Below are 55,900 nucleotides of genomic sequence, written 5' to 3'. Positions count from 1 at the left end.
GAAACCGCGGAGGCCGAAAAGAGGGGAGGAGGCTCTTGTCGATCCTCTAATCGATTGGAGACACATTGGCAAAAGACATTTTAGTAAAACTGCTGCTGAGCCAGTATAAATCGAGAGGTGCGATTTCGCCTTTTTCAAGGCTTGGAGCTCTCGCGAAAACGCATGCCTCATTTGCAATCATATCCGTGGTGGAAATTTAGACAAACGCCTATTTCATGCTCATCCAAACGAGGAGAGAGCAAATGAACATTCGTCAGAAATTCCAGCAGTATGTATCCCGTCGCCGTGCAGTTCGTGAACTCGGTGCAATGGACGACCATCTTCTTGCCGACATCGGCGTTTCGCGTTCGCAGATTCAGAGCGCCGTATTCGGTCGATAAGTGCTTATGGAGCGTCTTTCGAAGGATCGCCCCGCAAGTACAATTGAAATAAAGTGACAAAGCGTCGGTCTCCAGTCCCGGCGCTTTTGCTTTTTCTGCCTTGCCATAGAGTATTTTAGCAATTTCTTTTGTGATCAGCGCATTCCAGCTGGCAATTCTATTCCTCCGATTCTTTAAAAATTCGAGCTTGCAGACGGGTGATATAACTGTCGCATGGCTGTTGTTTTGCCGTGGGATCCACTCTCTTTTCGCCGGTTTTTTCGAAATCCAATCGCATTTGGGACATTTCTGATCCCGTTTTGAGACAACTTTGAATTGTTTCTTGCATGGTCTCTCATATACTCAATCTCGCGGGGGCTGATGATGAAGAGCATTTCAAGGTTGAGATGTTCAGGCTTTGAGTGCTTCTTCATCGTCGCTCTCTTTTCAGAGCAATGACTATTCAAACGATTGTTACAGCGGCTTGGCCGTAATATTGTGTGAAAACATCTATACTGAGACTGGCATCCTTGCGCATCGGGCGATCAGATTGCTAACTGATCGCCCGATGACATAAAAGCTCACAAGGCGATGGGGCTCGCAAGATGATGGACCTCCTATGGCGCGGTATCCTGATTGGGATCGGCGCAACAGTGGTGATGGATATTTGGGCAATCGTACTGGCAGCTATGCCGGGACAGGCTGCTCCAAACTGGGGGCGGGTTGGTCGCTGGTTTTGGCACCTTCGCAAAGGCCAGATATTCCATGACGATATAGGCCAGGCTGCGCCCTACAAGCACGAGGTCGCGCTTGGCTGGATCGGCCATTATGGTGTCGGCATTCTCTATGGCGTGATTTTCGCTTTCTATGGCGGGGCGGCGTGGTTCGAGGACCCTGTCTTTCTGCCCGTCTGGATCTTCGGCATATTAACGGTCGCTGCCGGTTGGTTTCTGCTGCAGCCGGGGCTGGGAATCGGCTGGGCGGCATCCCGTTTGCCGAATGCGCGTCATGTCCGTATTATGAACCTCGTCGCGCATACATTTTTTGCGCTTGGCATGTATGCGACCGCGCTTTTGCTGAAAAGCGCTTTCTAATCAGCATGTTGAAGATCGCATTCGTCGCCAAGACGGGTGCTTTTTTTTGAAGCACTTTCAAATATTTCCCCGCAAATGGGGAACTGGTGTTCGGGGACAAGTCAGTCCACACTTCATCAAGTCAATAAATAGGCATTCTCAAGGCAGAATTGTGTGCAGATCGTGTAGAGAACTGTGCATTGCCTGCAATGAGGTGTATGGGGAACCAGTCCGTCCGTGCAAAATGCGGCGGCGTCTAACATTTTGGCAATCCCAAAGGGTTGCTCCATTCTGCATTCCGTGGCGGCGCAGCAAATCTGTCCGTGGCGGAATTGGCGTGGGCACCCAAGAAATGGGCCTACTTGCCTCGGAGGAACGATGCTCGAAAAGCTGTTCAAATTACGGGAACATGGCACCAACGCGCGGACGGAAATCATCGCCGGCGTAACGACCTTCCTGACCATGTCCTACATCATCTTCGTCAACCCGGATATCCTGTCCACCACGGGCATGGATAAGAGCGCGGTGTTCGTGGCGACCTGTCTTGCGGCAGCGCTCGGCTCGATCATCATGGCTCTCGTTGCCAACTGGCCGATCGGCATGGCGCCCGGCATGGGCCTCAACGCGTTCTTCGCGTTCACGGTCGTTGGAGCCATGGGCTTCAGCTGGCAGCAGGCGCTTGGTGCGGTTTTCATTTCCGGCATCATCTTCCTCCTTCTGACAGTAACGGGTATCCGCCGCTGGCTGGTTGAAGGCATCCCGCATTCGCTGCGCAGCGCCATCGCCGCCGGTATCGGCATGTTCCTGGCGTTGATCGGCCTCAAAACCGCAGGCGTCGTGGTTGGCAATGAAGCAACGCTCGTCGGACTCGGCGATCTGACCAAAGCTGGCACCCTGCTCGCTATTGCCGGTTTCTTCATCATCGCGGTTCTGGATGCGCTCAAGGTTCGTGGTTCGATCCTGATCGGCATTCTGGTGATTACGATTGCATCGATTGCGCTCGGCATCAGCCAGTTCAATGGCGTGTTCTCTGCACCGCCAAGCCTTGCGCCGACCTTCCTGCAGCTTGATGTCATGGGCGCGCTCCACACCGGCATTCTGCACGTGATCCTCGTCTTTGTTCTGGTCGAAGTTTTCGACGCCACGGGCACGCTGATCGGCGTTGCCAAGCGTGGCGGCCTGATCGAACCGGGCAAGCCGAACCGTCTCGGCCGCGCACTTTTTGCCGATAGCACGGCCATTCTCGGCGGCTCGCTGCTCGGTACCTCGTCCACGACGGCTTATGTCGAAAGCGCCTCCGGCGTGCAGGCAGGCGGTCGCACCGGTCTCACGGCGCTCGTCGTGGCGCTGCTGTTTCTTGCAGCGCTGTTCATTTCGCCGCTCGCCGGTTCGGTGCCTGCTTATGCAACCGCACCCGCGCTGATCTATGTGGCTTGCCTCATGATGCGCGAACTGACCGAGATTGAATGGAGCGACATTACGGAAGCAACGCCTGCCGCGTTGACGGCTCTGGCCATTCCGCTCACCTATTCGATCGCCAACGGTCTTGCCTTTGGCTTCATCAGCTATGTCGTGCTCAAGGCCTTCACAGGCAAGGCACGTGAGGTTCACCTCGCAACCTGGCTGGTGGCGGCACTGTTCGTGATCCGCTTCGCGTTCTTCGCAGAATAGTCTTGCAGCGCTGGGCGTCCGCGCCCGGCGCACTTCCTGACCAGAGATGAGGAGAGAGCCTTTGCAGTCGAACGATTTGAAGCTTCTGGAACGACTGATTGAAGTTCTCGAGAATGATATCATCCCGCTGACGGAAAAAGGCGTTGCCGCTGGCAACAAGATTTTCGGTGCAGCCCTGCTGCAAAAGTCCGATCTTTCGCTCGTTTTGGCAGAAACCAACAACGAGACGGAAAACCCGCTTTGGCATGGTGAAGTGCACACGCTGAAGCGCTTTTATGAAATGCCGGAAAAGGGCAGGCCGAACACCAAGGATATGGTGTTCTTTTCCACCCATGAGCCATGCTCAATGTGCCTTTCGGCCATCACCTGGAGCGGCTTCGACAATTTCTATTATCTGTTCAGCCATGAAGATTCGCGCGATGCGTTTTCAATTCCGCACGATCTGAAAATTCTCAAAGAAGTTTTCACGCTGGAACCGGGCGGCTATAATCGTGACAATGCCTTCTGGCATAGCCATTCCCTGCCGAAGCTCGTTGCAAGTTTGCCGGAGCCGGATCGTTCGCGGCTAGAAAAGCGTCTTGATGCCATTCGCGCGAAATATGATGCGATGTCCGGCGCTTATCAGGCCCACAAGGATGGTAACGCAATCCCGCTGAACTAAAAACTTTAGCGCGCGAAGGCCGATTATTTTTTACCGAAGCTTGACAGGCCGACGGGTTACGCCGCACATCGCTCGTGTTGCGTGATCCGGTTTTGTTTCAGCGAAGACTTTTTGACTTCGCATGCCGGTGCCAGCGTGTCGGCGAGCCTGTGAGGATATTGATGCTGCGTATGATTGTTATGGGCGTTTCGGGTTCCGGAAAGTCCACTGTCGGTGAGAAGATCGCTGCCGAATTGCAGCTGCCCTTTCTGGAAGGGGATTCCCTCCACCCCAAGGCCAATGTCGATAAAATGTCGGCGGGCATTCCGCTTCAGGATGAAGACCGCTGGCCGTGGCTGGACAAGATCGGCGAACAGCTTGCCGCTGCAAATGATGGCATCGTCGTTTCCTGTTCCGCTTTGAAAAAGACCTATCGCGACCGCTTACGCGCTGCTGCCGGTGCACCGGTTCTGATTATCTTCCTCGATGGAACATTCGAAGTTCTCCACGAGCATATGGGACACCGCACTGGCCATTTCATGCCGGTCGCCATGCTCGAAAGCCAGATCGCGACGTTGGAAAACCCGGTGGGCGAGCCGCTTGTTTTCCGGGCAGACGTTGCCGACCCGGTGGGGAAAATCGTGGCGGAGAGCCTTGCCTGGGTTCGCGCGCAGAAGCTCTGAGCGGTCCTATTTCAGCGGCCAGAAGAACATCAATGTCGGCACGGTTACGATCGCGATGATGATGGAAAGCGGCAGCCCAAGGCGGGAATAATCACTGAATTTGTAACCGCCCGGTCCCATGACCAGCGTGTTGCATTGATGGCCGATGGGCGTGAGGAAATCGCATCCCGCGCCGATCGCCACCGCCATCAGGAAAGCTTCAGGCCTGAAGCCAAGACCAGCGGCAAAGCTGGTTGCAATGGGTGCCATGACCAGAACCGTGGCGGCATTGTTGAGAAACGGCGTCACCATCATTGCGGCGACCAAGATCAGCGCCAGTGCACCGGCGGGTGGCAGCTGATGACCAATGGTGGCGAGGGATTCGGCGATCAGATCAGTGCCGCCTGTGGTCCTGAGTGCGTCCGATACGGGTATGAGCGCCGCGAGCATCACCAGAATAGGTCCGTCGATCTCGTCATAAACTTCGTTGAGCGGGATCACCTTAAAAAGCAGCATCGCAACCGCAGCTGCGAAAAACGCAATGGCAACCGGTACGATGCTGAAAGCGGTCGCGCCAATGGCGACAATCAGAATTGCCAGTGGTATCAGGCTCTTGCGGACATTTCCAAGCATCAGCTTGCGCCGCGCCAGAGGCAAAAGCTCGAATTCCGGCAGGAAGGTCGAAAGACTGGCCTGTCTGCCTTGCAGCACCAGCACGTCACCAAAGCGCAGGCGCACTTCGCTCAATCGTTCCGTGATGCGCTCGCCGGGACGACTGACGGCGAGGAGATTGACGTCATAGCGCGCATAAAGCTCGAGCCGTTGCGCCGAAAGATCGACAAGATGGGAATTCTTGCCGATGACGGCTTCAACCACCTCAATGTCGGTCGAGCCGCTCGTGTCTTTCGGGTCGCGATTTTCGGACAGGGTCAGCTTTCCGGCGCTGACAACCGTATCGAGCGCTTTCGGATCGCCTTCCAGCATGACGATATCGTCTTCGGCAAGGACTGTGTCGGGCAGGGGCGTGATGCGCCCTTCCTTGCGGATGATGGCTGTGACCATCGCCTCACCTTCGGCGGGACGGATCAGTTCGGATATCTGCTTGCCTACCAGTGGCGAGGATTTTGAAACACGGGCTTCGGAAGCGTAGTTCTTGATCTTGATCGCTTCGTTGAGCGAAACGTTCTCGCGGGTGCGCTGCGGCACCAGCCAGTAAAAGCACACGAGATAGACGAGGCCGACAGCGGCAAGCACAGCGCCGACCGGCGTGAAATCGAACATGGTGAAAGGCTCGCCGACCATTTCGCCGCGAATACGCGAAACGACGATATTGGGCGAGGTGCCAACTTGCGTCATCAGCCCGCCGAGCAGCGCGCCGAAGGCCATCGGCATCAGGAATGTCGAGGGCGAGACATTGGAGCGGCGGGCAAACTGAAAGGCGACAGGGATCATGATCGCCAGCGCGCCGACATTCTTCACGAAGGCGGAAAGAACCGTCACGATGGCGACCAGCACGGCCAGCTGCAATCGAACGCTGTTCATTTCGGGCAGGAACCGCTGAACGGCAAGCTGCATCAGGCCAGAGCGTGCGACGCCCGCGCTAACCACCAGCGCACTGCCGACAATGATGACGATATCGTCGCTAAACCCACTGAACGCCTGGTCATAGGGGACGACACCGACCGCGATGGCAAGCAGAAGCGCGCAAAGCGCCACGATGTCGTATCGAAACTTGCCCCAGATAAAAGCCCCCATCATGAGTACGATCACAGCGAAGGACAGTATCTGTTGATGAGTCATTCAGTACGCATTCCCAGAAATGAGAAAATTATTCCCTTTCTGTGTAACGCATAAAATTTCAAACGGAAATTGATTATTCAAGGTGATGTAAACATTGCGCATATAAGAAAAGGCGGCGTCTTGCGCTCTGGTTGCAGAGCGCAAGACTGTTTCAATCAGTCGCCGATACGGCGGCCATTCGCATCAAAAAGATGCACGTTCTGCGCTGAAGCGCCGACCTTCACGACTTCATCGATTGCATGGCCCGAGCGTCCGGCCACGCGGAAGACCAGCGGCTTGCCATCGGAAAGCGAGCCATGGATGAAGCTTTCCGCGCCAACCAGTTCAATAGCGTCAATGCGCACATCGGCGTTGAAGCCATCTGCCGGCGGTTCTCCGGCTTCGATGATTCGAATATCTTCCGGGCGCACGCCGAGCGTGAAACTGCCTGACGGGATAGTGATGGCACTGCCCGGCTGCCACAGCGTGCTTGCGCCGCCTTCCATTAGGTTCATCGACGGGGAACCAATGAAGGTTGCCACAAAGGTCGAAGCAGGCTTTTCGTAAAGCTCGATGGGCGTGCCGACCTGCTCGATATTCCCGGCATTGAGCACGACGAGGCGGTCAGCCATGGTCATGGCTTCCATCTGGTCGTGGGTCACATAAACACTGGTGGTGCCGAGCGAACGTTGCAGGCGCTTGATCTCGACGCGCATCTGAACGCGCAGTTTAGCATCGAGGTTGGAAAGCGGCTCGTCGAACAGGAATGCCGCCGGTTCGCGCACGATGGCGCGGCCCATGGCAACGCGCTGGCGCTGGCCGCCCGAAAGCTGGCGCGGCTTGCGGTCAAGAAACTGCTCGATCTCCAGCGCCTTGGCGGCCTTAGCGATCCGGCGTTCGATCTCGTCTTTCGGCGTTTTGCGGTTTCTAAGGCCATAAGCGAGGTTATCGCGCACCGACATATGCGGATAAAGCGCATAGTTCTGGAACACCATGGCGATGTCGCGTTCGGCTGGCTCGACATCGTTGACCACACGGTCGCCAATGGCAATCGTGCCGCCAGTGATGCCTTCAAGCCCTGCGATCATGCGCAATAATGTGGACTTGCCGCAGCCTGATGGGCCGACGAGAACGACGAATTCGCCATCCTGAATATCCAGTGAAACGCCTTTGATGACTTCAATGCCGGCACCATAGCTCTTGCGGACATTATCAAGAACGATTTTGCTCATTATTTTTCCGTTTCCACGAGACCTTTGACGAACCAGCGCTGCATCAGCACGACAACGAGGATCGGCGGGATGATGGCCAGAATTGCCGTTACCATGACATAGTTCCATGGGGTGGATGCGTCGGCCCAATCGACCATGCGGCGCAGGCCGATGATGATCGTGTTCATTTTCGCATCATTGGTAACGAGCAGGGGCCACAGATACTGGGTCCATCCGTAAATGAAGAGAATGACGAAAAGCGCTGCGATATTCGTCTTCGACAGCGGCAGGAGAATGTCGCGCATGAAGCGGAACGGTCCTGCATTGTCGATGCGCGCGGCTTCGACCAGTTCTCCCGGAATGGTCAGGAAGAACTGCCGGAACAGGAAGGTCGCCGTCGCCGATGCCATCAGGGGCAGTGTAAGCCCTGCATAGGTATCGATCAGGCCAAGATCGACGATGACCTTGTAGGTGGGCAGGATGCGCACTTCGACCGGCAGCATCAGCGTCACAAAAATCATCCAGAAAAAGAACATGCGCAGCGGAAAGCGGAAGAAGACAATCGCAAAGGCCGACATGAACGAGATGATGATCTTGCCGATGGCAATCGCCATCGCCACGACGAACGAGTTCCACAAGAGCCGTTCAAGGCTGACACCGACAACGCGCTCCACGCCGCCGAATATGGCTTCGTTATAGTTCTCGATGAGATTATCGCCGGGCAGGAGCGAGATAGGCGGGCGGATGATTTCCGACGAGCTCATCGTCGAGGCGATGAAGGTGTAATAAATCGGAAAGGCGACGATGATGATCCCGATGATCAGGATCAGGTGGCCGATCAGATTGGAGATTGGGCGTTTTTCGATCATGGCCGCCTCGCTCACGAATAATGCACGCGCTTCTCAACGAAGCGGAACTGGAAGGCAGTCAGGGCGATGACGATGGCCATCAGGATGACCGATTGGGCCGACGACGAGCCGAGGTTCAGATTGACGAAGCCATCATTGTAAACCTTGTAGACTAGCGTTTCCGTGGCCTTGGCAGGACCGCCGCCGGTGACGGCATGGATGATGCCGAATGTATCGAAGAAGGCATAGGTCGTGTTGACTACCAGCAGGAAGAACGAAGTCGGTGCCAGCAGTGGAAACACGATGGTCCAGAAGCGCCGCGCGCCGCGCGCGCCATCGATTGCCGCTGCTTCGATTAAGGACTTAGGAATTGCCTGCAAGCCTGCAACAAAGAACAGGAAATTGTAGGAAATCTGTTTCCACGCCGCCGCGAAAACAACGAGGCCCATAGCCTGATTGCCATCCAGAAGCGGGTCCCATGCGATGCCGTTGCGGCGCAGTATATAGGCGAGTGTACCCATCGCCGGGTTGAACATGAACAGCCACAGCATGCCAGCGACCGCAGGTGCCACGGCATAGGGCCAGATCAGCAATGTGCGATAAAAGGTCTTGCCGCGTATGACGCGGTCGGCTGCGGTCGCCAGCAACAAGGCTGCGCCCATGGCCACAAAAGCCGTCAGGACGTTGAAGACAATCGTGACCCTGAAGGAATGCAGATAGTTCGGGTCCGAGAGAACCGCGCTGAAATTTGCCAGCCCTACGAAGGTGGATTTCAGGCCGAACGCGTCTTCACGCATGAAGGACTGATAAATGGCCTGACTGGCGGGCCAGAAGAAGAACACCAGCGTCAGCGCGATTTGCGGCGCCAGCAGGAAATAGGGCAAGATCTTATTGGGGAATGTGACTTTCTGCACGGCGATTTCCTTGCAGGAAACAAAGCCGCCCACTCGATTAAGAGCAGGCGGCATTGCTTGATTTAAAACTTATTGTGCGGCTGCGATCGCATCGTTTCCACGCTTGACAGCGTTTTCTAGCGCGGTCTTCGCGTCCTGCTTGCCGCCGAGCATGGCTTCGAACTCTTCGTTCAGGATATCGCGCACCTGCGGCAGATTGACGAGGCGCACGCCCTTGGAGTTCTCGGTCGGGGCCTTGCCCATCATCTGCAGGATCGGCGTTTCGCGCCCCGGATTCTTTTCATAGAAATCCGACTTCTTGGTTTCTTCGTAAGCCGCCAGCGTCACCGGCAGATAGCCGGACTTCTCGTGCAGCTTGACCTGAATCTTGGTCTGCGACAGGAAGTTGAAGAACTGCGCAATGCCCTTGTACTGGTCGTCGCTGAGGCCAGCGAAAACCCAGAGAGCCGCACCGCCGGGAATGGTGTTCTGAGGCCCATGACCTTCATAATAGGGCAGCTGGCCGATACCGTAATTGGTGCCGGATTTGACCACATCGCCGAGACCACCGGACGATTCCGTCAGCATGGCGCATTCGCCCGAGGTGAAGAGCTGCTTTGCTTCCGAGGTGCGACCGCCATAGCGGAAAGTGCCATCCTTGGCGAGATCGGCAATCGACTGGAAATGCTGGATGTAAAGCGGGGAATTGATTTCCAGCTTCACATCGGTGCCGCCGAGGCCGTTTTCGTTGGTGCCATAGGGCACGTTGTTCCAGGCTGCGAAGTTTTCGGTCTGGATCCAGGTCAGCCAGGTCGAGGTGAAACCGCAAGCCGCAGCGCCGCTCGTCTTGATCTTTTTGGCGGCTTCAAACACTTCCGGCCAGGTCTTTGGCGGGTTGTTCTCATCCAGACCAGCCTTCTTGAAGGCATCCTTGTTGTAATAGAGGATTGGCGACGAGGAATTATACGGGAAGGACAGCATGGTGCCGTCCGGCTTGGAGTAATAAGCGACGATACCCGGCAGATATTGCGACTTGTCGAACTTGAAGCCGCCCTTTTCCAGCACTTCCGCTGCCGGAACCACGGCACCCTCTGCACCCATCATCACGCCACTGCCAGCGTCGAAGACCTGAAGAATTGCCGGCGGCTGCTTGGAACGGAACGCGGCAATGCCAGCGTTCAACGTTTCCGGATAGCTGCCTTTATAGACCGGAACAACCTTGTAATCGCTCTGGCTTTCGTTGAACTCCTTGGTGAGTTCGTTGATCATTTCGTTGTTGGCGCCGGTCATGCCGTGCCACCAGGACAACTCGGTCTGGGCAAATGCCTGCGAACCGATGCAAAGAGCAAGCGCGCCTGTAAGCGCAGAGGTCGAGATCAGACGGGTAAGCATGTTTCCTCCTCGGAGTTGAGGTTGCGTGAATATCAGGAACAGCGAAGCCTGCTCGCGATAACTCCGGAACCTGCATTATCGTTATTACGCTTATATGAATGCAATTTTTAGGGAAGGATCAACCTTCGATTTCACCTATGTCAGAGTAAACCCGAAAATAGTAGCTATCGAAAAGAAAAAAATCGAAAGCCCCGCGAAAAATTGTGAGTGGCTGTGGATTAACTGCGGAGGTTTTATGACGTTACAGGAGACGGGTGTTGCTGTCTTGAGCAAAAAATATAGGAGGCCCGGAATGCCTCCTCGATACTTTGTCTGGATTCGCAGAATTGTTTCGGTCTTATTGGCCCCAGCTGCGCTCCAGCACGTCAATCCAGTTTCCATGGGCCAGTTTGACGAGGGATGCATCGTCATAACCATGTGCCCGGAAGGTTTGGATCACACGCTGAAGGTCGGCGACGCTATGCAGGCTGTTCGAGATCGTCGTGCCGTCGAAGTCCGAACCAAGCGCGATGTGATCGATGCCGATGCGGTTGACGATATAGTCGGCATGGCGCACCAGCTCGTTCAGATCGGTATTCGGGTCGCGTTTGCCATCTTCGCGCAGAAAGCCGACGCCGAAATTCAGGCCGACAAGACCACCGGTATCGCGAATGGCGTCAAGCTGCCGGTCGGTGAGATTGCGGCTTTGCTGGCAAAGCGCATGGGCATTGGAGTGCGACGCAACCAGCGGTGCATCGGATAGAGCGGCAATATCCCAGAAGCCTTTTTCATTCATATGGGAAAGATCGACCATGACCTTCAGTTCATTGCAGGCGCGGATCAGCGCCTTGCCGTGATCGGTCAGGCCCGCCCCGATATCGGGCGATGATGGAAAACGGAAGGGAATGCCATGGGCAAAAATATTGGGGCGGCTCCAGACAGGGCCGAGCGTTCGGAGGCCGGCTGCGTGCAGCACATAAAGCGCATCGAGGCTTTCATCGAAAGCTTCCACCCCTTCAATGTGAAAAACGGAAGCAAAGATGCCCTTGGCAAAAGCGTCGCGAATGTCCGCAGCCGTCCGGCAGATGCGGACCTGCCCTTCCGACTTGCGTTCGATGTTCTGCAGAATGGACGCCATGCCCAGCGTCGCCTTCATGGCATCGGGCTGGCTTGGCGTTGGCAGATTGCCGTCGGCGTCAAGCTCACGGGCAGGAGACGGAACATAGACCGCGCATAGTCCACCGCCGAGGCCCCCCTTGCGGGCGCGGGGCAGGTCGATATGCCCGACATCTTCGCCTTCCAGGAAGCGCTTTTCAGGCGTAGGCTTGTTGGAAGACCACAGGCGCAGCAGAACATCATTGTGCCCATCGAATACCGGAATCAATTGTTCTGTCGCCATGTTGGGAGTTTTCCTTCACGCTGATCATTCAGTTCAATGGCGTAGTGGACCCGCTGAGGGCAAATTGCAAACGAGTTTTCTGCGCCATGTGTCTCACACCGTACAGTGAGGCGGTCTTGCGTGGACAAGAGAATCCCATTTATCTGCGGTCGGCTACGATCCCATGCTATGGTGCTGCGATGTTTCTTGAGACAGTGAACATTCGGCATCCGGGATTGTGGAACAGCTCGGCGGCGGGGGAATTGCGCATGCAGGGAGCGTTGAAATGCAAGAGCTGTCTGACGGAGATTTTATGCCAATGCATGCGGACTGGAACGCTGCCTCACAGGCTGCGAAGGTCTATTCGAGAAGCTGGGCGAAGGATGAGCCCGGCGGTGTGATTATCGGTTTTGATCTGGACGGGGTCAAATTCGCTTATGCGGGCGGGCTGGAAAGCCTCGCAACGGGGGTTCCCTTTACGGCCAATACGGTCGTGCGCTACGCGTCCATCACCAAGCATTTGTTCTGCGCCATGGTTCTGAGCCATAGCGATGTCATAAGCCTCGATGATCGTCTCGGTGACCATCTGCCGGAACTGCAAAGCCCGCTGGCGGATGTGAGCGTGGGCCGTGCGCTGGATATGACCGGCGGCCTGCCTGATACGCGCGAATGCCTGACACTGCTTGGTCTTTCCGTCTACACGCAGACTGAAGCAAACCAGCTTCTGGATTTTATAGCATCGCTGACGCGGCTCAATTTTGAAGCAGGCAGCGAAATTTCCTATTCCAATACCGGCTATCGGCTGGTGGAAGCCGCGCTGGAACGCAAAGGCTTAAGCTTTCGCGATTTCATAAAGGCCAAAGTTGCGGCACCGCTTGGCCTTTCAATTGATGCGCCCGATCTGTGGAACGATCCGATCAAGGGATTGGCGCCGGGTTACTTTCAGGCGGGCGACAAGTGGCAATTGAGCGCTGCTGGCTTGCATCTTTCCGCTTCGGGTTGTCTGGTCGGCAGCGGCATGGCCTTGACGATCTGGGCGCAAGCGCTTCTGGAAGGCGAGGGTGCTTACAGGGGATTGCTCGCAAAACTCTCTGCGGAACGCACCCTGTCGAACGGACGTCCGACCGGCTATGGTCTGGGCCTGCGCTGGAACGGCGTGGACGGACGGGCATTTGTCGGCCATGGCGGTTCGCATCCCGGTTACAAGAGCTATTTTCTGCTCGATCCGCTTGCGAAAAGCGGCATGGTTGTTGTGTCCAACCGGGAAGACGCCGACACTTATAGGATCGCGCGCGATTGTATGGCCGCCCTCTATAGTTTGCAGCTGCCCGATACCGATTGCACGATCCCGGACGGATTGTACGTTGCCGAAACCGGGTCGCTATGGCTGGAAATGCGCAATGGCGTCGCCAATTGCCTTGATGCCCAAGAAACGCTCTACAGCGTTGGTGATGGCTGGTTCTCGTCCCTTTCTGCGTCGTCGCCGGTCAAGCTGCGCTGGACGGGTGACGTGCTGGAAGGTGAAATCGGCTATGCCCCGTGTCGCCTGAATCCGGCATCGGTGTCGCCTGCCGGAAGAGAACTGGATGGCCACTGGCAGGCATCGGCTTATGGCGCCAGTTTCGATATCAGGGACGGGCATGTCATTTGGGGAATCGGTCCCACACGCCGCGCCATACCGCTGGAAGACATGGGCAATGGACGGGCGCTCTTCACGCTGCAAGACGGCCCGTGGACGCGGCGCGTCTGTCTGCACCAGCTCGACGGTAATCGTCTCGAACTGGTTTTGAGCCGCAGCCGCATCATGGAATATCGCCGCTGACAACGCGGTATTGTTATCGACGGCGCGGCGGAAGGGCGACCTTACCGCCGCGTCTTGCATTATGATAACCTCTTTCGAATTGATTCAGTTGTGAATGGAGTAAGCGATGCTGGAACGGATGATCGATCAAGGCGTGGGCCGCGAGCCTGCCGATATCGTGCTGAAGGGTGGCCGCTTCTTCGATCTTGTCACCGGCGAGCTGGTGGAAAGCGATATTGCAATCTGCGGGGATCGCATTGTCGGCACGTTCGGGACCTATTCCGGCAAGCAGGAAATCGACATTTCGGGGCGCATCGTCGTGCCGGGCTTTATCGATACGCATCTGCACATCGAATCCTCGCACATCACGCCGCATGAATTCGATCGCTGCGTACTGCCGCAAGGCGTGACGACGGTGATCTGCGATCCGCATGAAATCGCCAATGTTCTGGGCGCGGAGGGCATTAAGTTCTTCCTCGACAGCGCGCTGGAAACCGTGATGGATATCCGCGTTCAGCTGTCAAGCTGCGTGCCTGCCACCCATATGGAAACGGCGGGTGCGGAACTGCTGATCGGCGATCTTCTGCCCTTCGCGGATCATCCAAAGGTGATCGGTCTGGCCGAGTTCATGAATTTTCCGGGTGTTCTGGCCAAAGACCCCGAATGCATGGCCAAACTCAACGCATTTCAGGGGCGACACATCGACGGTCATGCACCACTGCTGCGCGGCAAGGACCTGAACGGCTACATTTCCGTCGGCATTCGTACCGAACATGAGGCGACAAGTGCCGAAGAAGCGCTGGAGAAGATGCGCAAGGGCATGCATGTTCTGGTCCGCGAAGGTTCGGTTTCCAAGGACCTCAAGGCGCTGATGCCGATCATCACCGAGCGCCACGCGCAGTTTCTGGCGCTTTGCACCGACGACCGCAATCCGCTCGATATCGCTGATCAGGGCCATCTCGATTATCTGATCCGCACCGCTATTGCGGGCGGCGTGTCGCCTTTGGCCATCTATCGTGCGGCCAGTGTTTCGGCGGCCCGTGCATTTGGCCTGTTTGACCGGGGGCTGGTAGCGCCGGGGCAGCGCGCCGATCTCGTGATCGTGGACAGTCTGGAAGGTTGTCATGCCGCGATCGTCCTCTCGGCAGGACGTGTGGTTTCGGAAGAGCTTTTTGCCCAGCGCAAGACAATCGCCGAAGTGGGGCGCAACAGCGTGAAGGCGCAGCGTGTCAGTGCTGCCAATTTCCGTTCGCATTCCAACAGCGGCAAGACGCGCGCCATTGGCATCATTCCCGGCAAGATCATCACCGAAAGCCTCGAATTCGAGCTGAAAGTCGGATCGAAGGGTGTTGAACCCGATCTCGAACAGGATGTTGTGAAAATCGCGGTGGTTGAGCGCCACGGCAAGAATGGCAATATCGCCACCGGTTTTGTGCATGGTTTCGGGTTGAAAGCGGGAGCCATTGCTTCAACTGTCAGCCATGACAGCCACAATATTTGTGCCGTCGGCACATCGGACGAGGATATTGCGGTCGCCGCCAACCGGCTTGGCGAGATCGAAGGCGGTTTCGTGGTGGTTCGCGATGGCAAGGTGCTGGCCGAACTACCTTTGCCCATCGCCGGACTGATGAGCGACCAGCCTTATGAGGTGGTGCGGGAGGAATTGCGCAAGCTGCGCCATGCTGCCGAAGAACTGGGCTCGGTTCTGGAAGAACCATTCCTGCAACTGGCCTTTGTCGCACTGCCGGTTATCCCACATCTGAAAATCACGGATCGCGGTCTGGTGGACGTGGACAAGTTCGAATTTGTCGGCAACTGAGCGCTAGCTCAGTTTGCTGGCAGCGCTGAATCTGTTCGAAAGGAAACCCACAAAAGCAAAAATCCCGGACGAAGCCGGGATTTTGATCGTTGCCTTGCTGGAAACTGGAGCGGGCGAAGGGATTCGAACCCTCGACCCCAACCTTGGCAAGGTTGTGCTCTACCCCTGAGCTACACCCGCTCGCGCCAGTTTCGACCTGAAAACGTTTCCGAAGGAAGTCGTTTCCATCAGGCAGGCGCTATATGGACTAAGGCATTTCGGAATGCAACAGGGAAATTACAATAAAATGTCGTTTTCCGGAGATTGTCCAAAGTTCGGTTCGGGTGGTTACAGCCGTGCATGCCATGGTCTATAAACCTGAACGGAACAATTTGAATATTGAATGGAAATGGGTGGAATCATGGCTTTGTCGCCGAAGGAGCTTCTCGACTATCTGCAAAATCTCGGTATCGAGGTGACGACCGTGGAACACCCGCCTTTGTTCACGGTTGCGGATTCTCAAGGCTTGCGTGGCGAAATTCCCGGCGGACACACCAAAAACCTGTTCCTGAAGGACAAGAAGGACAATTTCTTTCTCGTGACCGTGGAGGAAGATGCCGTGGTCGATCTGAAGTCGATCCATCAGGTGATCGGTGCGGCAAGCCGCGTTTCGTTTGGCAAACCGGAAAAGCTGCTGGAATATCTGGGTGTCATTCCGGGATCGGTGACAGTGTTCGGCGCGATCAACGACCGCGACCACAATGTTCAGGTCGTCATCGATGCGGATCTGATGAAATATGATGTCATCAACGGACACCCGCTGACCAACGAAGCCACCACCTCGATCCGGCGCGAAGACCTCATCGCCTTCCTGAAATCGACCGGTCACGAACCACGTATCCTTGCAGTATCAGAAGGTGCGAAGGCAGACGCAACGGTATAGACTACGCGTCTTGAAATCCGCCGGAACAGATACAAATTGACAAGCACGAACTGAAAAGATCGACACCGGCCTTGATGCGGGGTGCATGAACAGGGCCGGAAGATATGAGGAATATTCCATGACCAGCCAGAACAATCCTTACGCCAATACGGGCGGCCAGATGACGGCAAATGTTTCTTTCGGTTCGGCGCCGGCACCCGTGGGCGGGGCGGATCTGATCAAGGATACGACGACTGCGGCATTTCAGACCGATGTGCTGGCCGAATCGCGCCAGCAGCCGGTTCTGGTCGATTTTTGGGCTCCGTGGTGCGGGCCCTGCAAGCAGCTGACGCCGGTTATCGAAAAGGCCGTCAAGGAAGCGGGCGGCGTGGTCAAGCTCGTCAAGATGAACATCGACGATCACCCGTCCATTCCGAGCCAGCTTGGCATCCAGTCCATCCCGGCGGTTATCGCCTTCGTCAACGGCCAGCCGGTTGATGGCTTCATGGGTGCACTGCCGGAATCGAAGGTGAAGGAATTCATCGCCAAGATCGGCGGGCCAAGCGATCAGGAAAGCGCGATTGCCGAGGCGGTAACAGCCGGGCAGGAACTGCTTGAATCCGGCGATTACGTTCAGGCTGGTGAGATTTTCAGTTCCATTCTTCAAGCCGCGCCCGACAATGTCGATGCGATTGTCGGTCTGGCGTCTTGCGTTCTGGAATCGGGCGATGCCGAACAGGCACGCGAAATTCTGGCCGCCATTCCTGCCGATAAGCAGAATGCCGTATCGGTGCGCGCGCTCGAAGCCAAGCTGGCGCTTGCCGATCAGGTCAAGCTGATTGGTGACCCGGTTGAATTGGAAAAGCGTCTTCAGGCTGATCCGCAGGACTATCAGGCGCGTTTCGATCTGGCGCAGGTGCGCAATGCGCAGGGCCGTCGCGACGATGCCGCCAACGAACTGCTGGCCATCATGAAGGCCGACCGCAGCTGGAACGAGGATGGCGCGCGTAAGCAACTGCTCCAGTTCTTCGAAGCATGGGGCAATACGGACCCGGCGACGCTTTCGGCCCGCCGGAAGCTGTCTTCGCTGCTGTTTTCGTAGGCGATAAAAGCGGCGGGAAATCTGACTGTCAGGATGCTGCGCGCGTGGATTGCGCGAAGCATCCCAAAGGAGGTTGCAATGCAAGTGGGTAATGCCCGCTACAGAACGGGTTCCGACATTCCGGACCTGGTTCCGATATTTCCGCTGAAAGGTGCCCTGCTTTTGCCCGGCGGCCAACTGCCGCTGAACATATTCGAGCCGCGTTATCTGGCGATGGTGGAAAACGCGCTTGCCGGAAAGCGGATCATCGGCATGATCCAGCCGCAAATCGATGACGACGACGACGAGGGCGTCAATGAACTGGACGAAAGCCTTCGTCCGCCGCTGAGCAGCATTGGGTGTCTCGGTCGCATAACGACCTATGCGGAGACCGGCGACGGACGGCTTCTGATCACGCTTCAGGGCATTTGCCGTTTCCGTATCAAGGAGGAGGTCAATTGCCGCCAGCCTTATCGCCAGTGCCGGATCATGCCGTTTCTGGCCGATCTGGAAGAGGCGCGCGACACGGCTGATATCGACCGTGAAGCGCTGCTTCGTGCCTTCCGCGACTATCTGGAAGCGCATAATCTGGAAGCCGACTGGGAAAGCATCTCCCGCGCCGGAAATGAAACGCTCGTCAATGCGCTGTCGATCATGTCGCCCTTTGGGCCTGCCGAAAAGCAGGCATTGCTGGAGGCGCCCGACCTCAAGACGCGTGCTGCGACGCTGATCGCCATTACGGAAATGGTGCTGGCGAGAGTGAAAGACGACGATTACGGATCGCGCCTGCAATGATCCGGAGGATATGAAATGGTGAATGATAAAACTGAAACCGGCAGCATCGATGTGCGCCTTCTGGAACTGCTTGTCTGTCCGCTGACCAAAGGCGCGCTGGAATATGACGCGGAGCACAGCGAACTGATTTCGCGCAAGGCAAAGCTTGCCTATCCGGTGCGCGGCGGCATACCCATCATGCTGCCATCCGAAGCGCGGACGCTTGTGGACTGAGTGTCAGCATAGGTTATTTAATTTCTGCACAAGCCTCGATCTTTTTCATAAGTTTCATGCCTGCTGATTGTTGCCTGCCACGCAACAGGGCTCTATAACCCTCCCGGAACTTTGAAAAACAATTTCGGAAGACGCCCGGTTTTTCGTAATTGTGCATTGAAAAACAGAGGCTTGGCATTATGGCAACCAGAAAACTTCTTCTCCTGCCCGGCGATGGCATCGGTCCCGAAGCCATGGCGGAAGTCCGCAAGATCATCGCTTACCTCAATTCGGACCTTAAGCTCGGCTTTGAAACCGAAGAAGGTCTGGTTGGCGGCTGCGCTTACGACGCGCACGGTCAGGCGATTTCGGATGCCGATATGGAGAAGGCGCTGGCAGCCGATGCCACGCTGTTTGGCGCTGTTGGCGGCCCGAAGTGGGATAGCGTGCCTTATGAAGTGCGCCCGGAAGCCGGTCTTCTGCGCCTGCGCAAGGACATGCAGCTTTACGCAAACTTGCGTCCGGCCATTTGCTATCCGGCGCTCGCACATTCCTCTTCGCTGAAGCCGGAAGTGATCGAAGGCCTCGACATTCTTATCCTGCGCGAATTGACCGGCGGCGTTTACTTCGGCGAGCCGAAGGAAATCATCGACCTCGGCAACGGCCAGAAGCGCGGGATCGACACGCAGGTTTATGACACCTACGAAATCGAGCGCATCACCGATGTGGCTTTTGAGCTGGCGCGCACGCGCCGCAACAAGGTCACCTCGATGGAAAAGCGCAATGTGATGAAGTCGGGCGTGCTCTGGAATCAGGTCGTCACCGCGCGTCACAAGGAAAAGCATTCCGACGTGGAACTGGAACACATGCTGGCCGACGCTGGCGGCATGCAGCTCGTCCGCTGGCCGAAGCAGTTCGACGTCATCGTGACCGACAATCTGTTCGGTGACATGCTGTCGGACGTCGCTGCCATGCTGACCGGTTCGCTCGGCATGTTGCCGTCGGCTTCGCTTGGCGCAGTCGATGCCAAGACCGGCAAGCGCAAGGCGCTTTACGAGCCGGTTCATGGCTCCGCACCGGATATCGCTGGCAAGGGCATTGCAAACCCGATCGCCATGATCGCGTCGCTGGCCATGTGCCTGCGTTATTCGTTCAATCTGGTTGCCGAAGCCGACCGTCTGGAAGCAGCGATTGCCGGTGTTCTGGACGATGGCATCCGCACGGCGGACATCTGGTCGGAAGGCACAACCAAGGTTGGCACCACCGAAATGGGTGATGCGATCCTCGCCAAATTCAAGGCGCTTTCGGCTTAATCACCCGCTGAAGAATTGCGAAATTGGAAAGCCCGCCGGATAGTTCCGGCGGGCTTTTTCTTATTGAAATAAACGCCCGATTTGAGGCTGTAATTTCTGCATAGACGGATAAGAATGCGTGTCATGTTGTTCACGCTTCCAAACCAAGACAAACTTTACGACGCGCTGTTGGCCCGCGATGCCTCTTATGAGGGCAGGGCCTACGTCGGTGTCGTTTCCACCGGCATTTTTTGCCGCCTGACTTGCCCGGCGCGCAAGCCGCGCCGGGAAAACTGCCGTTTTTTCGCTTCGGTTGCCGAATGCATGGCGGATGGTTTTCGCGCCTGCAAAAGGTGCCATCCGTTGCAGCCTGCAGCCGAAGCGGAGCCTTCCATCAAGAGATTGCTCGATGCTCTGGAAGCCGATCCCGAACGGCGATGGAGCGAAGATGATGTCGCGCGCATGGGGCTTGATCTCTCCACCGTGCGGCGCAGCTTCCGGCGACATTTCGGCATGACATTTCTGGAAATGGCGCGGCAGGAACGTTTGCGTCACGGCTTTCAGGCATTGGCTGACGGAGGCCGGGTCATCGACGCGCAGATCGATGCGGGCTTTGAATCGCCGGAGGCGTTCCGCAGCGCCTTTGGCCGTATTCTTGGTCTTCCTCCCGCAAAACTGCGCGGCGACGGTCTGTTGCGCGCCGATTGGATCAAGTCGCCGCTCGGAACGATGATTGCCATTTGCGATGCGAAAAACCTGCATCTGCTGGAATTTGCCGACCGCAAGGCGCTCTCTTCCGAGTTGAAGAAACTCTATGCGACTTCTCGTGGAGATATCGGTATTGGTCGCTTCAACACGCATGATCTGGTCGAGCGGCAGCTGAATGCTTTCTTTGCAGGCAAGTCGCCGACCTTCGATCTGCCCATGGTCTTGCATGGCAGCGCGTTCACGCAGTCCGTGTGGCGGGAACTTCAGACGATTGGGGCAGGGGAAACACGCAGCTATAGCGAGTTGGCGCAAGCAATCGACAAGCCGCTTGCGGTGAGGGCTGTTGCGCGGGCCAATGGTGCCAATCAGATTGCCATCATCATACCGTGTCATCGCGTGATCGGCGCCGACGGATCATTGACCGGCTATGGCGGCGGTCTCTGGCGCAAGCAGAAACTGATTGAGATCGAAGCGCAATATCGCTGAAAATTCGTTGGGTGTACGCAAAAACGCCGCCCTTTCGGGGCGGCGTTTCGCATTGTCGTTATTGCCGGATTAGTCGAGCTTGTGCAGATCGACGCCCTTGGTTTCCTTCACGAAGATCATGCCGATCACGAAGGTGATGGAGGCGATGACGATCGGATACCAGAGGCCATAGTAGATGTCGCCCTTGGCCGCGCTGAGTGCGAACACGCCAGCCGGAAGCAGACCACCGAACCAGCCATTGCCGATATGGTAAGGCAGCGACATGCCGGTGTAGCGGATGCGGGTCGGGAACATTTCCACCAGGATTGCAGCGATTGGGCCATAAACCATCGTCACATAGATGACGAGGATGGTCAGGATCGCAATCGTCATGACCCAGTTCACCTTGGCAGGGTCTGCCACCATCTTGAATGCGCCTGCATTCGGAATGGTGTAGACGGCCTGATCGGTGCTGACGCCGAGACCTTCGGCTTCAGTCTGGGTCAGGAGCTTCTGCTTGACCAGATCGGCAGCAGGAACCATCGCCTTATCGCCACCGCGGACAGCATCAGCACTCAGCTGGAGTTCCGGATTGGCGGCCAGGAAGGCGTCAAGCTTGCTGTCCGGCACCTTGGCAGGATCGCGGACCAGTGGGAAGCCTGCCTTCTGGAGAGCCAGGTTCACGCCATGAGCGAGTTCAGCCTGCTTGCCGGCAGCACCTGCACCAGCCTGAACGGCATCAAAGGACGTAATCGTCGCGTCGCCGATGGTGACGGTTGCAGGCGTTCCAGCCGCAGCGGTCTGCACGACTTCGTAAGGCACCGAGCTCTTGGCGAGGAAGCTGGTCGCAACATCGCAGGAGCTGGTAAACTTGGACGTGCCGGTGGCGTTGAACTGGAAGTTACAATCGCCAGGGGCCGCGGTGACGGTTGCCTTGATGGTCTGCTCAGCCTGCGCCAGCGCCGGATTTGCGGCATTGGTCAGCGCCTTGAACAGCGGGAAGTAGGTTACAGCCGCCAGAAGCAGGCCCGCCATGATGATCGGCTTACGGCCGATCTTGTCCGACAGCCAGCCGAAGAAGACGAAGCCGCCGGTGCCGAGCAGCAGGGCGATAGCAACCATGATATTGGCCGACTGATTTTCCACCTTCAAAACGTTCTGAAGGAAGAACAATGCGTAGAACTGGCCGCAATACCAGACCACGGCCTGACCGGCGGTGAGGCCGAACAATGCGATAAGCGCGATCTTGGCATTTTTCCACTGGCCGAAAGCTTCGGATAGCGGAGCCTTCGAGGTCTTGCCTTCTTCCTTCATGCGCTTGAACGCAGGCGACTCGCTCATCTGCATGCGGATCCAGACGGAAATACCGAGCAGGAGAACCGAGACGAGGAACGGAATACGCCAGCCCCAGGCGGCAAAGGCTTCCTTGCTCATCATAGTCTGGATGCCGAGGATCACCAGCAACGACAGGAACAGGCCAAGCGTTGCAGTGGTCTGAATCCACGAGGTGAAGAAACCGCGACGGTTATTCGGCGCATGTTCTGCGACATAGGTTGCCGCGCCACCATATTCGCCACCGAGTGCGAGACCCTGAAGCATGCGCAGCACGATCAGGATGATGGGCGCCAGAATGCCGAGCGTTGCCGAACCAGGCAGAAGACCGACCAAAAAGGTCGATGCGCCCATGATGACGATGGTGACGAGAAAGGTGTATTTGCGTCCGACGAGATCGCCAAGGCGACCGAAGACGAGCGCACCGAACGGACGCACCAGAAAGCCCGCCGCAAAAGCCAGCAGGACGAAGATGTTGCGCGTTGCTTCGGGATATTCGTTGAAGAAGGCTGCGCCGATAAAGGAAGCGAGCGTTCCGTAAAGGTAAAAGTCGTACCATTCGAAGACGGTACCAAGCGACGATGCAAAGATGACTTTGCGTTCTTCGCCCGTCATTTTCTGCGTGCCGACATCGGCACTTGACGAGACTGCCATTAATCTGTCCTCCCAAACAGAGCCCTTAAAGGGCAATGCAAGACTGGGGTTCATTCGACGTACAAATGTAACCAGTCCGATGCGCCGCCTTGTATCCCAACAAGTGAGGCGCACTCCTCACCAAATTATGATGAACCTAAAAAGGAGATTCGGGCAGTAGTCTTTAGTATGAGACAAAATCGACAGCTTGACGCCCGCCGGTTTTGCTTGCGGTGCAAAAAAATACAGGGCGGAAGCGGTGGAGAATTGACTCCATTCATAAAGCGCGTAAAAGCAATGCCGAACGAAGGAGAACTCGCGTGCAACGCGTTAACGTAGCGTCAGTTTCGTCTGGAACTGCCGGCATGAATGCCGGAGCAGTACGCATGCCTTCGATTACCAAAAAACTCACGGCCATCACTAAAACGACCACGAAAACGGTCTGATTCCCTTGGCCTGCTCGCCCTCTCCCCGGGTCTGGCCCGGGGACGGAAAACCCGCGTGGCCTGCGGGGTTCCGGATCTGGAAGCGGAGAGGGACAGGAGACGAAAAATGGGTTTCAAGGTAGCAGTAGTCGGCGCCACCGGTAATGTCGGGCGCGAAATGCTCAATATTCTAGAAGAACGCGGTTTTCCAGCCGATGAAGTTGTGGCGCTCGCATCGCGTCGCAGCCAGGGCACGGAAGTATCTTACGGCGACAAGACGCTGAAGGTTCGCGCGCTCGACACTTACGATTTTTCCGACACGGACATTTGCCTGATGTCTGCTGGCGGCAATATTTCGAAGGAATGGTCGCCGAAGATCGGCAAGCAGGGCTGCGTCGTCATCGATAATTCGTCGGCCTGGCGTTACGACATGGACGTGCCGCTGATCGTGCCGGAAGTAAACCCGGATGCCATCACGGGCTTCACCAAGAAGAACATTATTGCCAACCCGAACTGCTCGACTGCGCAGCTCGTTGTTGCGCTGAAGCCGCTGCATGACGCTGCCAAGATCAAGCGCGTCGTCGTTTCGACCTACCAGTCGGTTTCCGGCGCGGGCAAGGAAGGTATGGACGAGCTGTTCGAACAGTCGCGCGCTGTGTTCGTTGCTGACCCGGTCACGGCGAAGAAGTTCACCAAGCGCATTGCGTTCAACGTGATCCCGCACATCGATGTCTTCATGGAAGACGGTTACACCAAGGAAGAATGGAAGATGGTGGCCGAAACCAAGAAGATGCTCGATCCGAAGATCAAGCTGACGGCAACCGCAGTGCGCGTTCCTGTCTTCATCGGTCATTCGGAAGCGGTGAATATCGAGTTCGAAAACCCGCTTTCGCCGGAAGAAGCCCGCGAAATCCTGCGCGAAGCGCCGGGTTGCCAGGTTATCGACAAGCGCGAAGACGGCGGCTACATCACGCCATATGAATCTGCTGGTGAAGACGCGACTTATATCAGCCGTATCCGTGAAGACATTACTGTCGAAAACGGTCTGGCCATGTGGGTCGTCTCGGACAATCTGCGCAAGGGCGCAGCGCTCAATACGATCCAGATTGCAGAACTGTTGGTCGCTCGCGGCCTGATCAAGCCAAAGGCGCTTGCTGCCTGATAGAGCTTGTTATGTAGTGAAATGCAAAAGCGCCGGGAAACCGGCGCTTTTATTTTGCGGCGAATATCTAGCGTTCCACGCTGTCGGCAAGATTGCCGCGAATGTCGAGCAGGCGGGAGCGCAAATCCTTCAGCTCATCGACGGGCTGACCGAGCGCACAGAGAATTTGATCCGGTACAGATTCAGCCGCTTCCCGTAACATAAGTCCTTCGTCCGTAAGTGTGATGCGCACTTGCCGTTCGTCCTGTGGATCGCGGCGGCGCGTGATGCGTCCTGCCGTTTCAAGCCGTTTCAGGAGTGGCGTCAGCGTCCCTGAATCGAGATGGAGCTTCGCGCCGATTTCGGAAACGGTCTGGTCGTCCTTTTCCCACAGCACCAGCATCACCAGGAACTGCGGATAGGTCAGGTCCAGTTTGCTCAAGATCGGCTGGTATGCGCGCGTCAGCGCATTTGCGGTCGAATAAATCGCAAAGCAGAGCATGTTTGAAAGTTTGAGAAAAGAGTCCTGTGTCATGCGCCAATTCCTTCGAGCGCTGTTCCAGCGCATATCCTTCATACCATAAATCATGCGCAATTGCATTGTGCATCACTTAATTGTGAGAAATGATTTTGCAAAATTAGATTGCGCACAATTTAATTTTCGATAGCTTGTCTTCGGAGACAAATTATCACCGAAGGAGAAATCGAATGGCTATTCTCTACACCACCCAGTCCACAGCAACCGGCGGACGCACGGGCAGCGCCAAGACCGCAGATGGTCGTCTTAGCGTCGTTCTCGACACGCCGAAGGAACTCGGTGGTCAGGGCGGCGAGGGCACCAATCCCGAGCAGCTTTTTGCGTCCGGCTATGCGGCCTGCTTCCTTGGCGCGCTGAAGTTTGTTGCTTCGAAGGAAAAGGTTGCCATTGCTGCCGACAGCACTGTGACAGCAACCGTTGGCATCGGCCCGCGCGAAGACGGCACCGGCTTCGGTCTCGATGTTGCGCTTGAAGTGGCGCTTCCGGGTGTCGAGAAGGCAAAGGCGCAGGAGCTGGTCAATGCGGCTCACATTGTTTGCCCTTATTCGCATGCCACGCGCGGTAATATCGACGTGCGCTTGAGCGTCGCCTGACCCAAACAAAAAGGCGCCCGATCAGGGCGCCTTTTTGAATTGATATTCGGCAGAAATTATTCTGCCTGGGCTTCGATGGCTTCCATGTCGTCATCCGACAGGCCAAAGTGATGGCCGATCTCATGGATAAGCACATGGGTGACGATATCGCCCAGCGTCTCCTGATTTTCAGACCAGTAATCCAGAATGGCGCGACGATAGAGCGTGATGCGGTTGGGACCATCGCCGGTCTGCAGGCTGAAACGCTCGCCAATGCCGCGACCTTCAAAAAGGCCGAGCAGGTCGAATGGCGTGTCCAGCCCCATATCCTCGATGATCTGGTCTTCAGGAAAATCGGCGATCTGGATGATGATGTCGCCGCACAACGCACGAAACTCCTGCGGCAGATGCGCAAGAGCTTCAATCGCGATGGATTCAACTTCGTCCAGCGAGGGCGAGAAACGTCCCGCCCAGTCGCCGCTTTGATCTTCTCGGGCCATTCCAGCCAATCGTGTCCTATTCAATTGCTCAGGCCACAGGGCTTAAAGGCCGCGTAAATTGCATTGTGTGTCATCAGGCCCAGGGACGCAGTTCGGCGCGCTTGGCTTCGAACGTGTCGATGCTCTTTGCCTTTTCCATGGTCAGGCCGATATCGTCCAGACCGTTGAGCAGGCAGTGGCGCTTGAAGTCGTCGAGATCGAAGGAAATCGTGCCGCCGTCAGGGCCATGAATTTCCTTTGCTTCGAGATCGACGGTGAGGGTGGCATTGGCACCGCGCGAGGCGTCGTCCATCAGCTTGTCGAGATCTTCCTGGCTGACCTTGATCGGCAGAATGCCGTTCTTGAAGCAGTTATTATAGAAGATGTCGGCAAACGAGGTCGAAATCACGCAACGGATACCAAAATCGAGCAGAGCCCAAGGGGCGTGCTCGCGCGAGGAGCCGCAGCCGAAATTATCGCCTGCAACCAGGATCTGGGCATTGCGATAGCCGGGCTTGTTCAGCACGAAATCAGGGTTTTCGGAACCGTCTTCATTAAAGCGCATTTCCGCAAACAGTCCCTTGCTCAGGCCCGTGCGCTTGATCGTCTTCAGGTAATCCTTCGGAATGATCATATCCGTGTCGATGTTGACGATCGGCAGGGGAGCGGCGACGCCGGTGAGCTTGGTGAACTTATCCATGTCCTGAACCTGTCGGTTGGGTATTTGCTATATTGCGAACTGGTTTACATCAGCATTGCCGAGAGTCAACGTTTCAGGCCCAAACTGCCCAATAGGTCGCAACCTGCGGCGAATTTATCGAACCATCCAGACCGTTTTGAGGCGATCCGGACGGTTCGATAGTTGATTACTGCGCATAATCCTGTCGGGAAATCCCGTCAACCTTTCTGAATCATGCGCTGTAAATGCCGCATCCGCAATTATTGGACGTTCAACGCCACACCGCCGCTCTCGCTGCCGGTCAGGCGGCGGGATTTTCCGTCACTGCCGACAACAATGGTAAAGCGCCGGCGCCGCATCGACATATTTGGCGAAACGGCGACATCGATCGCCGGGTCGAATTGCAATGTGATCCGCCACAGGTCGGGCTTGATTGTTTCCTCGACGGCTATAATACGAGCGTCGAAGGGCGTGGTGTGAAACATGCCGGAGATGCGCTGGCCGACACGGTAGGGGGCGGTGTCGTCCTGCGCGGCAACCGGTGTTGCTTCCACCTTGCCGCCCGTGGCGGCAAGCGTGTTCCAGTCACGCGTGCCTGACTGGCGGGCCACGAGATCAAGCGCCTTACCGTGGCTGATGGTGATGCCTTCCTCGCTCAAAGCCTGCCGCAAACGGCGAGCCTGATGCTTGAAGTCAATAGTGGTGTGCCCAGCGGTCAAAGCTGTGGTCATGGTTTTCGCTCCTGATTGTGAGCGGCGTTTTCATGAACGGGTGCCCGCATTGCCGTTTCTGCCGTCACGGGACAGGAACGTGTATTTCGAATGCTTTACCGTGGCTTGAAACCTGCGGGCGGCTGGCGCATTCAACCGAAGGCTGGAAAATAGGCGGGCAGGGCACGGATTTCAAGCCCCCGCTTTGAAGGGAGCTTTAACCCGCTCCCAAGGCTTGCACCGTGTCGCAGTTCCGTGCACAAATCGGCCATGAAAACAATCGCTCGTCCACGCCGTTCCGTTCTGTTCGTTCCTGCCGCCAATCCGCGCGCGCTGGAAAAATCGCTCACGCTTGCAGCCGATTGCGTGATCTACGATCTGGAAGATTCCGTTGCGCCCGAAGCAAAGCAATCAGCGCGCGAGGCGTTGGTTGCGCATTTTGCAGCGCATCCGAAACCGGCCTTTGAGCGGATCATTCGCGTCAATTCTGGCGAGACGCCATGGGGCAAGGATGATGTGGCCGCAGCGGCTGATATGGGTGCCGACGCCATTCTCCTGCCGAAGGTCGAGCGACCGCAGGACATTATCGATGCGGCCAATCGGCTTGATCGCAAGGATGCTGATCCGTCTGTCGGCGTTTGGGCGATGATTGAAACTCCGCGCGGCATTTTGAACGCGGATGAAATAGCCATGCTCGGCCATCGCTCGGCAGTGCGGCTCGCCTGTTTCGTTGTTGGTCCGAACGATATTGCACGGGAAACTGGTGTTCGCCCGCAAGCCGGGCGGCCTTATCTCGTGCCGTGGCTGATGCAGATCATTCTCGCGGCGCGAGCAGGCGGGTTTACTGTTCTCGATGGCGTGTTCAACGATTTTCGCGATTCTGTCGGCTTTGAAGCCGAGTGTTTGCAAGGGGCCGCGATGGGCTTCGACGGCAAGACGCTTATTCATCCGGGTCAGATCGAGGCCGCCAATCGCGCCTTCTCACCGACGGATGAGGAAGTGGCGCATGCACGGGCCGTTGTCGATCTGTTTGCTCAACCAGAAAATGCGGATAAGGGCGTTGTGTCACTGGATGGCCAGATGATCGAACGGCTGCATCTGGCAATGGCCGAAAAGCTGCTCGCGAAAGCATTTCCAGCAAAAGTGTGAAACGGTTTTGCGTTTGGAAATGCGTAATAAATAGAACCAACGCGGGCCTGAAATTTAACAAAGGAAGACAGACTATGAAGCTCTATCGTTTCATCACCGGACCGGATGATTCCGCATTTTGCCACCGCGTTACGGCGGCGCTCAACAAGGGCTGGCAGCTCCATGGCTCGCCGACCTATGCCTTCAATGCGGCAACCGGCGTGATGCAGTGCGGCCAGCCGGTTGTGAAGGAAGTTGATGGCGTTGACTATACGCCGGATATAAAGCTCGGCGAATATTGATGGCCGTCCGTCGCATCGTCGCCAATATAGCTGCCAGCGACCCTGCGGCGGCAAAACGCTTCTATGGCGAATTGTTGGGCCTCGACGTGGCGATGGATTTCGGCTGGATCGTGACCTATGCCACCGATGCGCAGGCGCGCGTGCAGGTGAGCATCATGCGTGAAGGTGGTTCGGGCACGCCGGTGCCCGATCTTTCCATCGAGGTGGACGACGTAGACGCCACGCTGGAGCAGGCAATCGCGATGGGGTTTCCTATCGAATACGGTCCGGCGGATGAGGATTGGGGCGTGCGCCGCTTTTTCGTACGCGATCCTTTTGGGCGGTTGGTCAATATCCTGACCCATAAGAACTGAAAAGGCCGGTTTCCCGGCCTTTTGCTTGATTAGTTCAACCCGCGCTTTTCGATCATCGCATCCGGTGTCGGCATCTTGCCGCGGAATGCTTTGTACAGATCTTCCGGGTCGCGACTGCCGCCAGCGGCATAGATGTGCTGCTCCAGCTTGGCGGCGAGTTCCGGGTTGAAAGCGTCGCCGGTTTCCTCGAAAGCCGAGAACGCATCCGCATCCAGCACTTCCGACCACATGTAGGAATAGTAACCGGCGGAGTAGCCATCGCCGGAGAACACATGGGTGAAATGCGGTGTGCGGTGGCGCATGATGATCGCATCAGGCATGGAAAGCTTTTCGAGCGTTTTTGCCTCGAAGGACAGCGGATCGGCGATCTTCTCATTACCGGTATGGAAAGCCATATCCACCAGCGCGGACGCGGTAAATTCAACCGTGTTGAAACCGGCATTGAACGAACGCGCCGCCAAAACCTTATCGAGCAGGGCTTTCGGCATTGCTTCGCCGGTGCGGTAATGCACGGCGTATTTTTCCAGAACGGCGGGTACGGTCAGCCAATGTTCGTAAAGCTGCGACGGCAGTTCCACGAAATCGCGCGATACGGCAGTGCCGGAAACGGCAGGCCACGTCACATCCGATAGAAGTCCGTGCAGCGCATGGCCGAACTCGTGGAACAGCGTGCGGGCATCATCGAGCGACAGCAGGGCGGGTTCACCGGCCTTCGGCTTGGCGAAATTCATCACATTGTAGATGATCGGCTTCTGGCCGCCGTCGAGCTTGTGGCTGGATTGCAGCGCACTCATCCAAGCGCCGGAACGCTTCGATGTCCGGGCGAAATAATCGCCGAGGAAAAGACCGCGTTCGCTGCCATCCGGGTTGAAAACCTGAAACACGCGCACGTCCGGGTGCCAGGCGGCAATGCCCTTCTTCTCTTCGAAGCGAACGCCGAACAGGCGCGTGGCCACATCGAAGCTCGCTTCGATGATCTTTTCCAGTTGCAGATAAGGCTTTAACTCGGCCTCGTCGAAGGCAAAGCGTTCGGCCCGCAACTTTTCTGCATAGAAACGCCAGTCCCATGGCGCGACTTTGTGATTGCTGCCATCGGCGGCGATCAGGCGCTCAAGCTCTGCCTGTTCTTCACCAGCCTTTGCGCGTGCCTTGTCCCAAACGGGTTCCAGCAGGTCCATGACGGCCTTTGGCGTCTTGGCCATGGTGTCGTCCAGCTTATAGGCTGCAAAATTGGCATAGCCGAGCAGATGGGCCTTGCGCTCGCGCAGTTCGACCATCTCACGCACAATCTCGCGATTGTCGGAGTCGTTGCCATTCTCGCCGCGCTTGGCCCAGGCATTGAAAGCCTGCTCGCGTAAGGCGCGGTTTTCTGAGAAGGTGAGGAATGGCTCGACGATGGAACGCGACAGCGTAACTGCATAAGCATCCGGTTTGCCGCGTTCGCTTGCTGCGCTCTGCATGGCGTTTTTCAGAAAATCCGGCAGCCCGGCGAGATCGGCTTCATCGGTGATGAACAGTGCCCAGCTCGACTCGTCTTTCAGCACATTCTGGCCGAAGCGTGCACCGAGACCGGCAAGCTTCTCGTTGATGCCAGCGAGTTCCGCCTTGCCAGCTTCATCGAGTTTCGCGCCGGACCGGACAAAACCCTTCCAGGTCTTTTCCAGAACGCGTTTGGTTTCCGTGTCGAGATCAAGCAGATCGCGATTGTCATAGAGCGCGTCGATCCGGGCGAACAAAGCCGGGTCCATCATGATGCGCGAATAATGACGCGACATTTTCGGCGCAATTTCCCGCTCCAGTGCTTGAATGGTGTCGTTGCTATGGGCGCCTGCGCGCATCCAGAAAATGGCCGACACATGGTCAAGCGCCTTGCCTGTCAGTTGCAAGGCCTTCAGCGTGTTTTCGATGGTTGCTTCGCCAGTTGCGCTGGCAATGGCTTCCACCTCGGCGAGATCGGATGCGAGCGCTGCCTCAAAGGCTGGCGCGAAATCGTCGTCTTTGAATGCGGTGAAATCCGGCAGGCCCAGCGGTCCGGTCCATTCTGTGAGCGCATGATTATAGGTGGGCTTGTCGGACATGATGAAACTCCGGATCAAATGAATTCGATGGTCAAGACTTAAGGTTTCGGTGTCGGGTGAGCAAGGGCGTTCAACCGGCTTTTACGGTTAAGGCGCCAGACGACAGCATTCGACGCCTTGCTCGCAAAAACCTCTTCAGATTACTGTGTGGGGCTTGACTTTAAGGGCGACCAAGCGCACATCACGCTGGCTGTCCGAAGTCTCTTTGCGACAGCAATCTTCAACCGGAGTTTTATTCTCTTATGCCCAGCGACAGTCACAGTCGATTGTGTCAGCCGTCAAGGTAGCCGTGTACTGATCGCTTGAGGTCAGCTTGCACGATCTGCCTTTGACGGCGGATCGACGGAAAGGCAAGCTTAATGACCGACAACAACTTCTCTCCGGAAGTGCTTGATGTTGCCGACCTCCCGGCGGCTGCGATTGCTGCACGTATCGCCGAAATGCATACGGGCGATGCCGTTGAGCTATTGAACGAGCTCGAAGATGATGACGCAATCTCCGTCTTCGGACAGCTCACCCATGAAGATGCCATCCGCCTGCTTGACCAGCCGGAACTGCATCGTACCGCCGAAATCGTAGCGGCGCTTGCGCCGGGGCTTGCGAGCCTTCTTTTGGACGGTATGTCAGCTGACCGTTCGACGGACGTGTTTCAGGAACTCGACGAGGGTGACCGTGCGCGGCTGTTCGCCATTCTGGCCCCGGAAACCAAGGCCAATCTGAAAAAACTTATGGGCTATCCGCCGAATACGGCCGGTTCGCTCATGACGACCGAATTCATCGCCGTGCCGTCGAACTGGAATGTGGCCGAGACGCTCGATCATATTCGCAAGGTAGAGCGCACGCGCGAAACCGTCTACGCGATTTACGTGGTTGATCCGAAGTCCCGCGCCCTTGAAGGCGTGGTCAGCCTGCGCCGCCTGATCATCCGCGAGCCGGAAGAACCGATTCTGTCGATTGTCCGTGACGAAGAACCGATCACCATTGCGCCACTCACCAGCCGCGAAGACGTTGCGCGCCTGTTCCGCAAGCACGATCTTCTGGCCGTCCCCGTTGTGGATGAAAGCCGCCATATCATCGGCATTGTGACGGTGGACGACGTGCTTGACGCCATCACCGAAGATGCCAGCGAAGACGCCTATCGCTTCGGCGGCATGGAGGCGCTGGACAAGCCTTATATGCGCATTGGCTTCGGCGAAATGTTGAAGAAGCGCGCTGGCTGGCTGGGCGTTCTGTTTCTTGGCGAGATGCTAACGGCGAGCGCCATGCAGCATTTCGAGATGGAGCTGGAAAAGGCGCTCGTGCTGACGCTGTTCATTCCGCTCATCATGTCGTCGGGCGGTAATTCCGGTTCGCAGGCCACCTCGCTGATTATCCGTGCGCTGGCCTTGCAGGAAGTGAAGCTCAAGGATTGGTGGCGTGTCGCGTTGCGCGAACTGCCGACCGGGCTTGCTCTCGGCAGTTTCCTCGGCCTGATCGGCATTGTCCGCATTGCCGTGTGGCAGACGATTGGCATCTATGACTATGGAGAACACTGGATTCTGGTCGCTCTGACCGTCGGCATGGCGCTCGTCTGTATCGTGATGTTCGGCTCGCTGACTGGCTCAATGCTGCCTTTTGCGTTGAAACGGCTTGGATTCGATCCGGCCAGTGCGTCAGCGCCTTTCGTGGCGACATTGGTCGATGTGACGGGTCTTGTCATTTATTTCAGCGTCGCCATTGTCATACTTTCTGGCACTTTGTTGTAGCGCTTGGTGCCGACTCCGCACGCCGACTGACAAAAAACTGACAGAATGACGGTGTAAAAGCGCCGATAAACAAGGGTTTTTCGCGAGAAATAAGGGGCAGTGTCGCGCTGCCCCTTTCTAAAACGCAAAAAAACCTGTAAGAGCGCCGCATTGTTTTTCCGCGCGGGTCTGTTGGCGCGGCTCCCAACTCATATAGAAGTGATCTCCATATGGAATTGCGTAATATCGCTATTATCGCACACGTCGATCATGGCAAAACCACACTGGTCGATGAACTGCTGAAGCAGTCTGGCTCGTTCCGCGACAACCAGCGCGTTGCAGAACGCATGATGGATTCCAACGACATCGAAAAGGAACGCGGGATCACCATTCTCGCCAAGGCGACCTCGGTTGTCTGGAAGAATACCCGCATCAACATCGTCGACACACCCGGCCACGCCGACTTCGGCGGTGAAGTTGAGCGTATCCTTTCGATGGTGGACGGCGCTATCGTTCTCGTTGACGCCGCCGAAGGCCCGATGCCGCAGACGAAGTTCGTCGTTGGCAAGGCGCTGAAGGTTGGTCTGCGTCCGATCGTTGCGATCAACAAGATCGACCGTCCGGATGGCCGTCATGAAGAAGTCATCAACGAAGTGTTCGACCTCTTCGCCAATCTCGACGCTACCGACGAACAGCTGGACTTCCCGATCCTGTACGGTTCTGGCCGTAACGGCTGGATGGCGCTGAACCCGGAAGGTCCGCAGGACGAAGGTCTGGCCCCGCTGTTTGACCTCGTGCTCAAGCACGTTCCGGCACCGAAGGTTGCTGAAGGCCCGTTCCGCATGATCGGCACGATCCTTGAAGCCGATCCGTTCCTTGGCCGCATCATCACCGGACGCATCCATTCCGGCTCGATCAAGTCGAACCAGGCCGTCAAGGTTCTCGGTCAGGACGGTTCGCTGCTCGAAACCGGTCGTATCTCGAAGATTCTCGCATTCCGCGGCATCGAACGTCAGGCCATCGACGAAGCACAGGCAGGCGACATTGTTGCCATTGCCGGTCTTTCGAAGGGCACCGTTGCAGACACGTTCTGCGATCCTTCGGTCAGCGAGCCTCTGGCAGCGCAGCCAATCGATCCGCCGACCGTGACCATGTCCTTCATCGTCAACGACAGCCCTTATGCGGGCACTGAAGGCGACAAGGTAACGAGCCGCGTTATTCGTGACCGTCTGCTCAAGGAAGCAGAAGGCAACGTTGCGCTCAAGATCGAAGAATCGAACGAAAAAGATTCGTTCTTCGTGTCGGGTCGTGGTGAATTGCAGCTCGCAGTTTTGATCGAAAACATGCGCCGCGAAGGCTTCGAACTTGGCGTTTCGCGTCCGCGCGTCGTCATGAAGGACGGCGAAAACGGCGAGAAGCTTGAGCCGATCGAAGAAGTCGTCATCGACGTCGATGAAGAATATTCGGGCACCGTTGTTCAGAAGATGTCGGAACGCAAGGCCGAAATGGTCGAGCTGCGTCCTTCGGGCGGCAACCGCGTTCGTATGGTGTTCTACGCACCGACCCGTGGTCTGATCGGCTATCAGTCGGAACTTCTGACCGATACGCGCGGCACGGCGATCATGAACCGTCTGTTCCACGATTATCAGCCATATAAGGGTGAAATCTCGGGCCGTAACAACGGCGTTCTGATTTCCAACGATCAGGGCGAAGCTGTTGCTTACGCGCTGTTCAACCTTGAAGATCGCGGCCCGATGATCATCGACGCTGGCGTCAAGGTCTATCAGGGCATGCTGATCGGCATTCATAGCCGCGACAACGATCTGGAAGTCAACGTTCTGAAGGGCAAGAAGCTCACCAACATCCGCGCCGCTGGCAAGGATGAAGCCGTGAAGCTCACCCCGCCGATCAAGATGACGCTGGAACGCGCCCTGTCATGGATTCAGGACGACGAACTGGTTGAAGTGACGCCGAAGTCGATCCGCCTTCGCAAGCTCTATCTCGATCCGAATGAGCGCAAGCGCTTTGAAAAGAGCAAGTCGAGCGCTGCATAAGTTCGACAACACAAAAGAAAACGGCGCCTTCGGGCGCCGTTTTTGTTTGCAGTTTTGTGGTGAAAAACGCCGTTAGCGCTCTCCGCGACGATAGGGCTGCATCAGCGCTTGCGGAACGCGCGCGCGCCTTGCCATGACGATCAGCGCGATAATCGACATGATGTAGGGGATCATCAGGAAAAGCTGGTAAGGAACCGCCTTCCCATAGACCGTTTGCAGGCGAAGCTGAAAAGCATCGAACAGCGCGAACAGCAATGCGCCCAGCAATGCACGGGCGGGCTTCCACGATGCGAAAACGACGAGCGCGATACACACCCAGCCGCGTCCCTGCATCATGGTCGGGAAGAACGAGTTGAACGCCGAAAGCGTCAGGAACGCGCCACCAACCGCCATCAATGCACTGCCGAACATGATCGTGAAAATGCGCACACGGATCGGGTTGATGCCTTGCGCCTCGGCGGCATGAGGACTTTCTCCGGTCATGCGAATGGCAAGGCCGAGCGGTGTGCGGAAAAGCACATAGCCAAGCAAAAGTGCCAGCGGAATGGCGATCCATGTCAACGCTGTCTGTGTGCCCAATACCTGCCCGATAAAAGGCACATCAGCGAGGAACGACGGGTTCACGGGCTGAAACGGCGTGATTGTCGGCGGCGTCGAGGAGAGCGGCACCAGCAGTCGGAACAGGAAATAGCTGAGACTTGAAGCAAACAGCGTAATGCCAAGACCGACCACATGCTGCGACAGCCCGAGCGGGACAGTCAACGCCGCGTGCAGCAGGCCGAACAGCGCGCCCGAAGCGGCAGCGGCCAGCACACCCACCCACAGATCCGCCCCGTTATAGACAGTCAGCCAGCCGATCATCGCGCCAAAGGTCATGATGCCTTCGATGCCGAGATTGAGCACGCCTGCGCGTTCGCAATAAAGCGCGCCGAGCGTGCCGAAGATCAGCGGCGTTGCGATGCGCAGGACCGAGACCCAGAGGCCAGCAGAAAGCAGGATATCCATCAACTCGTTCATCGGGCGATCCTGTATTGGGTGAAGAACAATGCGACGAGCATGGTCAGGAGCGACAGCGCCACGGTGACGTCGGCAATGAAGCTCGGAATGCCGATGGCGCGGCTCATGCCGTCTGCGCCAACGAACATGGCGGCGGCAAAGAGCGCCGAGAAGATCGCGCCGATCGGGTTTAAGTTGGCGAGCATCGCGACGATAATGCCGGAATAACCGAAGCCCGGCGAAAGGTCGGTCGTGACATAGCCCTTCACACCCATGACCTGAATGGCGCCCGCCAGACCTGCCAGACCGCCGGAGATACAGGCGACCTTGATCAGTGTGCGACCGAGGGGAACACCTGCAAAACGCGCCGCACCCGGATTGATACCGGCGGCCTTGGTTTCAAGGCCGAACACGGTGCGCTTCTGCACATAGGCAATGATCAGCGCAAGCGCGATGGCGATCAGGATGCCGATATGCAGTCGCATACCCGCCATGATTTTCGGCAGCACGGCGGCATCCGGCACCGGTTCAGACTGTGGCCAGCCAAAGGCCAGCGGGTCTTTCATCGGCCCTTCGATCATCATGGAAACGAACAGCACGGCAACGAAGTTCAAAAGCAGTGTCGTCACCACTTCATCGACGCCGAAGCGCAAGCGAAGGCCGAGCGGGATCAGTAGAAAAATCATGCCAGCAATCGCGCCGACAATCAGCAGCAGCGGAATTAGGAGCGGCGCGGGCAACTGCAATTGCGTGCCCATGGCCACCACGGCCAGCGCGCCCATATAGAACTGTCCCTCAGCACCGATATTCCAAAGCTTGGAGCGGAAGGCGACAGCGGCGGCAAGGCCGGTCAGCATCAGCGGCGTGGCGCGTGTCAGCGTCTCGCTGATCGACAGCTTGTTGCCAAATGCGCCGATGGCGATCTGGCGGAAGGATTCGACCACCGGCGCACCGGCGGCGGCTATCAGCAGGCCCGCCAGCACGAAAGCGGCCAGGACCGCAATGATCGGTGCCGTAGTCACCAACGCCATGGGCCGCGTTTCGCGTCGTTCAATACGCATCAATTCAGCCCCTTCTTGGTATTTGCCTGCCATTCGCCAGCCATCATGAGGCCCAGTCTCTGCGCATTGGCTTCTTCTGCATCGATAGGCGGGGAGAGGCGGCCCTTAACAATCGCTTGAACACGATCCGCCAAGCCAATGATTTCATCAAGATCTTCGGAAATCAGCAGAACGGCTGCGCCCTTGGCGCGCGCTTCGAGAATGCGGGTGTGGATGGCCGCGACCGCGCCTTCATCCAGTCCGCGTGTCGGCTGCGCCGCGATGAGAATGCGCGGCGCGGTCTCCAGATTGCGACCCAAAATGAGCTTTTGCATATTGCCGCCGGAAAGCAGGCGGATACGACTATCCGGTGTGCCGCCGCGCACATCGAAATCCGTGATAATACGGTCGGTGAATTCGCGTGCCGCAGTGCGATTGACCAGAATACCGTTCGAGAATTTCGGATCGCGCACGCGCTCCAGAATGGCATTTTCCCACAAGGTCAGATCGCCAATGGCGCCTTCAGCATTCCGGTCTTCGGGAATACGCCCGACACCTTCTGCCACAAAGCGGCGCGGATCGAATTTGGTCACGGTCTGCCCCAACATGATAAGCGCGCCGCTTGCCGGCTGGCTAAGGCCCGAAACCAACCGTCCGAGCGCTGCTTGCCCATTGCCGGACACACCGATAATGCCGAGCGTTTCACCGGCACGAACCTGAAAATTCAGTTCCGAAAGGCGAGCAATTCCGTCCTCCACAACCGTGACATTGCTGGCTTCCAGCAACGTTTCGCCGGGGGTTGCAGCGGCGCGGGCAGGGCGCGAAACACGTCGTCCCACCATCAGTTCGGCCAGTTCTTCCTTGGAAGTCTCAGAAGCCTTGCGCTCGGCGACAAGCTTGCCGCCGCGCAGCACGATAACCCGGTCGGCGGCGGACATGACTTCATGCAGTTTGTGCGAGATGAAGATCAGCGACAGGCCTTGGCGGGCCATTTCTTTGAGCGTCGCGAACAGGCCTTCCGCTTCCTGCGTCGTCAGAACGGCGGTCGGTTCATCGAGGATCAGCACATCCGCGTCGTTATAAAGCGCTTTCAGAATTTCGACGCGCTGCTGCTCACCGACCGAAAGATCGCCAAGCCGCGCATCAGGATCGACCTTGAGGCCAAAACGCTCTGCAATCTGCGCGATCTTGGCGCGCGCTGCACCATGCGCGGATTTGAGCTTCCAGAGGCTTTCTGTGCCGGTAATGATGTTTTCCAGAACCGTGAGGTTGGGTGCGAGGGTGAAATGCTGGTGCACCATGCCTACGCCCGCATCGATGGCTGCGCGCGGCTTGCCCTGCGGGATTTCAACGCCCTTGACGAAGACACGTCCTTCATCCGGCACATAATGGCCGAACAGGATGTTCATCAACGTGGTTTTACCCGCGCCGTTTTCGCCGAGAAAAGCGAGGATTTCGCCACGCTCCAGCTTCAGCGAAATATCGTCATTGGCTGTAAGTGCACCGAAGCGCTTGGTGATGTTTTGCAGTTCAAGAACTGTTGTCGTCATTGGTTCAACCCCGCAACGGGAAATTTATGCTGCCAGCGGCGATCCGCTTCCAGCCGCTGACCGGCATTCAGAAGTAGCCTGTCCGCGCCCATGGGCGCGATAAGCTGCACGGCTAACGGCATCCCGTTGGCATCTTCTCCGAATGGTAGAGAAAGCGCCGGGAAACCGGAAATATTGGCAAGCGCCGCATAGGGCGCAAATTCGTTCATCTTCCGCCAGTGATTGTCCACATCGCCATGGTTCATCGGAAACGAGCCCAATGGCAAGGGCGCTCTGGAAAGCATCGGGGTTATCAGCACATCAATATCGCGGAAAATCTGCCAGAGCATATGCGAAGCGCTGACAGCGCCGTTCATGGCACGATAGAGCGCGGTTGCATCAAACCCGCGTCCACGCTCTGCAACCGCGCGGGTGAGCGGTTCCAGTTTCTCCTGATCGATTGCTAGAAAGTCGATTGCGGCTGCAAGATTGACGGAAATGATGCGATCGAATGCGCGTGCGCTGGAAGCGACAAGAGGACTTAGATCCTGCGCGGGGATTTCGCGGATGGCATGGCCTTGCGCTTCCAGAAAACGGGCGGCATCGGTCACAACCTGCATACGCTCTGCTGTGACAGGATAAGCGGCAAGGTCTTCCGCGACAAAGCCGACGCGCAGACGTTCCGGCAGCTCGCCCGCGCTCATGGCCGGATCAGGCAGAAAGCCCTCGGTGTTGCCCTCGACGAGCGGAAGCAGTGTCTTCGCATCGCGGATCGAGCGACACAGCGCAAACTCGCTGGCGATACCGGCGAGATAATTGCCGAAATGCGGTCCGGCGGGCATCGCGCCACGGCTCGGCTTCAGGCCGATCAGACCGCAGGTAGCGGCAGGTACGCGAATGGAGCCGCCTGCATCCGTTGCGTGGGCGATGCTGACAATCCCGGCTGCGACGGCTGCCGCCGCGCCACCGGATGAGCCAGCGGGAGAAAGTGTTCCATCGAATGGATGGCGAGCCAGTGGGCCGCTTTCCGGTTCGCTGGCGAGTGCAAGGCCGAATTCCGGCACGGTGGTCGTGCCGAAGAAATTGAGGCCCGCTTTGCGCAGGCGTCTGCCAAGCTCGGAATCCATTTGCGGCGAAGCGTTTTCGAAGGCACGCGAGCCAAGCCGGATCGGCAGACCGGCGCAAGGGCCGCCCAAATCCTTGAACAGCGATGGGATGCCCGCAAACGGAGCTTTGTCGGCGTGCGCGTCAAACGCCGTTGCGTTGGTGCGGCCAAGTTCAGGATCGAGATATGCAATGGCGCCCAGAGGGCGCCATTTTTCTGCGGCTTCAAGGGCGGCATCCATGGCCTCTCGCGCACTTAAAACGCCTCCGGCAATCGCTTGCGCGAGTGCTGTTGCGTCCTGATGCTTGCTGTCGAATGCCACTTCTGCCGCCCTGTTTGCTGCTGTCTTACTTGGGCTCAGCCGCGTTCGGCTTGTACTCGAACTTGCCAGCCTTGATCTCGGCGCGTCGCGCTTCCATCTTGGCTTCGGCTTCTGCCGGTGCGACGCCCTTGACGTAGACGATGTCGTTGCCGCCTTCCTTCATGAGGCTGAATGGCGTGTAATCCTTACCGGTCGGCTGGGCGGCTTTCACATCTGCAATCGCTGCATTAAGGATTGGGCGGAAGTACCACATTGCATTTGCAAAAATGGTGTCCGGATAGCGCGGTGTATAGTCGATCAGCGAACCGATTGCCTTGATGCCGCGTTCCTTGGCGGCGTCGGCGGTGCCGATGCGTTCGCCGAACAGAATGTCTGCGCCGGAATCGATCTGGGCAAGACCGGCTTCACGCGCCTTCGGCGGATCGAAGAAGGTGCCGATGAAGGATGCAATGAATTTCGCATCCGGGCGGGTTTCCTTCACGCCATCCTGGAAGGCGTTCATCAGCATGTTGACTTCCGGGATCGGCACAGCGCCGACCGAACCGAAAGTGCCCGACTTGCTCATCGCGCCTGCCAGCATGCCTGCAAGATAGGCTGCTTCGAAATTCCAGGTGCCGAACACGCCGAAATTGTCGCCCTGCGGCTTGCCGGAGGAACCCATGACAAAAGTGGTCTGCGGATAATCGCCAGCAACCTGACGCGCTTCGCGTTCGACGGCATAGGATTCGCCGACGATCAGCTTGATGCCCTGTTCGGCATATTCGCGCATGGCGCGGGGATAGTCGCTCGCCGAAACGCCTTCGGAGAAGACATATTCGATGACGCCTTCGTCATTGGCCTGCTTCAGTGCTTCGTGCAGGCGGGAGTTCCAGGCGTTTTCAACCGGCGAGGCGTGAATGCCTGCAACCTTCAGCTTTTCATCCGCTGCGAAAACACGCGTGGAAATCGCAGTTGCGCCCAGTGCCGCAGACATCGCAAGAATGTCGCGGCGGGTGAAGTTCGATAATTTGGCCATTTGGACCCCTCTTAAGGTGGTGTTTGTGCGTGCTTTCCATGCGCGACGGATTGCCCTGCACCCTGATCAGGAGGAGCATAAGCAATGTCTCGTATTTCCGACTAATCTGCCTTTAATTCAAGCGCTTTTATCGGTCGCTTGAAAAACAGGCACCGGTTTGTTGCTGCGTCGTGTTTGTTCAGCCGATGGGTGCGTAATCGGCGCCATCAATCGAAGACGGACGGCCTTCGAGATTGAGCGCACTGACACGCTGCGGCGTTTCAGCAATGATCTTGCCTCGCTTCACGACCGTCAGGCGGTTGGCCTTGAGGCGCAGCGCTTCCAGCGGGTCACGCGCCTGCAACACGACGAAGTCTGCATTGCAGCCCTTTTCAAGACCATAGCCTTCCAGACCGAGCGCCTTGGCCGAATTGACGGTCAGCGCGTCGAAGACCTGTTTTTTGCCTTCGATGGACGTCATCTGCGCCACATGGACCGCCATATGCCCCACTTCCAGCATGTCGCCGGAGCCCATCGAGTACCATGGGTCCATAACACAATCATGACCGAAGGCGACATTAACGCCAGCAGCCATCAGTTCCGGCACGCGGGTCATGCCGCGACGCTTTGGATAGGTGTCGGCGCGTCCTTGCAATGTGATATTGATGAGCGGGTTCGGAATAGCGTTCATCTGCGCTTCCGCAATCAGCGGAATGAGCTTGGAAACATAGTAATTGTCCATGGAATGCATGGATGTGAGGTGCGAGCCCGATACGCGACCCTGAAGCCCGAAACGCACGGTCTGGGCGGCCAGCGTTTCCACATGACGCGACATTGGATCATCGGTTTCGTCGCAATGAATATCGACCGGCAGGCCACGCTCGGCGGCAATCCGGCAGAGCTCTTCCAGCGCTGCAGCGCCATCGGCCATGGTGCGCTCGAAATGCGGGATGCCACCGACAATGTCGAGGCCCATATCGAGCGAGCGGTTGACGAGATCGACCGCGCCCGGCGAACGATAATAACCGTCCTGTGGGAAGGCAACGAGTTGCAAATCTATATACGGCTTTACCTTTTCGCGCACCTCGATCATCGCTTCCGCCGTCAGCAGACGCGGATCGCTGACATCGACATGGCTGCGAATGGCCAGCAGGCCCTGGCTGACGGCCAGATCGCAATAGCGCAAGGCGCGTTCGACCATGGCTTCAACGGTCAGCATGGGCTTCAGTTCACCCCAGAGCGCGATCCCTTCCAGAAGCGTACCGGAACGGTTGAGACGCGGCAGGCCAAGCGACAGCGTTGCGTCCATGTGGAAATGCGGATCGACAAAAGGTGGTGTTACGAGGCGGTTGGAAGCGTCGATTTCCTTGGCAGCCTGATGCTCGCCCTTCGATGGAACGATATCGGTAATCTTGCCGTCCTTGACCAGAATGTCCTGCTTCTCGCGACCGTCAGGGAGATTAGCGTTTCTCACAATCAAATCGAACATCGGCAGGCCTCTTAAGTCATTGCAGGAAGATCAAGGCTGTTAGAAAACAGCACATTTCTAAAATGCCTTATACCCTCCGCGCCGTAGGCGCAATGGCGGGCAATGGGTAAGGGGTCGTCATCTACACAGGAACATGATAGGCCGCAAAATCATAGTTGCAGGATTGCCATGTTCACGATCAGTCGCGTTGAAACCTATAGTCAGGAAATCAAGAAAAGTCGGTTTCTGGCAATTGCCGCGCCGGTTGCGAGCGAGCAGGCGGCGAAGGATTTCCTGAGCGAACATTCGGACCTTGCGGCCAGTCACAATTGCTGGGCCTGGCGTATGGGGCAGAACTATCGTTTCAGCGACGACGGTGAGCCAAGCGGCACGGCGGGCAAGCCGATCCTGCAAGCCATCGACGGTCAACAGCTCAACAATATTGCGGTGGTGGTGATCCGTTGGTTCGGCGGCATTCTGCTCGGTAGCGGTGGCTTGATGCGCGCCTATGGCGGCACGGCGGCGACCTGCCTGCGACAGGCGGAAAAGACCGAGGTGATCCCGATGATCGGCTTTGCCTTTGCCTGCGATTTTTCCGACCACGCGCTGTTGAAAGCGCGGCTGACCGCTGTGGATCATGTCGCGATTGCGCAGGAGAATTTTACGGCAAACGGCGTGGAAATAACCGGCGCAATGCCTATTGCCGCGCAGGATGACCTGTCGCGGCTCGTGACGGATCTGACACGCGGCAAATCCGTCATCAAGTTCGACGATTAGATATTGCCGCCTTTGGATGAATATTGCTGGCGCTTGTTTTCATACATCAGGAGATCGGCGCGTTTGGCGACGGCTTCGAGCGTTTCTCCCGGCGTGGTGGTTGCCGTGCCGATGGACAGGTTGAGCTGCAATTGGGAATAGTACTGATTGTTGATTTCAACCAGCCGCTTGATGTCTTCCACCATGGCTTCCGCGCCGCGCTCATCCACATAAGGCAGCACAATTGCAAATTCGTCGCCGCCGATCCGCGCGGCATGGCCGGGCAGCTTGACGGCTTCGTTCAGAACTTCGCCGATACGGCGCAGCAATCCGTCGCCTGACGCATGTCCCCAAAGGTCATTGGCAGACTTGAGGCCATTTAGATCGATGATGATGATGGAAACAGGCAGGTGGCCCTTCCGCTCCAGCCGGTTGAGCTCATCCACATAAAAGGCGCGGTTGTGCAGCTTGGTCAGCACGTCGTGCTGGCCGAGATATTCCAGATAGGCTTCGGCCTTTTTGCGTGCGGTGATGTCCGTCAGCGCCACCTGCACCAGCGACCAGTCATTTTCATGGCCGGGCAGGACCGAGAACTGCAACAGAACGTGGCGTTCAGTGCCATCGAGTGCGTAGTTGATCACTTCGCGACGCTGGAACAGAATGCCATTCCACAGGTCGATCAGCTGTTCGCGGAAATGCGCTTCCATTTCTCCGCGCAGAATCTGCGGCAGGGATTGCAGCAATGTCTGCTTGTCGGGCGCGAGGAAAAGCTCCAGCGTCTCGTTGTTGATTTCCAGCACGCGGATTTCGCTCATGCACTGGCGCACGAATTCCGGGTGCACATCGGTGAACACGCGGAAATCGATAATGCCGCGCTCTCGCACATCGTCCATCAGTTCCTTGATGCGGCTGAAATCCTCAACCCACAGCGAAACCGGCGAATGCTCGAACAGGCCTTGCGCATGACGCTTGTGGCGATCCTGCTCGCGCATCGCGTTTTCGCGTGCGGTTACGTCTTCAATCGACAGGAGAACACGATCCCAGCTTTGTTCGTGACCGGGCAGGATACGGCCCTTCAGCTGAATATCGATGCGCCGGCCTTCTAGCGAATAGTTGATCGTGTTGCTGTAGAACGTGTCGGAGCCGTTCCAGAGCTGCACCATCTCGTCGATATGCGGTTCCAGCATATCGTCGCGGAAAACGCGCTCCAGATTGGTGACGAGGTGATTGATATCCTTCGCCTCGAACAGCGAAAGCGTCTTGCGGTTAACCGCGAGAACCCGGATGTGACTCGTGCAGATGCGAAGACGGCTCGTGTCTTCCATCAGAAAAGTCTTAAGGTCAGTGATGCCTTCCGACCGCCATGTATCGAACTGCTTGCGAAGACCGCTATAGTCTTCAAGCCAAAGAGAAATAGGAGCCAGATCGAAGATGCTGGCTTTGTCGTTCACGGCCGTCTCGATGTTCATTAGGTTCCCGCTTTTAACACCACCCTATTGCGAGGCGGCAATAAAATATCAGGGGCGCCTTATATTATGAAAGTGTTGAATAGACCAGCGGCTTTGAAGTCACAGCGATGCAATATTTATAACACTAAATAAGAAAATGCTGTTTCTTTGTGAGCCGGACGGCTTTGCCTTTTAGCTATCTGCACGAAAGACATAGGCTTTGTGTGCAGCGCTTATTGAAATTCGCCATTGCCATCACCATTCTGGCTTTTGCACATTATTCCACGCCAAATGTGGTTCATTTTCCTTGCGAACGAAGCAAAATTTTACGAGGTGTCTGGTATGAAAACCTGGAAGTGGTTGCATGAAACGAATTGAGTTGATGATTGAGAACATCATTCTGGCCTCGCGTTGGCTGTTGGTGGTTTTCTATCTGGGTTTGGCCATTGCCTTGGCCATTTATGCCGTATCTTTTGCGGGTAAGCTTTTCGACTTCGCCACCAAGGCCACGTCGCTGAACGACACCGATACGATCCTGAAAATATTGGGGCTGATCGATGCGGCGCTGATTGCCAGCCTCGTGGTGATGGTGATCATTTCCGGCTATGAAAATTTTGTCAGCCGCTTCGATCAGGCGGGCGACGAGGTGCACTGGTTGGGCACGATTGATGCCGGTTCGCTCAAGATCAAGGTCGCGTCGACGATTGTAGCCATCTCGTCGATCCATCTTTTGCAGATATTCCTGAATGCCACGACCTATACGTCGAACCAGCTTATGTGGTTCACGATCATACATCTGGCCTTCGTCGTGTCTGCGCTGTTTCTTGCCTATATCGACAAGCTCACAGCCAAGGATAAGAACAAGGGCAAGGCCAAAGGCAAGATCGAACCGAATATCTGATAGGCCTTCCCGGCATCAATATAGATCAAAAAAGCCCGGCACTGCCGGGCTTTTTATTTTTCTGGATGCTAATAAAGGGAATTTGATCGCAATCAATGAAATCAAGCCGCTGGCGTGGGTTGATAGCGCCGGGACGTGTTCCATATCGCCTATGGGATGCGTTGCATTGCCATTCATCAAATCACTCAGGAAAGGATGAATCATGTCGGCTAACACCAAGGTTGCGCTCGTCACCGGTGCGGCACAGGGCATCGGTCGGGGCATCGCCCTTCGGCTGGCCAAGGACGGTTTTGATGTCGCACTGGTCGATCTCAAGGCGGACAAACTCAATGCTGTCAAAAAAGAGGTGGAAGCCTTGGGCCGCAAGGCGTCCACATTCTCAGCCGATGTCAGCAAACGCGACGATGTCTATGCCGCTATCGACCATGCGGAAAAGGAACTGGGCGGTTTCGACGTGATCGTCAACAATGCGGGTATTGCGCAGGTTCAGCCGATTGCGGATGTGAAGCCGGAAGAGGTCGAGCGTATTTTCCGCATCAATGTCGATGGTGTGCTCTGGGGCATTCAGGCGGCTGCCGCGAAGTTCAAGGCGCGCAACCAGAAGGGCAAGATCATCAATGCTTCGTCCATTGCCGGTCATGATGGTTTTGCAATGCTCGGTGTTTACTCCGCCACGAAATTCGCCGTGCGTGCGCTGACGCAGGCCGCAGCCAAGGAATATGCAAGCGCGGGCATTACCGTGAACGCCTATTGCCCCGGCATCGTGGGCACCGACATGTGGGTGGAAATCGACGAGCGTTTCGCCGAGATTACCGGCGCGCCGAAAGGTGAAACCTACAAGAAATATGTCGACGGCATTGCGCTTGGTCGCGCGCAGACGCCGGACGATGTGGCATCTCTCGTCTCTTTCCTGGCGAGTCCGGATTCCGACTACATCACCGGTCAGGCCATCCTGACCGATGGCGGTATCGTCTACCGTTGATCCTACGGAGAGCGGGAAGATACCCCGCGCTTTCGCACGTGGGGTATCTGTCATTTATCCGGAAGCACCCTGTGTTAAACTGACCTCCTTGAAAGAGGAGAGCGCTGCCCATGACACGTTTGACGGCAAAAGACTTCCCGCAGGAACTGCTTGAGCTTTACGACTTTTACGCGCATGGCAAGATCACCAAACGCCAGTTTCTCGACCGGGCCGCAAAGTTCGCCGTCGGCACGATGACGGCAACCGCTATATTGGCATCGCTCAGCCCGGATTACGCCATGGCGCAGCAGGTTGAGTTTACCGATCCTGATATTCTGGCCGAATACATCACCTATCCATCACCGGAGGGCACCGGTCAGGTACGCGCCTATCTTGTCCGTCCTGCGAAGGTGCAGGGCAAGGTTCCGGCGGTCGTGGTGGTGCACGAGAACCGCGGCCTCAACCCTTATATCGAGGATGTCGCGCGCCGTGTGGCCAAGGCCGGTTTCATCGCATTGGCACCGGATGGTCTTACGTCGGTCGGCGGCTATCCCGGCAATGACGAAAAGGGCCGCGAATTGCAGCAGCAGGTCGACCCGACCAAGCTGATGAACGACTTCTTCGCTGCCGTCGATTTCATGATGAAAAGCGATCTGACCACCGGCAAGGTCGGGATCACCGGCTTCTGCTATGGTGGTGGCGTTGCCAATGCGGCAGCAGTCGCCTTTCCCGAACTGGCCGCTGCCGTGCCGTTTTATGGTCGGCAGGCACCCAAAGACGAGGTTTCGCGCATCAAGGCGCCAATCTTGCTTCATTATGCCGAGTTGGACACGCGCATCAACGAAGGCTGGCCGGCCTATGAAGAAGCGCTGAAAAAGAACGGCAAGACCTACGAGGCCTATATCTATCCGGGCGTCAATCACGGCTTCCACAATGATTCCACCCCACGCTATGACGAGGCCGCCGCCAAGCTCGCCTGGGACAGAACAATCGCCTGGTTTAGGCGCTATCTGGCGTGATCAGGCCTTGGATTTAACCGCCTTGACGACATGTACGATGCCGACAATGACGGCCCCGATCAGGATGGCGAGCACTGCTTGCAGGAAAGACGTTGCGATCCACTCCAGAACGCCGCCGAAGCTGCTGCCTTCGGTCGGCAGATGGGCGACGATGTTGTGAATGAATTCCTCGACGCTGTGAACGCCGATCGATGCCAGACCGTGAACGATGATGCTGCCGCCAACCCAGAGCATGGCGACGGTGCCTACGGTGCTGAGCACCTTGAGCACGATGGGCATACCCGCAACCAGACCCTTGCCGAACCGCTTACCAAAACCGGTATGGGCATTGCGGGCAAGCGCGACACCCATGTCATCGAGCTTGACGATAAAGCCGACAACGCCATAAACGGCGAAGGTGATCAGGACGGCGACACAAACAAGGATCGCCGCCTGCGTATAGACATTCGAAGGCGGCAGACCGGCAAGCGTGAGTGCCATGATCTCCGCTGACAGGATGAAGTCGGTTCGGATGGCCCCGCTCACAGTTGTCGCTTCAATTTCCTTCGCGGTGGTGGCCTTTGTTTCCGCTTGTTCCTCATCCTTATGCGGCACGAAAAACTCGACCAGCTTTTCCGTGCCCTCAAATGCGAGATAGGCGCCGCCGATCATCAGAAGCGGCATGATGAGACCGGGCGCGAAATAGCTGAAGATCAGCGCCAGCGGCAGCAGAAAGATCAGCTTGTTGCGCAGCGATCCCTTGGTGATTTTCCAGATGACCGGCAATTCCCGTTCCGGCTTCAGACCAACGACATATTTCGGCGTCACCGCCGTATCATCAATCACAATGCCTGCCGCCTTGGCGCTGGCCTTTGCGGTTTGTCCAGCCACGTCATCCAAAGAGGCCGCCGCCATTTTTGCGATTGCTGCCACGTCATCGAGAAGTGCAAACAAGCCGGACGCCATGGGAGGCCTTTCTTTGTCATTGCGATAAAGGTTAGCTAAACTTGTAGGGGGCCTCAGTCCAGCACCTATTGGCAGGGAAAGCCAATTGTATTCGATCTGGAGACAATCTGTGTATGATTGTCAATATATCCAGATGCATTCCGATCATTATATCTTGCTGCAACACAACAGGAGAGATCGCCATGCTTAATCAGATCAAAGGCCTTCACCACGTTACGTCGCTGGCAGCAGATGCCCGTTCGAACAACAAGTTCTTCACGGATGTGCTGGGATTGCGCCGCGTCAAGAAGACCGTGAACTTCGATGATCCGAGCGTTTATCACCTCTATTACGGCGATGAAGTCGGCACGCCGGGCACCGTCATGACCTATTTCCCCTTTCCCGGCATTCAGCGCGGTCGCGATGGTACGGGCGAGGTGGGAACAACCGTTTTTGCAGTCCCGCAAGGCTCGCTCGGTTTCTGGAAGGATCGCTTCGCGCAATCCGCCGTCACGGTCGAATCGGAAGATGCAGCTTTTGGCGAAAAGCGCGTCTTCTTCCGTGGCCCGGATGGCGACAGCTTCGCTCTGGTGGAAGTGAAGGACGATCCGCGCGAGCCTTGGGCGCATGAAGGCATCGATGCCGATCACGCCATTCGCGGCTTTCATTCGGTTTCGATGCGCTTGCGTGACGAGGGCGCGACTTCGGAACTGCTCAACTATATGGGCTATCAGAAACTGGACGCGAAGGATGGCATTACCCGTCTCATCATGCCGGAAGGCAACGGAGCCGGTGTGATCGATCTTCAGACCTTGCCTTCTGTCGGTCGTAACCAGCAGGGAGCAGGTTCGGTGCACCACGTCGCCTTCGCGGTCGAAAACCGCGAAAAGCAGCTGGAAGTTCGCAAGGCCCTGATGGATACCGGCTATAATGTCACTCCAGTGATCGACCGCGATTATTTCTGGGCGATCTACTTCCGGACACCGGGTGGTGTTCTGTTCGAAGTCGCAACAAACGAACCCGGCTTTGATCGCGACGAAGACACCGCGCATTTGGGCGAAGCTCTGAAGCTGCCGTCGCAGCACCAGCATCTTCGTGCTTATCTCGAAGAACATCTCGACAAGATTTAAGCGCGAGCAGGAGACAGATTATGACCATTCAGACCTACGTGCACCGGCTGAAGGCCGGTGCGGTCGGCGCGCCGCTGTTCATTGTCTTTCACGGCACCGGCGGCGATGAAAATCAGTTCTTCGGTTTGGCCGAACAGCTTTTGCCGGAGGCGACCATTGTTTCCCCGCGCGGCGACGTGTCGGAATTTGGTGCCGCCCGCTTCTTCCGTCGGACGGGCGAGGGCGTCTATGACATGCCAGACCTTGCCCGCGCCACGGACAAAATGGCTGCGTTTATCGCCGCTCTGGTCGAAGAGTATCAGCCGTCGGAAGTGATCGCTTTGGGTTATTCAAACGGGGCCAATATCATGGCCAATCTGCTGATCGAGAAAGGCAGGATATTTGACAAGGCAGTGCTTCTACATCCGCTTATCCCGTTCAAACCAGCGAATAATCCGGGGTTGGAAGGCGTGAAAATCCTGATGACGGCTGGCCGAATGGACCCGATCTGCCCGCCGGATTTCACGGAGGCGCTCGCGCACTACTTTGAAAGCCAGCAGGCCTACGTCGATCTTGTCTGGCATCCGGGCGGTCATGAACTGCGCCAGACCGAACTGACAGCTGTGCAGGAATTCCTCGGCTGACAAAGTCGATCACCGCCATTCGTAAGGATGGCGGTGATTTTTATCTCTGTGGAACTCCAGATACCGCACTTGATTTTATCAATATATATTATATGTAAGCGTATATTGAATTTGGAGTTGCCTCATGGATAGTGTTACGGGCACCCTTGCCGTCATGTCGCGCCAGCAGATGGAAAATCGTGCGGGCGAAGTGGCCGAATTGCTGCGCACCCTGTCGCATCCGGCCCGTCTGATGCTGGCCTGTGCGCTGGCGGAAAAAGAATATTCGGTTGGTGAATTGGAACATGGGCTTGGCATTCGTCAGCCGACCCTGTCGCAGCAACTCGGTGTACTGCGGGAATCCGGCATCGTCGAAACCCGGCGCGAAGCCAAGCAAATATTCTATCGCCTGACGGAAACCAAGGCGGCGCAGCTTATCGAGGCGCTGTATGGCATCTTCTGTCATGACGCGCCTAAGGGAGATTTGTCATGATGACCTATCTCCAGTCGCTGGCAGGCGGCATGCTTCTCGGTGCAGCGGCGATTTTTCTTCTGATTTTCAATGGTCGCATTGCCGGTATCAGCGGTATCGTCGGCAGATTGCTGAACGGAAGTCAGGCCGCGCTCAATGCAGCTTTCGTTCTTGGCCTCATTCTCGGTCCGTTGGTCTATGCTGCGCTTTTCGGGAGCTTTCCTGCTACAACCATTTCGGCTTCCTGGCCGATTATCGTCGTCGCCGGTCTTCTGGTCGGCATTGGAACGCGCATGGGCTCGGGCTGCACATCTGGCCACGGTATCCTCGGCATGGCCCGTTTTTCCAAACGTTCCATCGCTGCAACAATCACCTTTCTGATAACTGGTGTTGCAGCAGCAACTCTCGCGGGAGTTCTGTTATGAAAAGTTTCGCTTATTACCGGCTCGCGGCAGCTCTTTTCACAGGCGCGTTATTCGGGTTCGGATTGTCGCTTTCAGGCATGATCGACCCGTCACGGGTGCAGGGCTTTTTGAATATCGCAAGCGGTCACTGGGACCCCAGCCTTGCATTCGTGCTCGGCGGCGCTCTTCTGGTCGCCATCCCGGGCGTAATGCTACAGCGTAAGCTGGCAAAGCCGGTGCTGGATGACAGCTTTCACCTCCCCGAAAAGACCCAGATCGACCGGCCTCTGCTGTTTGGCTCGGCGTTGTTCGGTCTCGGCTGGGGACTGGCCGGCTTCTGCCCGGGACCTGCGGTCGCAGCCTTGTCTATCGGCTTGCCGCAGGTCTGGTTATTCGTGGCTGCCATGGCGGCAGGCATGATCATTCACGACCGTTTTTGGAAGGCTTAAAGCCCGCGCGCAATCACGAGTCGCTGAACTTCGCTCGTGCCTTCATAAATCTGGCAGACGCGCACATCGCGATAGATGCGCTCAACCGGATAATCGGCAAGGTAGCCATAGCCGCCGTGAATCTGGATGGCGGCGGAACAGACTTCCTCTGCCATTTCCGACGCCACAAGCTTGGCCATCGAGGCTTCCGTCAGGCAGGGTTTGCCCGCCTCGCGCAAGGCTGCGGCATGCAGGACCATCTGGCGGGCCGTTTCGATCTTCGTCGCCATATCGGCAAGACGGAAGGCTACGGCCTGATGTTCGGCAATCGGCTTGCCGAAGGTGATGCGCTCTTTGGCATAGTCGCGGGCTGCTTCGAAAGCGGCGCGCGCCATGCCCACGGCCTGCGCGGCAATGCCGATGCGTCCGCCTTCAAGATTGGCAAGCGCAATTTTATAGCCTTCACCTTCCGCCCCCAGCCGGTTTTCCAGTGGCACGCGCATATTGGTGAAAGCCAGCGCGCAGGTATCGGATGAATGCTGGCCGAGCTTGTGTTCGACCGTCATGACCTCGTAGCCTGGTGTGTCGGTCGGCACGATAAAGGCCGAAATGCCCTTCTTGCCCGCAGCGGGATCGGTGACCGCAAAGACAATCACCACACTGCCATTCTTGCCGGACGTGATGAATTGCTTGGAGCCGTCGATCACATAATGATCGCCATCAAGCCGGGCGCGGGTTTTCAGCGCCGACGCATCGGATCCGGCCTGCGGTTCAGTCAAAGCAAAGCCGCCGATCCATTCGCCCGAAGCCATTTTCGGCAAAAAGCGGCGTTTCTGGTCCTCCGTCCCGAAGCGCAGGATGGGTACGCAGCCCACCGAGGAATGCACCGAAACGATGGTGGAGCAGGCGCCGTCGCCTGCCGCGATTTCTTCCAGAGCCAGCGCATAGGCCACCATGCCGAGGTCGGAGCCGCCCCATTCTTCCGGCACAAGCATGCCGAGAAAGCCAAGTTCGCCCATCTCGGTCAGTTCCGCACGCGGAAAGGCATGTTCGCGGTCACGTTGGGCGGCACCCGGTGCCAGACGCTCCTGCGCGTAATCGCGGACAGCCTCGCGGATCTGCTCCTGCGTATCGGTCAGAAGCATCACACGATCCTTTCAATGCCGATTGAGGTGGCTTCGCCGCCGCCGAGGCAGATACCAGCCACGCCGCGTTTCAGGCCATGCGTTTCAAGTGCGGCGAGCAGCGTCACCAGAATGCGCGCGCCGGAAGCGCCGATCGGGTGGCCGAGCGCGCAAGCGCCGCCATGAATATTGACCTTGTCGTGCGCCAGATCGAGATCGCGCATGGCCGCCATCGTGACGACAGCGAAAGCTTCATTGATCTCGAACAGATCGACATCCTTGAGGTTCCAGCCGATCTTTTCCGAGAGCTTGCTGATTGCGCCGATAGGCGCGGTCGCAAAAAGGTTCGGCTTGTCGGCATAGGTCGCATGACCAACCAGCACCGCGCGCGGGGTCAAGCCACGCTTCTCCGCTTCAGATGCGCGCATCAGGACGAGCGCCGCAGCGCCATCGGAAATCGACGAGGAATTGGCCGCCGTTACTGTGCCGCCATCGCGGAATGCAGGGCGCAGCGAGGGGATCTTGTCGAGCTTCGCCTTGCCGGGCTGTTCGTCAATCGAAACCTGCACCTCGGCGCGACCGGATTTCACCGTGACGGGTGTGATCTCTGCCGCAAACAGACCGTCCTTGATGGCCTTTTGCGCGCGGGTCAGCGAGGCAATGGCGAACTCGTCCTGCGCTTCACGGGTGAACTGGTAGGCTTCCGCGCAATCTTCCGCAAAAGTGCCCATCAGGCGGCCCTTGTCATAGGCATCCTCAAGACCGTCGAGGAACATATGATCCAGAATCTGGCCGTGGCCCATGCGATAGCCGCCACGCGCCTTGGACAGCAGGTAGGGCGCGTTGGTCATGCTTTCCATACCGCCGGAAACGATCACATCCGCCGAACCGGCCAGCAACAGATCATGCGCCAGCATGGTGGCTTTCATGCCCGAACCGCACATTTTGTTGACGGTCGTAGCCCCGGTCGAAACGGGCAGTCCAGCCTTGATCGAAGCCTGCCGCGCCGGGGCCTGTCCCTGACCCGCAGGCAGGACACAGCCCATCAAAACTTCTTCGACAGCTTCTGGTGCCAGACCCGCACCGGCCAGTGCGCCGCTGATTGCTGCCGCGCCGAGATCGGTCGCCTGCGCGCCGGAAAAGTCGCCCTGAAAGCCGCCCATGGGGGTGCGGGTTGCGCCGACAATGACAATAGGATCGCTGTGGGACATGATTATTCCTCGCTTCCTGATGGTGAATTTATTTCGCAGCCATGCGCAGCGCACCGTCGAGACGGATGACTTCGCCGTTGAGCATCTGGTTTTCCGCAATGTGGCGCACGAGCGCTGCATATTCCGCCGGGCGTCCAAGCCGCGACGGGAACGGCACCGATGCGCCGAGCGCGTCCTGCACGTCCTGCGGCATGCCTGCCATCATCGGTGTCTCGAAAATGCCGGGGGCAATCGTCATGACGCGAATGCCGTGGCGCGCCAGTTCACGCGCGACAGGCAAGGTCATGGCCGCAACGCCGCCCTTCGAGGCGGAGTAGGCGGCCTGTCCGATCTGGCCGTCAAAGGCGGCAACCGAGGCGGTGTTGATGATCAATCCGCGTTCGCCGCCATCGCCCGGTTCATTCTTTGCCATGGCTTCGGCTACCAGCCGCAGCATGTTGAAGGTTCCGATCAGATTGATCGAAATGGTGCGCGCAAAACTGTCGAATTTGTGTGGACCTTCGCGGCCTAGCACCTTTTCGCCCGGCGCAATGCCTGCGCAATTGACGAGCGCATCGATACGGCCAAAAGCCTTGAGCGCGGCAGCAATGGCAGCTTGTCCATCTGCCTCGCTGGTCACGTCGGTGCGCTGGAACATAGCGGCTGCACCAAGCGCTTTCGCCGCCGCTTCACCCGCTTCCGTGTTGACATCCAGAAGGGCTACCTTGCCGCCAGCTTCGACAACCATCCTGGCCACAGCCGCGCCGAGACCTGAGCCCGCGCCGGTGATCAGAAATACCCGATCTTGAATCTGCATAATTGTACCTCAGGCTGTTGTCTGTTGCTGTTTGTCGATTTCTGCCTTGCGCAGCAGAAAGCGCTGGATTTTTCCGCTTGGCGTTTTCGGCAGCTCGCTGACGAAATCGATCTCGCGCGGATAGGCATGGGCGGAAAGCCGTTTCTTCACATGTTGCGCCAGTTCTTCGGCAAGCGCGGGCGTGCCTTCCTGTCCGGGTGCCAGAATGACGAATGCCTTGACGATTTCGGTGCGTTGCGGATCAGGAACGCCGACGACCGCCGCCTCATTGACCGCCGGATGCTCCAGCAGGGCGCTTTCCACGTCGAACGGTCCGATGCGATAGCCGGATGAGGTGATGACATCATCGGCACGACCAATGAAGCTGACGGAACCGTCGTCTTCGAATTCCACCGTATCGCCGGTGCGGTAATAGCCGCCTGCAATGGCTGGTGTTTCCTGCTTGTAATAACCGAAAAACCAGAGCAGTGGCGATTTTGCGATATCGATGGCGAGAACACCCGGCTGGTTCGGGCCGAGTTCATTTCCGGCCTCATCCAGAACCGCGACGCGATAGCCCGGCATGGCATAGCCCGCCGAACCCTGACGCACGGCATGTTCAAGACCGTGGTGATTGTTGACCACCATGCCGAGTTCCGTCTGTCCGTAATGGTCGTGGATCGGCGCGCCGAGATTGGCGTCGAACCAGCGGATCACTTCCGGATTGAGTGGCTCGCCCGCACTGGAAACCACGCGCAGACGTCCCTTGATCCGGGCTGCCGCCTCCGGGCCTGCCGCCATCAACAGGCGAAAGGCGGTTGGCGAACCGGCCAGACTGGTAACGCCCAGACGTTCGATAATGTCGTAGGTGCTTTCGGCGTTGAAACCGCCTTCGTAAAGCGTGGTGGCGATGCCCAGTTGCAGTGGGCCCGTCACGGCATAGTAAAGCCCATAGGCCCAGCCGGGATCGGCAATATTCCAGAAAATGTCGTCGGATCGCAGGCCCACGGCTTCGCGCATATAGGCGCCAAAGGCGAGCAGTGCGAAAAGCGGAACCGGCACGCCTTTTGGCAGGCCAGCCGTGCCGGAGGTGGACATCATCATGAAAAGATCATCACCCTTGCGCATGACAGGCGGACAATCGGTGGAGGCAGCGGCGAGCGCTGCGCGGAAATCGATATCAGCGGCAGGTGCGGTTTCGTCG

54 protein-coding genes and 1 tRNA gene (1 of these 55 running past the window's edge) are annotated in these 55,900 nt (G+C 57.1%); 29 read left to right on the top strand and 26 right to left on the bottom strand.

What is annotated here, in order from left to right; genetic code table 11:
* The first annotated feature begins 242 nt into the window (after nucleotides 1-242).
* The 5 genes from HWD97_RS11125 to HWD97_RS11105 all read left to right on the top strand — a co-directional run bounded on the left by HWD97_RS11125 (nucleotide 243) and on the right by HWD97_RS11105 (nucleotide 4,426).
* Complete coding sequence (locus tag HWD97_RS11125; protein ID WP_078336882.1) at nucleotides 243-380, top strand: DUF1127 domain-containing protein; 138 nt, start codon at nucleotides 243-245, stop codon at nucleotides 378-380.
* A 584-nt stretch (nucleotides 381-964) separates the two neighbouring features.
* Nucleotides 965-1,453 carry a DUF2938 domain-containing protein gene (locus tag HWD97_RS11120; RefSeq protein ID WP_167836080.1) on the top strand — a complete coding sequence of 163 codons (489 nt, stop codon included), beginning with the start codon at nucleotides 965-967 and terminating at the stop codon, nucleotides 1,451-1,453.
* A 357-nt stretch (nucleotides 1,454-1,810) separates the two neighbouring features.
* The gene (locus tag HWD97_RS11115) at nucleotides 1,811-3,103 is read left to right on the top strand and encodes an NCS2 family permease (protein WP_121538279.1); all 1,293 of its coding nucleotides are present in this window, start codon (nucleotides 1,811-1,813) and stop codon (nucleotides 3,101-3,103) included.
* A 61-nt stretch (nucleotides 3,104-3,164) separates the two neighbouring features.
* Nucleotides 3,165-3,764 carry a deaminase gene (locus HWD97_RS11110; protein ID WP_109367275.1) on the top strand — a complete coding sequence of 200 codons (600 nt, stop codon included), beginning with the start codon at nucleotides 3,165-3,167 and terminating at the stop codon, nucleotides 3,762-3,764.
* A 161-nt stretch (nucleotides 3,765-3,925) separates the two neighbouring features.
* On the top strand, nucleotides 3,926-4,426 hold the full coding sequence (locus HWD97_RS11105; RefSeq protein ID WP_109367276.1) for a gluconokinase: 501 nt from the start codon (nucleotides 3,926-3,928) through the stop codon (nucleotides 4,424-4,426).
* Nucleotides 4,427-4,432: 6 nt separating this feature from the next.
* On the opposite strand, the gene HWD97_RS11100 is transcribed toward HWD97_RS11105, so the two are convergent.
* From HWD97_RS11100 to HWD97_RS11075, 6 genes are all read right to left on the bottom strand, one after another.
* On the bottom strand, nucleotides 4,433-6,205 hold the full coding sequence (locus HWD97_RS11100; protein ID WP_109367277.1) for an SLC13 family permease: 1,773 nt from the start codon (nucleotides 6,203-6,205) through the stop codon (nucleotides 4,433-4,435).
* Nucleotides 6,206-6,360: 155 nt separating this feature from the next.
* The gene (locus HWD97_RS11095) at nucleotides 6,361-7,416 is read right to left on the bottom strand and encodes a sn-glycerol-3-phosphate import ATP-binding protein UgpC (protein WP_109367278.1); all 1,056 of its coding nucleotides are present in this window, start codon (nucleotides 7,414-7,416) and stop codon (nucleotides 6,361-6,363) included.
* Nucleotides 7,416-8,264: a sn-glycerol-3-phosphate ABC transporter permease UgpE gene (gene ugpE, locus HWD97_RS11090; protein ID WP_121538360.1), complete on the bottom strand. Its 849-nt coding sequence runs from the start codon at nucleotides 8,262-8,264 to the stop codon at nucleotides 7,416-7,418. Before ugpE ends, HWD97_RS11095 begins: the two co-directional genes overlap by 1 nt.
* An 11-nt stretch (nucleotides 8,265-8,275) precedes the next feature.
* Complete coding sequence (gene ugpA / locus HWD97_RS11085) at nucleotides 8,276-9,157, bottom strand: sn-glycerol-3-phosphate ABC transporter permease UgpA (protein ID WP_109367974.1); 882 nt, start codon at nucleotides 9,155-9,157, stop codon at nucleotides 8,276-8,278.
* A gap of 69 nt (nucleotides 9,158-9,226) precedes the next feature.
* Entirely contained in the window at nucleotides 9,227-10,528 is a 1,302-nt protein-coding gene (gene ugpB / locus HWD97_RS11080; protein WP_167836081.1) for a sn-glycerol-3-phosphate ABC transporter substrate-binding protein UgpB, read from the bottom strand.
* Between the two features lie 337 nt (nucleotides 10,529-10,865).
* On the bottom strand, nucleotides 10,866-11,906 hold the full coding sequence (locus tag HWD97_RS11075) for a dipeptidase (protein ID WP_109367279.1): 1,041 nt from the start codon (nucleotides 11,904-11,906) through the stop codon (nucleotides 10,866-10,868).
* 292 nt (nucleotides 11,907-12,198) lie between these two features.
* On the opposite strand from HWD97_RS11075, the gene HWD97_RS11070 reads away from it, so the two are divergent.
* Entirely contained in the window at nucleotides 12,199-13,707 is a 1,509-nt protein-coding gene (locus HWD97_RS11070; protein ID WP_109367280.1) for a serine hydrolase, read from the top strand.
* Nucleotides 13,708-13,813: 106 nt separating this feature from the next.
* The gene (gene ade, locus HWD97_RS11065) at nucleotides 13,814-15,505 is read left to right on the top strand and encodes an adenine deaminase (RefSeq protein ID WP_109367281.1); all 1,692 of its coding nucleotides are present in this window, start codon (nucleotides 13,814-13,816) and stop codon (nucleotides 15,503-15,505) included.
* Nucleotides 15,506-15,610: 105 nt separating this feature from the next.
* Here the strand turns inward: ade and HWD97_RS11060 are convergent.
* Nucleotides 15,611-15,685, bottom strand: a tRNA-Gly gene (locus tag HWD97_RS11060).
* Between the two features lie 220 nt (nucleotides 15,686-15,905).
* Between HWD97_RS11060 and HWD97_RS11055 the strand changes: the two genes are divergently transcribed.
* The 6 genes from HWD97_RS11055 (at nucleotide 15,906) to HWD97_RS11030 (ending at nucleotide 20,960) form a co-directional block, all read left to right on the top strand.
* Nucleotides 15,906-16,427 (top strand): prolyl-tRNA synthetase associated domain-containing protein, encoded by a 522-nt coding sequence (locus HWD97_RS11055; protein WP_109367976.1) that lies wholly within the window; start codon nucleotides 15,906-15,908, stop codon nucleotides 16,425-16,427.
* Between the two features lie 118 nt (nucleotides 16,428-16,545).
* The gene (gene trxA, locus HWD97_RS11050; RefSeq protein ID WP_371835013.1) at nucleotides 16,546-17,508 is read left to right on the top strand and encodes a thioredoxin; all 963 of its coding nucleotides are present in this window, start codon (nucleotides 16,546-16,548) and stop codon (nucleotides 17,506-17,508) included.
* A gap of 78 nt (nucleotides 17,509-17,586) precedes the next feature.
* Nucleotides 17,587-18,282 (top strand): LON peptidase substrate-binding domain-containing protein, encoded by a 696-nt coding sequence (locus HWD97_RS11045; protein ID WP_109367977.1) that lies wholly within the window; start codon nucleotides 17,587-17,589, stop codon nucleotides 18,280-18,282.
* 18 nt (nucleotides 18,283-18,300) lie between these two features.
* Nucleotides 18,301-18,495 carry a Trm112 family protein gene (locus HWD97_RS11040; RefSeq protein WP_109367978.1) on the top strand — a complete coding sequence of 65 codons (195 nt, stop codon included), beginning with the start codon at nucleotides 18,301-18,303 and terminating at the stop codon, nucleotides 18,493-18,495.
* Between the two features lie 179 nt (nucleotides 18,496-18,674).
* On the top strand, nucleotides 18,675-19,787 hold the full coding sequence (gene leuB, locus HWD97_RS11035; protein WP_078336896.1) for a 3-isopropylmalate dehydrogenase: 1,113 nt from the start codon (nucleotides 18,675-18,677) through the stop codon (nucleotides 19,785-19,787).
* A gap of 123 nt (nucleotides 19,788-19,910) precedes the next feature.
* Nucleotides 19,911-20,960 carry a bifunctional transcriptional activator/DNA repair enzyme AdaA gene (locus tag HWD97_RS11030; protein ID WP_109367979.1) on the top strand — a complete coding sequence of 350 codons (1,050 nt, stop codon included), beginning with the start codon at nucleotides 19,911-19,913 and terminating at the stop codon, nucleotides 20,958-20,960.
* A 69-nt stretch (nucleotides 20,961-21,029) separates the two neighbouring features.
* On the opposite strand, the gene HWD97_RS11025 is transcribed toward HWD97_RS11030, so the two are convergent.
* Nucleotides 21,030-22,925, bottom strand: a complete 1,896-nt coding sequence (locus tag HWD97_RS11025) for an MFS transporter (protein WP_109367283.1) — start codon at nucleotides 22,923-22,925, stop codon at nucleotides 21,030-21,032.
* A gap of 531 nt (nucleotides 22,926-23,456) precedes the next feature.
* On the opposite strand from HWD97_RS11025, the gene HWD97_RS11020 reads away from it, so the two are divergent.
* A complete protein-coding gene (locus HWD97_RS11020; RefSeq protein ID WP_109367284.1) occupies nucleotides 23,457-24,491 on the top strand; it encodes an aspartate-semialdehyde dehydrogenase in 1,035 nt (344 codons plus the stop codon).
* Nucleotides 24,492-24,558: 67 nt separating this feature from the next.
* Here the strand turns inward: HWD97_RS11020 and HWD97_RS11015 are convergent, their stop codons facing one another.
* Nucleotides 24,559-25,005, bottom strand: a complete 447-nt coding sequence (locus HWD97_RS11015; protein WP_121538362.1) for a MarR family winged helix-turn-helix transcriptional regulator — start codon at nucleotides 25,003-25,005, stop codon at nucleotides 24,559-24,561.
* Nucleotides 25,006-25,178: 173 nt separating this feature from the next.
* Between HWD97_RS11015 and HWD97_RS11010 the strand changes: the two genes are divergently transcribed.
* Nucleotides 25,179-25,601: an organic hydroperoxide resistance protein gene (locus tag HWD97_RS11010; RefSeq protein WP_109367285.1), complete on the top strand. Its 423-nt coding sequence runs from the start codon at nucleotides 25,179-25,181 to the stop codon at nucleotides 25,599-25,601.
* A gap of 56 nt (nucleotides 25,602-25,657) precedes the next feature.
* Here HWD97_RS11010 and HWD97_RS11005 read toward each other — a convergent pair whose 3' ends face one another.
* The 3 genes from HWD97_RS11005 to HWD97_RS10995 form a co-directional block, all read right to left on the bottom strand.
* Nucleotides 25,658-26,080 (bottom strand): metallopeptidase family protein, encoded by a 423-nt coding sequence (locus tag HWD97_RS11005; protein ID WP_109367286.1) that lies wholly within the window; start codon nucleotides 26,078-26,080, stop codon nucleotides 25,658-25,660.
* Between the two features lie 73 nt (nucleotides 26,081-26,153).
* A complete protein-coding gene (gene leuD, locus HWD97_RS11000) occupies nucleotides 26,154-26,759 on the bottom strand; it encodes a 3-isopropylmalate dehydratase small subunit (RefSeq protein WP_109367287.1) in 606 nt (201 codons plus the stop codon).
* Between the two features lie 239 nt (nucleotides 26,760-26,998).
* Complete coding sequence (locus tag HWD97_RS10995; RefSeq protein ID WP_109367288.1) at nucleotides 26,999-27,469, bottom strand: glyoxalase superfamily protein; 471 nt, start codon at nucleotides 27,467-27,469, stop codon at nucleotides 26,999-27,001.
* Nucleotides 27,470-27,718: 249 nt separating this feature from the next.
* Between HWD97_RS10995 and HWD97_RS10990 the strand changes: the two genes are divergently transcribed.
* The 3 genes from HWD97_RS10990 to HWD97_RS10980 all read left to right on the top strand — a co-directional run bounded on the left by HWD97_RS10990 (nucleotide 27,719) and on the right by HWD97_RS10980 (nucleotide 29,231).
* Complete coding sequence (locus tag HWD97_RS10990; RefSeq protein ID WP_109367289.1) at nucleotides 27,719-28,597, top strand: CoA ester lyase; 879 nt, start codon at nucleotides 27,719-27,721, stop codon at nucleotides 28,595-28,597.
* Between the two features lie 74 nt (nucleotides 28,598-28,671).
* A complete protein-coding gene (locus HWD97_RS10985) occupies nucleotides 28,672-28,878 on the top strand; it encodes a DUF1737 domain-containing protein (protein ID WP_109367290.1) in 207 nt (68 codons plus the stop codon).
* Nucleotides 28,878-29,231, top strand: a complete 354-nt coding sequence (locus tag HWD97_RS10980; RefSeq protein ID WP_109367291.1) for a VOC family protein — start codon at nucleotides 28,878-28,880, stop codon at nucleotides 29,229-29,231. Before HWD97_RS10985 ends, HWD97_RS10980 begins: the two co-directional genes overlap by 1 nt.
* A gap of 29 nt (nucleotides 29,232-29,260) precedes the next feature.
* Here the strand turns inward: HWD97_RS10980 and HWD97_RS10975 are convergent, their stop codons facing one another.
* Nucleotides 29,261-31,309, bottom strand: coding sequence for a M3 family metallopeptidase (locus HWD97_RS10975; RefSeq protein WP_109367292.1), 2,049 nt, complete (start codon nucleotides 31,307-31,309; stop codon nucleotides 29,261-29,263).
* A gap of 359 nt (nucleotides 31,310-31,668) precedes the next feature.
* Between HWD97_RS10975 and mgtE the strand changes: the two genes are divergently transcribed.
* Both mgtE and typA read left to right on the top strand, forming a co-directional pair.
* On the top strand, nucleotides 31,669-33,054 hold the full coding sequence (gene mgtE / locus HWD97_RS10970; RefSeq protein ID WP_109367293.1) for a magnesium transporter: 1,386 nt from the start codon (nucleotides 31,669-31,671) through the stop codon (nucleotides 33,052-33,054).
* A gap of 209 nt (nucleotides 33,055-33,263) precedes the next feature.
* The gene (typA, locus tag HWD97_RS10965) at nucleotides 33,264-35,087 is read left to right on the top strand and encodes a translational GTPase TypA (protein ID WP_109367294.1); all 1,824 of its coding nucleotides are present in this window, start codon (nucleotides 33,264-33,266) and stop codon (nucleotides 35,085-35,087) included.
* Nucleotides 35,088-35,159: 72 nt separating this feature from the next.
* Here typA and HWD97_RS10960 read toward each other — a convergent pair whose 3' ends face one another.
* From HWD97_RS10960 to HWD97_RS10935, 6 genes are all read right to left on the bottom strand, one after another.
* Nucleotides 35,160-36,104, bottom strand: coding sequence for an ABC transporter permease (locus tag HWD97_RS10960; RefSeq protein ID WP_109367295.1), 945 nt, complete (start codon nucleotides 36,102-36,104; stop codon nucleotides 35,160-35,162).
* Entirely contained in the window at nucleotides 36,101-37,144 is a 1,044-nt protein-coding gene (locus tag HWD97_RS10955; protein ID WP_109367296.1) for an ABC transporter permease, read from the bottom strand. Before HWD97_RS10955 ends, HWD97_RS10960 begins: the two co-directional genes overlap by 4 nt.
* Complete coding sequence (locus HWD97_RS10950) at nucleotides 37,144-38,673, bottom strand: ABC transporter ATP-binding protein (protein ID WP_109367297.1); 1,530 nt, start codon at nucleotides 38,671-38,673, stop codon at nucleotides 37,144-37,146. The genes HWD97_RS10955 and HWD97_RS10950 overlap by 1 nt, the downstream gene beginning before the upstream one ends.
* Nucleotides 38,670-40,079 (bottom strand): amidase, encoded by a 1,410-nt coding sequence (locus HWD97_RS10945; protein ID WP_235858954.1) that lies wholly within the window; start codon nucleotides 40,077-40,079, stop codon nucleotides 38,670-38,672. Before HWD97_RS10945 ends, HWD97_RS10950 begins: the two co-directional genes overlap by 4 nt.
* 25 nt (nucleotides 40,080-40,104) lie before the next feature.
* Nucleotides 40,105-41,094: a BMP family protein gene (locus HWD97_RS10940; RefSeq protein WP_121538283.1), complete on the bottom strand. Its 990-nt coding sequence runs from the start codon at nucleotides 41,092-41,094 to the stop codon at nucleotides 40,105-40,107.
* Between the two features lie 178 nt (nucleotides 41,095-41,272).
* Nucleotides 41,273-42,562, bottom strand: a complete 1,290-nt coding sequence (locus HWD97_RS10935) for an amidohydrolase family protein (RefSeq protein WP_371835012.1) — start codon at nucleotides 42,560-42,562, stop codon at nucleotides 41,273-41,275.
* Nucleotides 42,563-42,730: 168 nt separating this feature from the next.
* Between HWD97_RS10935 and HWD97_RS10930 the strand changes: the two genes are divergently transcribed.
* Nucleotides 42,731-43,318, top strand: coding sequence for a YigZ family protein (locus HWD97_RS10930; RefSeq protein WP_121538287.1), 588 nt, complete (start codon nucleotides 42,731-42,733; stop codon nucleotides 43,316-43,318).
* On the opposite strand, the gene HWD97_RS10925 is transcribed toward HWD97_RS10930, so the two are convergent.
* Complete coding sequence (locus tag HWD97_RS10925) at nucleotides 43,315-44,766, bottom strand: diguanylate cyclase domain-containing protein (protein WP_371835011.1); 1,452 nt, start codon at nucleotides 44,764-44,766, stop codon at nucleotides 43,315-43,317. The two genes, HWD97_RS10930 and HWD97_RS10925, sit on opposite strands and share 4 nt — an antisense overlap.
* Nucleotides 44,767-45,109: 343 nt before the next feature.
* Between HWD97_RS10925 and HWD97_RS10920 the strand changes: the two genes are divergently transcribed.
* Complete coding sequence (locus HWD97_RS10920) at nucleotides 45,110-45,646, top strand: TIGR00645 family protein (protein ID WP_371835010.1); 537 nt, start codon at nucleotides 45,110-45,112, stop codon at nucleotides 45,644-45,646.
* A gap of 15 nt (nucleotides 45,647-45,661) precedes the next feature.
* On the opposite strand, the gene HWD97_RS10915 is transcribed toward HWD97_RS10920, so the two are convergent.
* Nucleotides 45,662-45,850, bottom strand: coding sequence for a hypothetical protein (locus HWD97_RS10915; protein ID WP_140023824.1), 189 nt, complete (start codon nucleotides 45,848-45,850; stop codon nucleotides 45,662-45,664).
* Here HWD97_RS10915 and HWD97_RS10910 point away from each other — a divergent pair.
* Complete coding sequence (locus tag HWD97_RS10910) at nucleotides 45,849-46,628, top strand: acetoin reductase (RefSeq protein WP_121538293.1); 780 nt, start codon at nucleotides 45,849-45,851, stop codon at nucleotides 46,626-46,628. The two genes, HWD97_RS10915 and HWD97_RS10910, sit on opposite strands and share 2 nt — an antisense overlap.
* A 110-nt stretch (nucleotides 46,629-46,738) precedes the next feature.
* Entirely contained in the window at nucleotides 46,739-47,626 is an 888-nt protein-coding gene (gene yghX, locus HWD97_RS10905; protein ID WP_121538294.1) for a YghX family hydrolase, read from the top strand.
* Here yghX and HWD97_RS10900 read toward each other — a convergent pair whose 3' ends face one another.
* Nucleotides 47,627-48,571, bottom strand: a complete 945-nt coding sequence (locus tag HWD97_RS10900) for a DUF808 domain-containing protein (protein WP_109367305.1) — start codon at nucleotides 48,569-48,571, stop codon at nucleotides 47,627-47,629.
* 182 nt (nucleotides 48,572-48,753) lie between these two features.
* Between HWD97_RS10900 and HWD97_RS10895 the strand changes: the two genes are divergently transcribed.
* The 5 genes from HWD97_RS10895 (at nucleotide 48,754) to HWD97_RS10875 (ending at nucleotide 51,607) form a co-directional block, all read left to right on the top strand.
* Entirely contained in the window at nucleotides 48,754-49,680 is a 927-nt protein-coding gene (locus HWD97_RS10895) for a VOC family protein (protein WP_109367306.1), read from the top strand.
* Between the two features lie 20 nt (nucleotides 49,681-49,700).
* A complete protein-coding gene (locus tag HWD97_RS10890) occupies nucleotides 49,701-50,303 on the top strand; it encodes an alpha/beta hydrolase (RefSeq protein WP_109367307.1) in 603 nt (200 codons plus the stop codon).
* A 124-nt stretch (nucleotides 50,304-50,427) separates the two neighbouring features.
* Complete coding sequence (gene bigR, locus HWD97_RS10885) at nucleotides 50,428-50,775, top strand: sulfite-sensing transcriptional repressor BigR (RefSeq protein WP_109367308.1); 348 nt, start codon at nucleotides 50,428-50,430, stop codon at nucleotides 50,773-50,775.
* Nucleotides 50,772-51,179 (top strand): YeeE/YedE family protein, encoded by a 408-nt coding sequence (locus HWD97_RS10880; protein WP_109367309.1) that lies wholly within the window; start codon nucleotides 50,772-50,774, stop codon nucleotides 51,177-51,179. The genes bigR and HWD97_RS10880 overlap by 4 nt, the downstream gene beginning before the upstream one ends.
* Nucleotides 51,176-51,607, top strand: a complete 432-nt coding sequence (locus HWD97_RS10875) for a YeeE/YedE family protein (RefSeq protein WP_109367310.1) — start codon at nucleotides 51,176-51,178, stop codon at nucleotides 51,605-51,607. The genes HWD97_RS10880 and HWD97_RS10875 overlap by 4 nt, the downstream gene beginning before the upstream one ends.
* On the opposite strand, the gene HWD97_RS10870 is transcribed toward HWD97_RS10875, so the two are convergent.
* The 4 genes in view from HWD97_RS10870 to HWD97_RS10855 are tightly spaced (at most 28 nt apart) and all read right to left on the bottom strand, a layout consistent with a single transcriptional unit that may run on beyond the window.
* The gene (locus HWD97_RS10870) at nucleotides 51,604-52,731 is read right to left on the bottom strand and encodes an acyl-CoA dehydrogenase family protein (RefSeq protein ID WP_109367311.1); all 1,128 of its coding nucleotides are present in this window, start codon (nucleotides 52,729-52,731) and stop codon (nucleotides 51,604-51,606) included. The genes HWD97_RS10875 and HWD97_RS10870 overlap by 4 nt on opposite strands.
* Nucleotides 52,731-53,921 carry an acetyl-CoA C-acyltransferase gene (locus HWD97_RS10865; RefSeq protein ID WP_109367312.1) on the bottom strand — a complete coding sequence of 397 codons (1,191 nt, stop codon included), beginning with the start codon at nucleotides 53,919-53,921 and terminating at the stop codon, nucleotides 52,731-52,733. The genes HWD97_RS10870 and HWD97_RS10865 overlap by 1 nt, the downstream gene beginning before the upstream one ends.
* 28 nt (nucleotides 53,922-53,949) lie before the next feature.
* Nucleotides 53,950-54,717 carry a 3-hydroxyacyl-CoA dehydrogenase gene (locus tag HWD97_RS10860; protein ID WP_109367313.1) on the bottom strand — a complete coding sequence of 256 codons (768 nt, stop codon included), beginning with the start codon at nucleotides 54,715-54,717 and terminating at the stop codon, nucleotides 53,950-53,952.
* Between the two features lie 9 nt (nucleotides 54,718-54,726).
* Nucleotides 54,727-55,900, bottom strand: partial view of an acyl-CoA synthetase gene (locus tag HWD97_RS10855; RefSeq protein ID WP_109367314.1) — the 3' portion only. It continues 500 nt past the right edge of the window; 1,174 of the gene's 1,674 nt are visible here — the last part of the coding sequence; its start codon lies beyond the right edge, outside the window; it ends in the stop codon at nucleotides 54,727-54,729.

Source organism: Ochrobactrum sp. C6C9 (genome assembly GCF_022627935.1).
Lineage (GTDB): Bacteria > Pseudomonadota > Alphaproteobacteria > Rhizobiales > Rhizobiaceae > Brucella > Brucella teleogrylli.
This window is presented reverse-complemented; position numbering and strand designations above follow the sequence as displayed.

What these genes read in the sequence shown, in the direction of transcription:
- HWD97_RS11125 (WP_078336882.1), top strand. Translation starts at nt 243, where the DNA reads ATGAACATTCGTCAGAAATTCCAGCAGTATGTATCCCGTCGCCGTGCA.
- HWD97_RS11120 (WP_167836080.1), top strand. Translation starts at nt 965, where the DNA reads ATGATGGACCTCCTATGGCGCGGTATCCTGATTGGGATCGGCGCAACA.
- HWD97_RS11115 (WP_121538279.1), top strand. Translation starts at nt 1,811, where the DNA reads ATGCTCGAAAAGCTGTTCAAATTACGGGAACATGGCACCAACGCGCGG.
- HWD97_RS11105 (WP_109367276.1), top strand. Translation starts at nt 3,926, where the DNA reads ATGCTGCGTATGATTGTTATGGGCGTTTCGGGTTCCGGAAAGTCCACT.
- HWD97_RS11100 (WP_109367277.1), bottom strand. Translation starts at nt 6,205, where the DNA reads ATGACTCATCAACAGATACTGTCCTTCGCTGTGATCGTACTCATGATG.
- HWD97_RS11095 (WP_109367278.1), bottom strand. Translation starts at nt 7,416, where the DNA reads ATGAGCAAAATCGTTCTTGATAATGTCCGCAAGAGCTATGGTGCCGGC.
- ugpE (WP_121538360.1), bottom strand. Translation starts at nt 8,264, where the DNA reads ATGATCGAAAAACGCCCAATCTCCAATCTGATCGGCCACCTGATCCTG.
- ugpB (WP_167836081.1), bottom strand. Translation starts at nt 10,528, where the DNA reads ATGCTTACCCGTCTGATCTCGACCTCTGCGCTTACAGGCGCGCTTGCT.
- HWD97_RS11075 (WP_109367279.1), bottom strand. Translation starts at nt 11,906, where the DNA reads ATGGCGACAGAACAATTGATTCCGGTATTCGATGGGCACAATGATGTT.
- HWD97_RS11070 (WP_109367280.1), top strand. Translation starts at nt 12,199, where the DNA reads ATGCCAATGCATGCGGACTGGAACGCTGCCTCACAGGCTGCGAAGGTC.
- ade (WP_109367281.1), top strand. Translation starts at nt 13,814, where the DNA reads ATGCTGGAACGGATGATCGATCAAGGCGTGGGCCGCGAGCCTGCCGAT.
- HWD97_RS11055 (WP_109367976.1), top strand. Translation starts at nt 15,906, where the DNA reads ATGGCTTTGTCGCCGAAGGAGCTTCTCGACTATCTGCAAAATCTCGGT.
- trxA (WP_371835013.1), top strand. Translation starts at nt 16,546, where the DNA reads ATGACCAGCCAGAACAATCCTTACGCCAATACGGGCGGCCAGATGACG.
- HWD97_RS11045 (WP_109367977.1), top strand. Translation starts at nt 17,587, where the DNA reads ATGCAAGTGGGTAATGCCCGCTACAGAACGGGTTCCGACATTCCGGAC.
- leuB (WP_078336896.1), top strand. Translation starts at nt 18,675, where the DNA reads ATGGCAACCAGAAAACTTCTTCTCCTGCCCGGCGATGGCATCGGTCCC.
- HWD97_RS11030 (WP_109367979.1), top strand. Translation starts at nt 19,911, where the DNA reads ATGTTGTTCACGCTTCCAAACCAAGACAAACTTTACGACGCGCTGTTG.
- HWD97_RS11025 (WP_109367283.1), bottom strand. Translation starts at nt 22,925, where the DNA reads ATGGCAGTCTCGTCAAGTGCCGATGTCGGCACGCAGAAAATGACGGGC.
- HWD97_RS11020 (WP_109367284.1), top strand. Translation starts at nt 23,457, where the DNA reads ATGGGTTTCAAGGTAGCAGTAGTCGGCGCCACCGGTAATGTCGGGCGC.
- HWD97_RS11015 (WP_121538362.1), bottom strand. Translation starts at nt 25,005, where the DNA reads ATGACACAGGACTCTTTTCTCAAACTTTCAAACATGCTCTGCTTTGCG.
- HWD97_RS11010 (WP_109367285.1), top strand. Translation starts at nt 25,179, where the DNA reads ATGGCTATTCTCTACACCACCCAGTCCACAGCAACCGGCGGACGCACG.
- HWD97_RS11005 (WP_109367286.1), bottom strand. Translation starts at nt 26,080, where the DNA reads ATGGCCCGAGAAGATCAAAGCGGCGACTGGGCGGGACGTTTCTCGCCC.
- leuD (WP_109367287.1), bottom strand. Translation starts at nt 26,759, where the DNA reads ATGGATAAGTTCACCAAGCTCACCGGCGTCGCCGCTCCCCTGCCGATC.
- HWD97_RS10995 (WP_109367288.1), bottom strand. Translation starts at nt 27,469, where the DNA reads ATGACCACAGCTTTGACCGCTGGGCACACCACTATTGACTTCAAGCAT.
- HWD97_RS10990 (WP_109367289.1), top strand. Translation starts at nt 27,719, where the DNA reads ATGAAAACAATCGCTCGTCCACGCCGTTCCGTTCTGTTCGTTCCTGCC.
- HWD97_RS10985 (WP_109367290.1), top strand. Translation starts at nt 28,672, where the DNA reads ATGAAGCTCTATCGTTTCATCACCGGACCGGATGATTCCGCATTTTGC.
- HWD97_RS10980 (WP_109367291.1), top strand. Translation starts at nt 28,878, where the DNA reads ATGGCCGTCCGTCGCATCGTCGCCAATATAGCTGCCAGCGACCCTGCG.
- HWD97_RS10975 (WP_109367292.1), bottom strand. Translation starts at nt 31,309, where the DNA reads ATGTCCGACAAGCCCACCTATAATCATGCGCTCACAGAATGGACCGGA.
- mgtE (WP_109367293.1), top strand. Translation starts at nt 31,669, where the DNA reads ATGACCGACAACAACTTCTCTCCGGAAGTGCTTGATGTTGCCGACCTC.
- typA (WP_109367294.1), top strand. Translation starts at nt 33,264, where the DNA reads ATGGAATTGCGTAATATCGCTATTATCGCACACGTCGATCATGGCAAA.
- HWD97_RS10960 (WP_109367295.1), bottom strand. Translation starts at nt 36,104, where the DNA reads ATGAACGAGTTGATGGATATCCTGCTTTCTGCTGGCCTCTGGGTCTCG.
- HWD97_RS10955 (WP_109367296.1), bottom strand. Translation starts at nt 37,144, where the DNA reads ATGCGTATTGAACGACGCGAAACGCGGCCCATGGCGTTGGTGACTACG.
- HWD97_RS10950 (WP_109367297.1), bottom strand. Translation starts at nt 38,673, where the DNA reads ATGACGACAACAGTTCTTGAACTGCAAAACATCACCAAGCGCTTCGGT.
- HWD97_RS10940 (WP_121538283.1), bottom strand. Translation starts at nt 41,094, where the DNA reads ATGGCCAAATTATCGAACTTCACCCGCCGCGACATTCTTGCGATGTCT.
- HWD97_RS10935 (WP_371835012.1), bottom strand. Translation starts at nt 42,562, where the DNA reads ATGTTCGATTTGATTGTGAGAAACGCTAATCTCCCTGACGGTCGCGAG.
- HWD97_RS10930 (WP_121538287.1), top strand. Translation starts at nt 42,731, where the DNA reads ATGTTCACGATCAGTCGCGTTGAAACCTATAGTCAGGAAATCAAGAAA.
- HWD97_RS10925 (WP_371835011.1), bottom strand. Translation starts at nt 44,766, where the DNA reads ATGAACATCGAGACGGCCGTGAACGACAAAGCCAGCATCTTCGATCTG.
- HWD97_RS10920 (WP_371835010.1), top strand. Translation starts at nt 45,110, where the DNA reads ATGAAACGAATTGAGTTGATGATTGAGAACATCATTCTGGCCTCGCGT.
- HWD97_RS10910 (WP_121538293.1), top strand. Translation starts at nt 45,849, where the DNA reads ATGTCGGCTAACACCAAGGTTGCGCTCGTCACCGGTGCGGCACAGGGC.
- HWD97_RS10915 (WP_140023824.1), bottom strand. Translation starts at nt 45,850, where the DNA reads ATGATTCATCCTTTCCTGAGTGATTTGATGAATGGCAATGCAACGCAT.
- yghX (WP_121538294.1), top strand. Translation starts at nt 46,739, where the DNA reads ATGACACGTTTGACGGCAAAAGACTTCCCGCAGGAACTGCTTGAGCTT.
- HWD97_RS10900 (WP_109367305.1), bottom strand. Translation starts at nt 48,571, where the DNA reads ATGGCGTCCGGCTTGTTTGCACTTCTCGATGACGTGGCAGCAATCGCA.
- HWD97_RS10895 (WP_109367306.1), top strand. Translation starts at nt 48,754, where the DNA reads ATGCTTAATCAGATCAAAGGCCTTCACCACGTTACGTCGCTGGCAGCA.
- HWD97_RS10890 (WP_109367307.1), top strand. Translation starts at nt 49,701, where the DNA reads ATGACCATTCAGACCTACGTGCACCGGCTGAAGGCCGGTGCGGTCGGC.
- bigR (WP_109367308.1), top strand. Translation starts at nt 50,428, where the DNA reads ATGGATAGTGTTACGGGCACCCTTGCCGTCATGTCGCGCCAGCAGATG.
- HWD97_RS10880 (WP_109367309.1), top strand. Translation starts at nt 50,772, where the DNA reads ATGATGACCTATCTCCAGTCGCTGGCAGGCGGCATGCTTCTCGGTGCA.
- HWD97_RS10875 (WP_109367310.1), top strand. Translation starts at nt 51,176, where the DNA reads ATGAAAAGTTTCGCTTATTACCGGCTCGCGGCAGCTCTTTTCACAGGC.
- HWD97_RS10870 (WP_109367311.1), bottom strand. Translation starts at nt 52,731, where the DNA reads ATGCTTCTGACCGATACGCAGGAGCAGATCCGCGAGGCTGTCCGCGAT.
- HWD97_RS10865 (WP_109367312.1), bottom strand. Translation starts at nt 53,921, where the DNA reads ATGTCCCACAGCGATCCTATTGTCATTGTCGGCGCAACCCGCACCCCC.
- HWD97_RS10860 (WP_109367313.1), bottom strand. Translation starts at nt 54,717, where the DNA reads ATGCAGATTCAAGATCGGGTATTTCTGATCACCGGCGCGGGCTCAGGT.